This window comes from Verrucomicrobium sp. BvORR106 (assembly GCF_000739655.1).
Taxonomy (GTDB): Bacteria; Verrucomicrobiota; Verrucomicrobiia; order Verrucomicrobiales; family Verrucomicrobiaceae; genus Verrucomicrobium.
Genome location: NZ_BATR01000114.1, coordinates 1 through 57,671 on the forward strand (window position 1 = coordinate 1; position 57,671 = coordinate 57,671).

Annotated in this window: 38 protein-coding genes (1 of these 38 running past the window's edge); 16 read left to right on the forward strand and 22 right to left on the reverse strand. The window is 60.0% G+C overall.

The window, feature by feature from the left end:
- Nucleotides 1-521: 521 nt before the first annotated feature.
- The 3 genes from BV106_RS38725 to BV106_RS20540 all read left to right on the forward strand — a co-directional run bounded on the left by BV106_RS38725 (nucleotide 522) and on the right by BV106_RS20540 (nucleotide 4,295).
- Complete coding sequence (locus BV106_RS38725; protein ID WP_265595900.1) at nucleotides 522-914, forward strand: hypothetical protein; 393 nt, start codon at nucleotides 522-524, stop codon at nucleotides 912-914.
- Between the two features lie 431 nt (nucleotides 915-1,345).
- Complete coding sequence (locus tag BV106_RS20535; protein ID WP_038167734.1) at nucleotides 1,346-3,532, forward strand: RHS repeat-associated core domain-containing protein; 2,187 nt, start codon at nucleotides 1,346-1,348, stop codon at nucleotides 3,530-3,532.
- Nucleotides 3,533-3,563: 31 nt separating this feature from the next.
- On the forward strand, nucleotides 3,564-4,295 hold the full coding sequence (locus tag BV106_RS20540; protein ID WP_038167736.1) for a hypothetical protein: 732 nt from the start codon (nucleotides 3,564-3,566) through the stop codon (nucleotides 4,293-4,295).
- A 449-nt stretch (nucleotides 4,296-4,744) separates the two neighbouring features.
- Here BV106_RS20540 and BV106_RS20545 read toward each other — a convergent pair whose 3' ends face one another.
- The 7 genes from BV106_RS20545 to BV106_RS20595 form a co-directional block, all read right to left on the reverse strand.
- Nucleotides 4,745-5,872: a sialidase family protein gene (locus tag BV106_RS20545; RefSeq protein WP_038167907.1), complete on the reverse strand. Its 1,128-nt coding sequence runs from the start codon at nucleotides 5,870-5,872 to the stop codon at nucleotides 4,745-4,747.
- Nucleotides 5,873-5,877: 5 nt separating this feature from the next.
- Complete coding sequence (locus BV106_RS38730) at nucleotides 5,878-13,470, reverse strand: FAD-dependent oxidoreductase (RefSeq protein ID WP_051946113.1); 7,593 nt, start codon at nucleotides 13,468-13,470, stop codon at nucleotides 5,878-5,880.
- A 124-nt stretch (nucleotides 13,471-13,594) separates the two neighbouring features.
- A complete protein-coding gene (locus BV106_RS20575) occupies nucleotides 13,595-14,053 on the reverse strand; it encodes a hypothetical protein (RefSeq protein ID WP_038167738.1) in 459 nt (152 codons plus the stop codon).
- Nucleotides 14,054-14,073: 20 nt separating this feature from the next.
- Complete coding sequence (locus tag BV106_RS20580; protein WP_038167739.1) at nucleotides 14,074-14,628, reverse strand: GNAT family N-acetyltransferase; 555 nt, start codon at nucleotides 14,626-14,628, stop codon at nucleotides 14,074-14,076.
- Between the two features lie 23 nt (nucleotides 14,629-14,651).
- Complete coding sequence (locus BV106_RS20585; RefSeq protein ID WP_038167741.1) at nucleotides 14,652-15,899, reverse strand: sialidase family protein; 1,248 nt, start codon at nucleotides 15,897-15,899, stop codon at nucleotides 14,652-14,654.
- Between the two features lie 68 nt (nucleotides 15,900-15,967).
- Nucleotides 15,968-16,717 (reverse strand): SGNH/GDSL hydrolase family protein, encoded by a 750-nt coding sequence (locus tag BV106_RS20590; protein ID WP_038167742.1) that lies wholly within the window; start codon nucleotides 16,715-16,717, stop codon nucleotides 15,968-15,970.
- 82 nt (nucleotides 16,718-16,799) lie between these two features.
- Nucleotides 16,800-17,978, reverse strand: coding sequence for an acyltransferase (locus BV106_RS20595; protein WP_038167744.1), 1,179 nt, complete (start codon nucleotides 17,976-17,978; stop codon nucleotides 16,800-16,802).
- 138 nt (nucleotides 17,979-18,116) lie between these two features.
- Between BV106_RS20595 and BV106_RS20600 the strand changes: the two genes are divergently transcribed.
- The 6 genes from BV106_RS20600 (at nucleotide 18,117) to BV106_RS20625 (ending at nucleotide 25,895) form a co-directional block, all read left to right on the forward strand.
- Nucleotides 18,117-19,196 carry a substrate-binding domain-containing protein gene (locus BV106_RS20600; RefSeq protein ID WP_038167746.1) on the forward strand — a complete coding sequence of 360 codons (1,080 nt, stop codon included), beginning with the start codon at nucleotides 18,117-18,119 and terminating at the stop codon, nucleotides 19,194-19,196.
- A 160-nt stretch (nucleotides 19,197-19,356) separates the two neighbouring features.
- The gene (locus BV106_RS35950; protein WP_265595901.1) at nucleotides 19,357-19,893 is read left to right on the forward strand and encodes a sigma-70 family RNA polymerase sigma factor; all 537 of its coding nucleotides are present in this window, start codon (nucleotides 19,357-19,359) and stop codon (nucleotides 19,891-19,893) included.
- 17 nt (nucleotides 19,894-19,910) lie between these two features.
- Nucleotides 19,911-20,411, forward strand: a complete 501-nt coding sequence (locus BV106_RS20610) for a hypothetical protein (RefSeq protein ID WP_038167747.1) — start codon at nucleotides 19,911-19,913, stop codon at nucleotides 20,409-20,411.
- 19 nt (nucleotides 20,412-20,430) lie between these two features.
- The gene (locus BV106_RS20615; protein WP_265595902.1) at nucleotides 20,431-21,888 is read left to right on the forward strand and encodes a hypothetical protein; all 1,458 of its coding nucleotides are present in this window, start codon (nucleotides 20,431-20,433) and stop codon (nucleotides 21,886-21,888) included.
- 5 nt (nucleotides 21,889-21,893) lie between these two features.
- Nucleotides 21,894-24,401, forward strand: a complete 2,508-nt coding sequence (locus tag BV106_RS20620; RefSeq protein WP_038167752.1) for a PSD1 and planctomycete cytochrome C domain-containing protein — start codon at nucleotides 21,894-21,896, stop codon at nucleotides 24,399-24,401.
- A 90-nt stretch (nucleotides 24,402-24,491) separates the two neighbouring features.
- Nucleotides 24,492-25,895 (forward strand): hypothetical protein, encoded by a 1,404-nt coding sequence (locus BV106_RS20625; RefSeq protein ID WP_265595903.1) that lies wholly within the window; start codon nucleotides 24,492-24,494, stop codon nucleotides 25,893-25,895.
- Between the two features lie 11 nt (nucleotides 25,896-25,906).
- Here the strand turns inward: BV106_RS20625 and BV106_RS20630 are convergent, their stop codons facing one another.
- Entirely contained in the window at nucleotides 25,907-26,728 is an 822-nt protein-coding gene (locus BV106_RS20630; RefSeq protein WP_038167753.1) for an FkbM family methyltransferase, read from the reverse strand.
- A 406-nt stretch (nucleotides 26,729-27,134) separates the two neighbouring features.
- Here BV106_RS20630 and BV106_RS20635 point away from each other — a divergent pair, with 406 nt between their 5' ends.
- Both BV106_RS20635 and BV106_RS20640 read left to right on the forward strand, forming a co-directional pair.
- On the forward strand, nucleotides 27,135-27,908 hold the full coding sequence (locus tag BV106_RS20635) for a GDSL-type esterase/lipase family protein (RefSeq protein WP_038167754.1): 774 nt from the start codon (nucleotides 27,135-27,137) through the stop codon (nucleotides 27,906-27,908).
- On the forward strand, nucleotides 27,905-29,353 hold the full coding sequence (locus BV106_RS20640; protein WP_051946115.1) for a DUF1501 domain-containing protein: 1,449 nt from the start codon (nucleotides 27,905-27,907) through the stop codon (nucleotides 29,351-29,353). Before BV106_RS20635 ends, BV106_RS20640 begins: the two co-directional genes overlap by 4 nt.
- A gap of 233 nt (nucleotides 29,354-29,586) precedes the next feature.
- On the opposite strand, the gene BV106_RS35955 is transcribed toward BV106_RS20640, so the two are convergent.
- From BV106_RS35955 to BV106_RS20665, 5 genes are all read right to left on the reverse strand, one after another.
- Nucleotides 29,587-30,054, reverse strand: a complete 468-nt coding sequence (locus tag BV106_RS35955; protein WP_051946116.1) for a hypothetical protein — start codon at nucleotides 30,052-30,054, stop codon at nucleotides 29,587-29,589.
- A 170-nt stretch (nucleotides 30,055-30,224) separates the two neighbouring features.
- A complete protein-coding gene (locus tag BV106_RS20650) occupies nucleotides 30,225-32,828 on the reverse strand; it encodes a DNA topoisomerase III (protein WP_038167760.1) in 2,604 nt (867 codons plus the stop codon).
- Nucleotides 32,829-33,008: 180 nt separating this feature from the next.
- Nucleotides 33,009-34,544 carry an MFS transporter gene (locus BV106_RS20655; protein WP_038167761.1) on the reverse strand — a complete coding sequence of 512 codons (1,536 nt, stop codon included), beginning with the start codon at nucleotides 34,542-34,544 and terminating at the stop codon, nucleotides 33,009-33,011.
- 131 nt (nucleotides 34,545-34,675) lie between these two features.
- Entirely contained in the window at nucleotides 34,676-35,350 is a 675-nt protein-coding gene (locus BV106_RS35960; protein WP_051946117.1) for a rhomboid family intramembrane serine protease, read from the reverse strand.
- A 140-nt stretch (nucleotides 35,351-35,490) separates the two neighbouring features.
- Nucleotides 35,491-37,566 carry a VIT and VWA domain-containing protein gene (locus BV106_RS20665; protein ID WP_051946118.1) on the reverse strand — a complete coding sequence of 692 codons (2,076 nt, stop codon included), beginning with the start codon at nucleotides 37,564-37,566 and terminating at the stop codon, nucleotides 35,491-35,493.
- Nucleotides 37,567-37,811: 245 nt separating this feature from the next.
- On the opposite strand from BV106_RS20665, the gene BV106_RS20670 reads away from it, so the two are divergent.
- From BV106_RS20670 to BV106_RS20685, 4 genes are all read left to right on the forward strand, one after another.
- Nucleotides 37,812-39,401: a sodium:solute symporter gene (locus BV106_RS20670; protein ID WP_051946119.1), complete on the forward strand. Its 1,590-nt coding sequence runs from the start codon at nucleotides 37,812-37,814 to the stop codon at nucleotides 39,399-39,401.
- Between the two features lie 114 nt (nucleotides 39,402-39,515).
- Nucleotides 39,516-40,826 carry an amino-acid N-acetyltransferase gene (gene argA / locus BV106_RS20675; protein WP_038167763.1) on the forward strand — a complete coding sequence of 437 codons (1,311 nt, stop codon included), beginning with the start codon at nucleotides 39,516-39,518 and terminating at the stop codon, nucleotides 40,824-40,826.
- A 15-nt stretch (nucleotides 40,827-40,841) separates the two neighbouring features.
- Nucleotides 40,842-42,947: a hypothetical protein gene (locus tag BV106_RS20680; protein ID WP_265595904.1), complete on the forward strand. Its 2,106-nt coding sequence runs from the start codon at nucleotides 40,842-40,844 to the stop codon at nucleotides 42,945-42,947.
- A 34-nt stretch (nucleotides 42,948-42,981) separates the two neighbouring features.
- The gene (locus BV106_RS20685) at nucleotides 42,982-45,141 is read left to right on the forward strand and encodes a glycosyltransferase family 2 protein (protein WP_063767972.1); all 2,160 of its coding nucleotides are present in this window, start codon (nucleotides 42,982-42,984) and stop codon (nucleotides 45,139-45,141) included.
- 91 nt (nucleotides 45,142-45,232) lie between these two features.
- On the opposite strand, the gene gmd is transcribed toward BV106_RS20685, so the two are convergent.
- The 7 genes from gmd to dusB all read right to left on the reverse strand — a co-directional run bounded on the left by gmd (nucleotide 45,233) and on the right by dusB (nucleotide 55,353).
- Nucleotides 45,233-46,240 (reverse strand): GDP-mannose 4,6-dehydratase, encoded by a 1,008-nt coding sequence (gene gmd / locus BV106_RS20690; protein ID WP_038167766.1) that lies wholly within the window; start codon nucleotides 46,238-46,240, stop codon nucleotides 45,233-45,235.
- A 68-nt stretch (nucleotides 46,241-46,308) separates the two neighbouring features.
- A complete protein-coding gene (locus BV106_RS20695) occupies nucleotides 46,309-47,508 on the reverse strand; it encodes a DegT/DnrJ/EryC1/StrS family aminotransferase (RefSeq protein WP_038167767.1) in 1,200 nt (399 codons plus the stop codon).
- Nucleotides 47,509-47,572: 64 nt separating this feature from the next.
- A complete protein-coding gene (locus tag BV106_RS20700; RefSeq protein WP_038167933.1) occupies nucleotides 47,573-48,628 on the reverse strand; it encodes an Mrp/NBP35 family ATP-binding protein in 1,056 nt (351 codons plus the stop codon).
- Between the two features lie 122 nt (nucleotides 48,629-48,750).
- Nucleotides 48,751-50,151, reverse strand: a complete 1,401-nt coding sequence (gene rpoN, locus BV106_RS20705; RefSeq protein WP_038167768.1) for an RNA polymerase factor sigma-54 — start codon at nucleotides 50,149-50,151, stop codon at nucleotides 48,751-48,753.
- 90 nt (nucleotides 50,152-50,241) lie between these two features.
- The gene (locus BV106_RS20710; protein ID WP_038167770.1) at nucleotides 50,242-51,600 is read right to left on the reverse strand and encodes a hypothetical protein; all 1,359 of its coding nucleotides are present in this window, start codon (nucleotides 51,598-51,600) and stop codon (nucleotides 50,242-50,244) included.
- A 1,375-nt stretch (nucleotides 51,601-52,975) separates the two neighbouring features.
- Nucleotides 52,976-54,223, reverse strand: a complete 1,248-nt coding sequence (locus BV106_RS20715) for a M48 family metallopeptidase (protein WP_038167773.1) — start codon at nucleotides 54,221-54,223, stop codon at nucleotides 52,976-52,978.
- A gap of 134 nt (nucleotides 54,224-54,357) precedes the next feature.
- Nucleotides 54,358-55,353: a tRNA dihydrouridine synthase DusB gene (gene dusB, locus BV106_RS20720; protein ID WP_038167776.1), complete on the reverse strand. Its 996-nt coding sequence runs from the start codon at nucleotides 55,351-55,353 to the stop codon at nucleotides 54,358-54,360.
- A 109-nt stretch (nucleotides 55,354-55,462) separates the two neighbouring features.
- Between dusB and BV106_RS20725 the strand changes: the two genes are divergently transcribed.
- Nucleotides 55,463-55,954, forward strand: a complete 492-nt coding sequence (locus tag BV106_RS20725; RefSeq protein ID WP_051946120.1) for a hypothetical protein — start codon at nucleotides 55,463-55,465, stop codon at nucleotides 55,952-55,954.
- Between the two features lie 226 nt (nucleotides 55,955-56,180).
- Here BV106_RS20725 and BV106_RS20730 read toward each other — a convergent pair whose 3' ends face one another.
- Nucleotides 56,181-57,389, reverse strand: a complete 1,209-nt coding sequence (locus tag BV106_RS20730; RefSeq protein WP_038167777.1) for a hypothetical protein — start codon at nucleotides 57,387-57,389, stop codon at nucleotides 56,181-56,183.
- Nucleotides 57,386-57,671, reverse strand: the 3' portion of a protein-coding gene (locus tag BV106_RS20735; protein WP_038167779.1) for a hypothetical protein. The gene runs 257 nt beyond the window's last position; only the last 286 of its 543 coding nucleotides appear in the window; its start codon lies beyond the right edge, outside the window; its stop codon occupies nucleotides 57,386-57,388. The genes BV106_RS20730 and BV106_RS20735 overlap by 4 nt, the downstream gene beginning before the upstream one ends.

A 57,671-nucleotide genomic window follows, 5' to 3' on the forward strand; every position in this document is an offset into this window, starting at 1 on the left:
GGAAACAATTGGGTTGCTGCACAGAAAAACGAAAATTGCAGGGCAAAGATTCCATCGAGGAAGGCTATCGCAAAATAAGATTGGATACGGGAAAATGTGATAGCTGCATCGACCATGCATATGACGTGCTCAGGAAGGTGGAAGTTCCACCGTGCTGGATTTGCGCCACGACGACCGGACTATTGCTTCCCAAAAACATTTGGGGGTCAACCTCCCTATGGACCTCCTTCATTAGATTTGCGAATGGAAATTGGCAAAATCACGCAGTGGTTGTGTGTGCAACTTTTGACAGAACTGGGATAATTCAGTCAAAAGTCGTGCTGGACAGATCGTTTCATCCAGATGAAGGCCCCATTGGCGCGAAAGAATTTGAGACTTCTTGGCACGTATACTATGTGCTCAGAGTCAAAGACTCCTCGGGTGCGATACGAATAGTCAACTCCTACCAAAGGGCTGTAAATACGTCGAAGTAGTCAAAGAACTGGGAAGCGTCATTGATTTCAACCTGGAATTGATAGTATATGAAACCTTGGATATTGGCCGCCACTGCGTTTACTCTAGGTCTTGCTATTGGTGAAGTGGCCAACATTCCACCGAGGACTGCCGACAATCGAGCCCAAAACTATCTTCGTTTGCTCTCTATATACGCTCTAGCCAAGCAATATGAGCATCACCATGGTGCGCTGCCTTCAACAATGGTCGACTTGGAAAAGTGGTGCAGATTGAATGCGACACGTGAGGATATCTTTGAGGAGTCTGAGTCTTTTGTTACGCCATCAGGTGATCTTAGCACTTGGAGGATCCGTTCAAAAGGGGAGAAGAAAGATGTCTTTATTTACTATAGCAAAGGACAATCGAGCGACGTGAACCTTGGTGTTTCCTTTGATGGGGAAATTAAAAGTGACAACCCATAGCAGGCCGTGCCAGCAGACTGCTTCCCGAAAAATAAGCACCCAAACAAGCGTCTCGTGAGCAGCGGCTTTATGGGCATGCTCTCTTACCATCCGAACGCGTCAACACACGGTCCCGCCACCATCCAGTGTTGGTCCCCGGCAACCGTTGGGGAGGGTTAACGCGGTGTTTTTCAACCTGCCTCTTGCACACGAAAAAAGTGACAACCCATAGCAGGCCGTGCCAACAGCCGCCATTGCGAAAAATAGGCACCAAAACAAGCGTCTCGTGAGCAGAGGCTTTGTGGGCGTGCTCTCTTACCATCCGAACGAGTCAACACACGGTCCCGCCACCATCCAGTGTTCGTCCCCGGCAACCGTTGGGGAGGGTCAAGCGGTGTTTTTCAACCTGCCTCTTGCACACGAACCGGGTTAGACACGCGACTTGTCTGGCTATGTCTCTGCACCTCTACCTGAACGGTGGCCGCCAGTCAATGGATGGTGGAAGCAAAGGGGCTCTGGGACTGCCCCGCGAGCGCTGCAAGCTCAACGGCCTCAAGATTGACCAGTACGACAACTACACCGGCGGCTATCACCTCCGGCCAGATTCCCATTGGACCTACTCGTTTGACGGCCGCGGCCAGGTGACGGGCGCCCGCAAGCGCACGGTCACTAACGTGAGCACGGGCGCGGCCTTCCTTCTAGGAGGCTGGGATGCCGCCTACAACTATGATGACATTGGCAACCGGACCACCTCCCGCTTTGGGGGTGACGGCCAGGAGTCCAGCCCGGTGGGCAGTGAGGATGTGGGCTATGAGGTCAATGCCCTCAACCAATACACGGAGATTGATAACCCCCGGGCATTCTTCGTGACAGGCAGTGCTCCTGCGGCCTCCACGGTAGGCATCACCCTCAATGGTGTGGTCGCCAACCGGGTGGTGCCGCACTTTTGGGCTCGCCAGGAAGTGGCTGGTACTGGCCCCACTTGGGCCGACGCGACCTTGTTGGCCACGAGCGGCAGTTCAACAGTCACGGTCCCCAAGCATACCTATGTGCCTCCTGCCGTTGAAACCCCATCCTACGACGCTGACGGCAATTTGGTGTCGGATGGTCGCTGGCTGTATGCCTGGGACGGGGAGAACCGGTTGAAGGAAATGACGACCCAGGCGGCAGCTGTGTCAGGCGGGGTGCCTGACCTCCGGTTGAGTTATGCCTATGACGGGCGGAGCCGTCGCATTCGCAAGCTGGTAGAAGAGAAGGTGAGCGGATCGTGGGTAACACGTACCGATACACGTTTTGTGTATGATGGGTGGAACCTCATGGCAGAGGTGGAGTATCTGGGCACGGCTCCCGATGCCCCACCAGCAACCAGCGCCGCCCCTCGTCCGTTCCTCCGCCGGACTTATCTGTGGGGACAGGATCTCAGCGGCAGTTTGCAGGGCGCAGGCGGCGTCGGCGGTCTATTAGCGATTACGCGGCATGAGCATGGCGCGGTGCCCTCAAAGGACTACTGGGTGACCAGCGACCTGAACGGCAACGTCATTGGGCTCATCACCGAGAACGAACTGCGCGCCTTGTATGAGTACGATCCCTTCGGCAAGCCGCTGCGGGTGAGCGAACCTGAGGAGGATCTGAATCCGTTCCGGTTCAGTACGAAGTACACGGATGCCGAAACGGGGCTCTGCTACTACGGCTACAGGTACTATGACGCGGTGCGGGGCCGGTGGATCAATCGGGATCCGATTGAGGAGCGGGGTGGGTTGAACTTGTATGGGATGGCCAAAAATAACCCAGTGAAGAGATGGGACTATTTAGGTCGAGTGTCGCCAATTGACTCAATTGGGGGGTCTGTCGCAGGAATTGGCGCAGGACAGGTTGCTGGAGGAATCAGCTCGATGGCTGGACTGGCTGGACTAATTGCGGAGCTAACAAATGAGGAAAGAGTTACTTACTTGGATTTCAATAGCGCAGAAAGTACAAGAATAGAAGCTGCAGTAGATACGTTTGATGCAGATCATCGTGCGCTCATTAAAGAATTGACTGGTGTCGTTGCAAGGGGGCGGACGAAGTGGCCTTTTTGTCCATGTGCAAATTACTCCAAGACATCTACGTGGAGCGACGGGCGCCCTTCGATTGGATTTTCCACTTTCATATCACGAAAAAGCGACTATACGCCTGCCGAAGATGCTCGGGGGCTTGACTATGCAAATGCGTATAAAAAATTGCACCCGAGTCAAATAACAAATAATTCACATATTGTTGCCAATCAATTCTGGGGCACTCACAAGAAGAACAATATTGTATTGGCAACGGAGAGGGCCAACCAATCCGGCGGGGGGATGTATAGAGTGGAGTCGCGTATCAAAGACCTTTCCAATAATTTGAATCAAGTTTGTTTCACAGCAATTCCCGTGTATCGCCGAAATGGGACTCCGACCAATCTCTCGACAGTCAAGGCTCCTATTGGCATTGGGGACTGGCGTCCCGCGCCATTTGCTGTAATGTACTTTGTAGCAGTCGACAGTTTTACTACAGGTGCTACGACATTTTACCAATTTAGCACAGGGAGATTGCCACGAATATACGGCTACGATGAAGGAGATCTGTTCTCAGATGAAGCTGTCGTTTTTCCATTGAATTGAAGTCCATTTGGGAGGATTTGTATTTCTAACTATGTCCATTAAATTTATAGACGCTCCAATAATCGGGGGGGTGGTTTTCGATGAAAATTTGTTAAGGCAAATTGAGGCTTTGCAAGGGGTTGCTGATTCCGATTTGCTGACAATTTATCGGACCATTGGGTGTGGCTCATTCTGCCGAAGGATTGACCTGTTCAATCTGACTGCAGCTGGGCCATTGCCGGATGCAGATTTTTTTGGGGAAGAAATTGATTTATCTGGGGCTTTAAGAATCGGTCATGAATGTGATGGAATTGATATTTTGGCCACGTCTGTTGATCGCCATGTGCGATTTCACACGGTTGTTTGGAGTATGCAGCAAGTTTATTCTTTTGCATCGCTCGAAAAAGCGTTGCTTGGCGTGGGCGAAATTTCAGGTTTGAAAGGGTTGTATATCCGGCCCTTTCATGTTTCAGCGCAAAATTTCACTTATTTGTTTGAGATTGGGGCGCCCTTTGAATTCACTGTTGACTCGATTATGGAGTGCATTGGCGAGGGGGGGAGCATTTCGTATTATTATGGGGAGACCTTAGGGTGGGGGCATCAGAAAAATGCTTGGATATGTAATGACTCGCGGGAGCTATTGCTGGAGGTTCATGACTCAGAAGTGACTAGGGTTCGTCTAATTTGTGATAAGAGAAACTCTAATATTGGTAAGCATTTTTATGCTGATTGGCTTAGGTATTGCAAAGTGGCTGGTGGTCCGCCGCCAGAACGGGCAATATAGAGAAAGCGACATCCAAAAGTGACAACCCATAGCAGGCCGTGCCATCAGACTGCTTACCGAAAAATAAACACCAAAACAAGCGTCTCGTGAGCAGAGGCTTTATGGGCATGCTCTCTTACCATCCGAACGCGTCAACACACGGTCCCGCCACCATCGACTGTTCGTCCCCGGCAACCGCTAGGGAGGGACAAGCGGTGTTTTTCAACCTGCCTCTTGCACACGAACCGGGTTAGACACGCGACTTGTCTGGCTATGTCATGGACAAGATTTCGGCAGGCCGGTTGCTGTCAAGAATCGCACGGGACCGCCTGCATGTCTTTGACCAGTTGGACGGGTTGGGGTCACCAAGCTTTGAAACGGTCAGGTGGAACAGGGCAAACCATAGCTGGCTGTGCCTTTGGCACTCCCGTGTGAAAAAAGTACGGACACCAGCTCATGTTATGCTGGGACTAGTTCTTGATCAGAGCGTCCGTCTCCGCGAGCTTGAAGCGCACGCTTACCACGGAGTTCTGCTCTGGGCCTTCGCGGTACTTGACGTAGGTGGTCGCGACGATGGTCCCATCGGGCAACAGCTCCATGCCTGGGTAGCCACAATCGCCAACATTCCGCGCATGGCTGTGCAGGAGCTTGATCCGATACTGGCCCGGACGCGACTGGCTGATGTCCTCATACTTGCCTACCCATGCTACGAAATGCCCGCGCGTGGGACTCTTGAGCGCCTGATCACGGAAGGCGATCACAAGACGGCCATCCTTCGTCTGCACGCCCGCGTGGCGATCGCCAGTGAGGCCCCACGGCGTATCGATCGGAGTGCTCCATGTCTTCCCTTCATCCCGGCTGAACATCATCAGGCTGCGGCCCTTGTGAGTATTCTCTCGCATCAGGCAGCAAAGTTCGCTGCCGTCGGGTGAGCGGAAGACATAAGGTTCGCACGGGTTTTTCCCGTCGACCTTCGCGACCACGTGCGGCTCAGACCACGAGACACCTCCATCCGTGGTGATGGACTGGAGCACTTCGAGCGGTGCCTTGTCTTTGCCTTCGGGCCCGCGGTGATACAGTCCGAGGTGCGCCCCGTCGCGCAGCTTCACGATGCTGCTGAAAGTCATGACGCACGGAAAACCGAGCTCGGGCATTTCCAGCCACGTCTTGCCGCCGTCCTCGCTGACGATGCGTGGCATCTGCGGATGCGCGGAGAAAACCCAGAGCCGGTCCTTTCCGCCCTTGTCCACGAGACGATAGATGCTTGGACAGTTGCGGTGCTTTGAGTAGTTGGGGGGCAGCTTGTCATCGAGGCGCGTCCACGTGAGACCCGCGTCATCGCTGCGCGCCATCGGTCCGCTGGTGCCGCCGTGGCCGAGGGTCCAGACCGCGTAAATCGTCTTCCCATCCGGCATGAGCAGAGTGGTCGGATGACCTTGATAGGTTTCCGCCGATCCTCGCGCAATGACAACTTGTCGCGCGATATCGTTGGAAAGATCGACCACAGGCAGCGGGGCATCGGCGGGCCTCGTCTCCTCCGCGGAGGTGATGCACGGGCTGAACAGCCCGAAAGCGAGAAGGGCGAGAAGGGGTCTCATCGTCGTCATGGAAGGGTGGTGAACCATTTCTGTAGCGCTGCGCCACGCGTTGCTCCGACTTCCGGCGAGGCCTGGCTTTCGGCATCGCGAACCCGTTTCGCGAGTTCCATGGGCTGCAGTTTTCCGGCACGCAACGCAACCATACCATTGTCCCAGACCTGCCGAACCGCCTCTGTCAGTGGTTCGTCGAGGCGCGCATGGTAGTCGGCGAAGAAACCCTTCGTGCCGAAGTACTGCGCGGCGGCGATGGCAGGATGGTCGGCGGTAACCTCCACATCATTGAAGAAGCTGATCATCACCCGGTTCGCAGCGAGTTTGCGGATCACGGCTTCAGAATCGAGCTGTCCGGGAGTCGTCTGACCTTTGACCGCCAGCGCCGCGGCGAATCCGGCACTTTCCCCGAGCTGCATCCAGACCGGCTCCAGACGGATGCTGCCCCAGCCGACGTGCGATGCGCTGATGGCGACGGGCACGAGCAGGTTTTCGACTTCCCTCGAAAGGATCGAGCGATAGGGCACTTGGGCGGGGCGTGATTCTTCACCGAGGAAGAGGATGCCGTCGGTGTTGCCGCCGGGAATGCGGTGTGGCAGGCAGGCGACGGAATCCACCGGCCAGTCAGTGATGGCGATGCTGTCCGCATGAACCGGCGTACGGGCAATTCCTTCGGCAACAACGTTGTCCTGCTCCTTGAAAACGTATCGCCCGACGAGTCGGCGTGCTTCTCGCACGTAGATTTCATACGGTGCGTGGTTGTTGTCGGGGAATTCATCCGCCGCGAGGCCGTAGCCGGCGAACTGCTTGCGCTCCTTTTCCGGCGCTTCGGGATCGTTCTGAATCCACCACAGGCGCATGAGCATGCCTTCGAGATAGCGTCTCGAGATTTCTTCACGTTTGGGCCAGTCGGCGGCAGGATAATCGTTTTGCGGGCCGATGAGGCGGCCACCGTTCCACGCGACTTTGCCATTCGGCAGATTTGGCACAAAACCACCGCCGCCCGCAGCCCTGGCGATGCTCGCATCGTAGTTTGCGGGCTTCTCGACCATGATCTTGTTCGCCGGATCACGCGTGAGGACAAGACGGTAGTTATAGGACATTACGGAACCATCGGCCGCGCCGCTTTGCGGCCCTTCGAGGATGTCGGCGGTGGCGTGACTGTTGTAGCGGATGTTGAGCGTGCCTTCATCGGCGGCCTTCGGGAAGCCGCGCTGGCCGGGCTCCTTGTGACGTTCCTGCGTGTAGATCACCCCCGCGTGCTTCTCGCCGTACTGAGCACGCGACTCGCGGCCGATCTGCGTCTTCACACCTGCGGCCGCCATGAGGTCGCCCTCATACATGCCGTCAGCGAACACTTTGCCAATGACAGTTACTGTGTTGTCGCCATGCATTGGCTTCAATGTGACTGACTTGATCAAAGCGCCATCACGCTCCGCCTTCGTGACGACGTGACCCAGCAGCACGGTCAGTGACTTCTCGCGCCCGACCATCTTGTTGAACAGCATCTCCGCAATGCGTGGCTCGACCTTCGGGCGGTCGATGTGCGCACGACTCGTCTTGCTGGGCATGGAGGCAACGTGCTGCGGCGAGCCTTCACCGTAGGTCTTGCGATAATAATCTGCCGCGCCTTCAAGCATTTCCGCGTAGAGCGGCGCGCGCTGGCCGTCATAGGGGGCCTCCCATCCGCCTGCGCCACTGGTGACGAAGCCGCCAAGATGCTGCGTGTGATTCACGAGCAACACGTTCAATCCCTCACGCGCCGCGCGTACCGCACACGCGATGCCGCCTGGAGTACCGCCGATGACGACAAGGTCGTAGGACTTTTCGTTCACGTCCGACGGCTTTGCCGCGCTCTCCAGAAGCATCGGCGGCGGAATTTTCACCGGCACAGTCTGCGAGCTGCTCTCCATAGGAAAGCTCGCACTCGAGCGAGTGTTGCGCTCCGCTGCCGCTTCGGGCTCAAGCACGAGCTGCAGGGCGTCCACGATCACAAAGCCATCCGCATTTGCATTGGAAATTTCGATCGTGCCGGCCTTCCCTTTCGCGAAGGAAAAGGTGCCCAGCGGCCGCGGGATGCCGTCTTCAAGGCAAGCCTCGCGCTGGTTCAGGGCAACCGTCTTTTCCCCCTCCACGCCGCGAATGGTGATGGTGGCGTTGCTCGCACGATTGCTTGCCGGCACATAGAGGAGCCGCAGTTCGTAGCGGCCCGCCTCCGGGATCGACGGGGTGAACTTCGCCGTCGCGAGCTCTTTCTTGCCCCTGTCATCAAGGCGATACGAGGAGCCGACGAGGGGTGTCAGCTTTTCTCCGACCTTCCACATCCCCGTATACTCAGCTTCCCCGTCATCGAGCAGGATGCCAGCCGCCTTGCGGTTTGCTGGAGCCTCCGCCGTCGTTTTCGGCATTTTGTCCGTTTCATCTAGTTTGAAGCGCACGCTTACCACGGAGTTCTGCTCTGGACCTTCGCGGTACTTGACGTAGGTGGTCGCCACCACGGTGCCGTCTGGCAGGAGTTCCACGCCGGGGTAGCCACAGTCGCCGCCCTTGTAGCTGTGCAGGAGCTTGATGCGGTACTGGCCGTCCTTGCCGGAGGTGATGTCCTCGTACCGACCCACCCAGGCGACAAAGTGGGTGCGGGTGGCGCTGCCTGGGCCAGTGTCGCGGAAGCACACCACCATGCGCCCATCAGGCAGGGTGCGGATCATGTGACGGTCGCCATTCAGGCCGGGAGGTGTGGGCTTGGGGGCGGACCAGGTGCGGCCCTCGTCCTCGCTTGTCATGTAGAGGGAGATGTGTTTCACATTCTCCCGCATCAGGCAGAGCAGTTGTTTCCCATCGGGCGAGCGCACCACGGCAGGTTCGCAGGGTTTGAGGGGGCCCAGGTCGAGGAGCGTGCGCCACGGGGTCCAGGTGAGCCCGCCATCGGTAGACTCACTCTGGGTGATGATGTTGGAGGTCTTGTCCTGCGTTTCGCCGGGGCGACGGGTATTGGAGAGACCGATCAGTTTCTTGCCGCCTTCCACCGGGACGATGGTGCAGAAGGGCATGACAGTGAGGAGCCCGTTGGAGGCCATTGGGGTCCAGGTCTTGCCCTCGTCTGTGGAGAAGGATTGCTGCATGTTCTTGTCCGGACCTTGTCCGGCGAAGACAAAGAGGCGCGTGTTCCCCTGGGGATCCGTGAGGCGGTAGAGACTGGGGCAGTTGCGTACTTCTTTCCAGTTCTCTGGGACGGGCAGGATCTCGCTCCAGGTCTTGCCACCGTCGTCGCTGCGCTTCATGGGGCCGCAGCCACCGCCATGGCCATAGGTCCACACGGCGTACATCGTCTTGCCGTCCGGCAGCAGCGTGGTGGTGGGGTGCCCCTGATAAATTTCTGGCGTGCCCTGGGCGATCACCACCTGACGGGTGGTGTCGGTGGAAAGGTCGATCGTCGGCAGTTGGGTCACCGCAGGCTTCACGGCCTTGTCTCCCTTGGCAATCCAGTCCAGCGTGAATTTCGCCAGCGTGAGCCGCTTGTCCCGTTCATAGAAACAGAGGCCGGTGCCATCGGGCAGCACGGCCAGATCGGAGTAGGCACTGCGCCCTGGTTCGATGGTCCGACCCACCTTCCAGGTTTTGCCGTCGTCCAGGCTGAGTTTCAATGAGACATTGACCCGGTCACCGCGACCGCCGGGAACTTCCTGGGCCCGCTCGTCCAGCTTCAAGCTGTGGGGGTTGGAGAACACCAATGCTCCTGGCTTCTTGGGGAAGGCGATGATGCTGCCCATGCAGATGGGCTCCCAGAGGGATTCCTCGAACTTGGGCGTGGACCAGCCCGTGGCCCCGTCGGCACTGGTGGTGACGAGGCGGCGGCTCTTGAGGGAGGTGCTGCGGGCGTTGAGCATGACGCGACCATCGCTGAGCTGGACCGCCGCAGTCTCGTTGGGGTTTTTGAAATCACCTTCGTTGGGCAGGGCAATGTCGCCTGACTTCCAGGTGACCCCCTGATCATCGCTGTATATCGTGCCGGTCACGGAAGGGCCGTGATCGCCCTCCTTGCCGTAGGCCAGCCACACGGGGACGAGAAGGCGGCCGTTCCGAAGCTGGATACCATGTCCGGGTCCGGTGGCCAGCACCTTCCAGTCGCACTTGGGTCGGAAACCTTCGAAGGCCGCCGTGATTTCTACGGGTGCCGAGAAGGTCAGACCGTCGTCCTCACTGCGCATGTAGAAGCAGCGCTTGTAGTTCAGGCAGTACAGGAAGTGGACGGTTCCGGTCTTGGCATCCACGATGGCCACCGGATTGTTCACGGTCTGTTCTTTCTCGCCGCCTTCTTTCTTGTGCGGGTTGCCCTCGTCGCGGGCTCCCTGGTGGGCGATGTGCTGGGCGGGGGAGAAGGTCTTGCCGCCGTCGGTGCTGCGACGCAGATGCACTTCGATCTCGCCCCAGTCTGCCGCGCTGGTACGGCGGGCCTCGCAATACGCCAGCACCGTACCCTTTGGCGTGACCACAATGCCAGGAATGCGGTAGAGGGAGATGCCATTTTCCCCGCCGACGAAAAGGTCTGTCTTCTCCACCTCATCTGCCGCCGGTGCCGCAGGGGCGGGATCCTTCCAGTCATCGGTGCGGAAGGGGGAGGCGGGCAGGCCAACGCCATTGACGAGATTGCCTGTAGGGTTGCTGGCCCAGGCGTAGCGCACCGCTGCTGGCTGAGGCACTTCGGGGTTCGAGACCACGACAGTGCGGCCGGCGATGGAGGCGGTGGCGGGTTTCCACTGGCGGTCCGCACCGGCAATCAAGAAGTCTTTGAGCGGCCCGTCCTTCGCTATCAGTCCTCTGTCGGCATGGTTGAATGTGACGGTCACCTTGTCTCCCTCGATCTTGTGCTCGGCTGGCAGGGGGCCCGAGTAGGACAGCAGTTTTTCGCGATACACTCTATCCAGCGCCCAGAGCGCGAGGCGGTTGCCCACGGCGGACTTGTTGCGGGGGTGGTTGTCATTGGCTTCACCCACGTCCACCGTGACGGCCATACCGGTGTTACGGACGGAGAGCGTCTTGAGCATGGCTTCCCTCACGAGGGGGCGGTAGTCCTTGCGCTCGAAGTTGGGGAGCTGCACCCAGGCAAACGGCAGTTCCCGTCCCCAGCGGGCGCGCCAGTCTTCGATCAGAAGGGGAAGCTGCTTGTCATAGAGCCGGGCTTTCTCCTCGGTGGCGGTGTTGTGCTCGCCTTGATACCAGATCACGCCACGGATGCCATAAGGCAGCAGCGGATAGATCATGCCGTTGTAGAGGTTCGCGGGATGGTTCTGATCGGTGGAGGGTTGGGTTGGCTCCTGGGGTTTGCGGGGCGGGGGATTGCCAGCCGTCTTGGCCTGCTGCACGCGTGTCTTCCAGGTGGCCAGCGCTTTTTCGTAGGATGCCTTTGCCTCGTCGGGTTTGAAGGCGGCGTCTTCCGTCTTCCACCGCTCCAGTTGTGCCTTCAGCTCAGGCACCTTCTTCTGGGCGTCCTCGCTGGTCCAGGCGGCGATGTCTGTGCCACCCCAGGAGGAATTGATCATGCCCACTGGAACCTGGAGCTTGTCCATCAGATCCCGGGCAAAGAAGTAGGCCACGGCGGAGAAGTTGCCCACGGTTTCAGGAGTGCACACCACCCAGGAGCCTTCGCATTCCGCCTCGGGTTCGCGGCTGGACTGTTTGGCCACCGTGAAGACGCGCAGAGTGGGGCGGTTGGCAGCGGCGGCTTCTGCAGGGGGATACTGGCCGCGGCTGAAGAGGTAGGCCATGTTGGACTGGCCGGATGCCAGCCACACTTCGCCGACCAGCACGTCCTTCACACTGAGCGTTTTCGTAGGGCTCTTCACCTCCAGCGTCTGTGGTACAGGGGATGCGGTGAGGCGGCCGAAAACGACGCGCCATTTGCCATCAGCAGTGGTTCGGGTGGCCTTGGTCTGGCCTGCCAGGGTGACAGTGATGGGGGTGCTGGGTTCTGCCCAGCCCCAGATGGGGACGGCAGCGCCTGCTTGCACCACGGCGTGTTCTGAGAAGAGGGCGGCGAGGCGCACTTCCGCCGGCGGGGGCTTCGGCCAGTCGTCACTGCGGAAGGGGCCGGCAGGGAGGCCGGCGCTGTTGTAGAGGTTGGCTTGCGGCCAGTCTTTCCAGGCATAGCGCACGGCGACTGGTTGGGGGATCTCGGGGTTCGAGATGATTACATGACCGTTCTCCAGGCGTGCGGTGGCGGGCTTGAAGTTGCGGTCTTCACCCGCCACGAGAAAGCCCGTCAGCGCTCCCTCGGCTTTACCATCCGGACTGGTGGCGAGGCCATCGGCCGTGTTCTTAAATGTGAGCACCAGGTTGCCATCGCGAGGTTCGGCTTTCTCCAGCGCGGGACCCTGAGCGACCAGTTTTTGTTCGTAAACATCGTGAAGCGCCCAGAGCGCCAGGCGCTTGCCCACGTCTTGTTTGTTCTTCGGATGCACGTCCAGGGCCTCGCCGATGTCGATCGTCACCGCCATGCCCGTCTTGGGCAGCTTGAGGTTCCGGGTGTAGGCCTCGCGGATGTCCACCCAGGCGTCGTTGCGTTTGATATTGGGCAGTTGCACAAACCCGAACGGCAGATCACTGCCCCAGGTCTTGCGCCAGTCATTGATCAGGAGGGCCAGTTGTGCCTCGTAGTAGCGGGCTTTTCCGGGTTGGGCATTGGCCTCGCCCTGATACCAGAGGATGCCCTTGATGGCATAGGGGGCGAGAGGGGCGATCTTGCCGTTGAACAGGTAACCGAGATTGGTTGAGCGATTGAGCGTTTCTGCCGGATCGCGGGGCTTGCGTGGGATACTCTTGCCAGCCTCTTTTGCAGCCTTCACTTTCACTTCATAGTCGGCCAGTACCTTCTGGTATCGCTCGGATTCTTCAGCGGCGTTGTAGTGAGTCTTGATCTGCTCCACGCCCGCGACGAAGTCCTTCAAGGCCGGATCGGACAATTGGGCCTCCTTGCGAGTCCACGCTTCAATCGGGGTGCCGCCCACCGAGGAGTTGATGACACCGACAGGGCGACCCAAGACTTGATGCAATTGCCGGGCGAAAAAGTAGCCTGGGGCGGTGAACCGGCCGACGGCTTCGGGTGAGCACACCACCCATGAGCCTTTGGCTTCCTCTTGTGGTGTGTTTGCACCGCGGGAGCCTTCCGTGAAGACTCGTATGCTGGGGAAGTTGGCGGCGGCCTTTTCTGCGGCGGCATCTTTGGCCCCCTGCACCATCATGGCCATGTTGGACTGGCCGGACCCGAGCCAGACTTCGCCTACCAGCACGTCCTGGATGGTCACTGCTGGGGAGTTGCTTCCTTTGACCGTCAGCGATTGAGGGTTGGAGCTTGCCTCCAGCGGGGTTAGGGCCAGCTTCCACTTGCCATCGGCGCCCGTTTTGGTGGTCTGCGTCTGCCCGGCCACCGCGACGGTGACATCCTCGCCGGGAGTGGCCCAGCCCCAGACCGGTGCGGACTGGCCGGACTGAAGGACCATGTGGTCAGAGAACAAGGCGGGCAGCCGGAGTTCTGCGGCCTGAAGCAGCGAGCCGCCCAGCAGGGTGGCGGCGATGCCCGGGAGAAGCTTGAGGAGCGTGCGGCGGATCATGCAATGCAGGGTGAGGGGTTGAAGCGCGGTTCCGGTAACGCGCCCAAACACGGCGAAATAGCGCAAAACGTCTTGCGCGGACTGGAGATATGATTTGACCAGTGGGCGTCAGGGCAAACCCGGCTTACCACTTGTCACGTCGCTCGAGCTTTTTGCCGTGGGCCTGTAGTCGTGCTTCAATGATCGGCACCACTCCCTCTGGGAGTTGGAGAAAACCGGCATGGATGTCGATTGACCGTCCCTTCCCGTCGGAGAGGCTGAGAACCGGCGTGTGAGTGTCGAGAGTTTCGCAGGGGCCCAAGGTTGCAACGGCGATATCGGAAAAGCTCAGTGTTGTTTCGCTCCAGATGCCCACGAAAGTGAGAGACTCCTCTCGCAGGATGAGTCGTTGCTCAGGCTTCCGAATGAGGAACCAGCAGTGTAGGGCCAGCATTAGCAGGCACAGAATGCCGTCACCGAGAACGACCCAGATGGGAGCCCCGAAAACGGCCAGCCCCATGCCGACCAGAACATTAACTCCTATGACCACCCAGCCCACCCATGGGGCTTGTTGCATCAGGGGCAATGCGATCGTCTTGGTCATCGTGTGGGAAAACTCGTGATTCAGCTTCGATCACCGAGCTGGAGCAAGTAGTGTTCATACCGCTCATCATCAAGTGATGGCACATCCTGAAAACCCACCCGGTGGAGGACCGCCTTGGATTTGTCGTTGCCCCGCTTCGTCCGAGCGGTCAGCGAACGAAACCCCGCTTTCGCGGCCTGCTGGCACATCAGCTTCACCGCATTGGTCATCACTCCGCGATGATGCGCCGAGGCCCAGTAACCTGCTTCTGCTCCTTCGACGTCGTTGCTTTTGATGTCGCATGCAGCGACCACTCTCCCGGCTTCATCCTGAACCATGAAGGAGAAGTGGGTGTTGTGATCCCAACCTGCGTGCGTCCACGTGATCCAATCTGCGGCGTCGTTCTCCCGGTAAGGCTCACCCTCAAACCGCTGCCTGAACAGCAGGTCATACACCAGCGGCTCATTGGCACAGCTTGCGATCTCCAGGAGTTGGTCCGGGGTGGGCTCAATCTGATCCCCGCTGACCAGGAAATAGGTGGCACCCGTCAGGGCATTCTGAAAGGGAAGGCGCAGAGGGTGGGGGAAGTTGATCATGCTGCTGCGATGGTGGCACCATATCACCGGAGAACCGGGGTGCTGGCAAGACTCTCTCTGCCGGAAGTCAGCCACTCCCAGTTGTACCTTGCGAAGTGCAGTTCGTCCCAGTAGTGCGTGGTGCCCTTGTCTCCCCGTTCGTAGATCATGCCAATGGTCTGGTCGTCCAGTACCCCCAGGTCGGCATACGATCCCGGATGCGGCCAGATGGTGCGGCCGGCGCTCCAGGTGGCCCCTTCATCCAGGCTCCAGCGCACCGTGAGATTGTAGCGCCCGTAAGGATGCTCCGGTTGTCGATACGGAGAAGCGGGGCTGGCAAAGAGCAGGCGATTGACGGTTTGCCCCTGAGTCCCTGCCAGCGTGAATCGCTCCACCGGACCATGGCAGCGGGGAGTGATCAGTTCCTCCTGCCGATGGAATTCCACCCAGGTCTCGCCACCATCACGGCTCACGGCGGTGAGGTGGCGAAGGTTGTCAGGTGCATCTTCGCTGCTCTCGTTGCGGGAGATCACCCGGAGGTCGCCGTTGGCGAGCTCCACGATCTGGCATTCGCTGGTGTTCAGTCCGATGTTGCCTCCGAGCTTCCAGGACTTGCCCTGATCGTCGCTGTAGAACGTGTGGGCAAAACTCCGCAGTCGTCCCTTGCCGATGTCTTCCCGATGCCGGGCTGGGACGACGATTCTTCCTGCTTTGGCACCCCGCTGGAGCTTGAGGACGGTGTTGCCAGGTCCGATCCCATAACGCTGCGCCCAGTTCTTTTCCCATTGGGCCATGCGTCCTTTGGGATTCTTCGGCGGCTTCGCATCTTCGTCGGACTTGCCCTGGAGTTGATCCCAATCTGGACGGGTGACTTGGGAGTGAATGGACAGGGGGCCTTGCCAGGTGACGCCATGGTCGTCGCTGGTCAGCACATGGAAGGCCTTCTTGTCGCGTAGGAAAAACAACCAGATGCGCCCATCGATCACGCCCACCGTGATGTCGGTGGTGACGTTGTCGCCATCGTCCAGAACGATTGCTTCCTCGCCCCAAGTCCGTCCCTGGTCGGTGCTGCGTTTGAGCACGATGTCGTGGTTGCCAATATCGCCCGGACCATCATTGCGCCGCTCAGCGATGACGAGCAGGTCTCCGTTGGCCGCCTTGATCAGCGAAGGGATGCGGTAGTTGGGCCTGTTGTCTGGGGTTAGAGCAAAGACTGGGGCCGTCTCGAAGAGGGGCTCGGCCTGAGATACCGGAGCGATCAGGAGAAACCAGAAGAAGGAGAAGAACCGCATGGACGTTGGGGGAGTGAATTTTCTCCCGCCAACGTCCCAACAACCGATCATATTGCACGGGATCTGCCTTACTTCTTGGCAGGCAGTTGAGCCTCGATGCTGGCCGCTACGGCCTTCGCCAGCGTCTCAGACCCTGCGGGCGTGAAGTGCACGTCCTTGGGGTTCTGCAACTTCGCCAACTTGGGTTGGATCTCGCCGTACAGGTCATCCACAGCCACGTCGTTCTCCTTCATGACTTTCGCCGCGATGTCATTGTACTCGGTGACGCTGCCAAAAGTCCGCGGAGGATTGAGGGGACCGTCCGGGATGGGGGTAGTGGTCGCCCAGATGAGTTTCGCCTTGGTGGCTTTCATCTGAGTCACCAGTTTACGCAGGTTTGCCTCGTAATCGACCGGCTCCACCTGCCGCTTCCCATCGGGCATGTGTTTGAGATCATGGATGCCCCAGTTGAAGTGGATGACGTCCCATTTATCTTTTCCTCCGGTGTTCAACCATTTGGTGAGATTGGCGACGCCGTTCTTCGTGGGGCCGCCATTGGTGGGGATGCGGTGCACATTGGCTTTCCCCTCCAGCAGTTTACGCACGGGCAAGGTGTAGCCGATGGAGATGGAGTCACCGATGATCAGCACGCGAGGCAGACCGGGGACATCCTTCACTTCTCCAAGAGCGGGAAGGGGAGTGGGCTTGGCTCCCTTCTTGGCGGCGGGTGCGTTGGGATCGTCCGGCAGGGGGACGTCTGCCGGGGCGGCGGCGAGAGTGCCGAGCAAAGACGCTGCCAGGCAGGGCGCAAGGAGGAGGCGTGAGATGAGCGGATGCATGGTATCGAGAACGGCACAGGCAAATCGGAACTTAGCGGCAGCTGCGGAGAAACCTTTCCTGATGTGCGGATTTCGCAGGGGATCAGGGGGACTGGTCGTGTGGTGTGTTTGAGTTTGAAGGGCTGAGGTCTTGTCCCTGGAAGCATTTTCGCAATCTGGCTCCAACATGAATACTGGGGCGTTCGATCCACCTGTAGCCTAAGTAGGCGACTGTAAGGATGAAGGGGTAGAGGGCGGAGCACAGCACGAAACTCGTCAGGGGTGATACGGCGGAAGAGGGATGAGCTCGGGTCAGTAATTGCCAGAATTTTATCAGTATCGGTTGGTGTATCAGGTAGAAGCTGTAGCTCACCATCCCAAGAAAGGTGAGGTGCCGGGAGAGGAGTCGGGAGGCAATGGAGCCCTGGATGTGCCATCTGCCGGACAGCAAATGCTCAAAGGCTATCCCAGTAGCCAGCGCTGCGATGAGAAATGAGAATGGAGCACTGGGTCTCGCGAGGGGCGCAAGCAATGCGCCGCCAGCGACCAACGGGAAGGGGATTCGGGACAGCCAACGGGCACGGGAGTTACTGATCGCTTCCTGAGCAATGTACGCTCCGAGTGACCAGCTGAACCAGTAGGCGAAAGGCGAGCCTGCGATCAGCATGGGCAGGTGCTGCTTCTCGGAGGTTAGCAAGTGTGCATCGATGAGCCGAATAAGAACCTCGCAGATGAATGTGACCACCAGACTCGGCTTCCATCCGAAGCGCTGGCTCAAGAGCACGAGAGCCGGGTAGATCAAGTAGAGTTGGAGCTCAATGCCAATGCTCCAGAATGACGGGTTGATTCCAAAGAAAGTACCCTCGTTCAAATTGTGGACGGACAGGACGTGAGAAGCCAACTGCTTGAGTCGTTCTCCGGATTCGATGTGCCATGCCCCCCAGGGCCATAAGAAAAAGAAGGTCGCGACTGCGAGCAAATACGGTGGATAGATGCGGAAAAATCTTCGGAGGAAGAATCCAGACCATCCGGATTCATTGCTGCGCACATGACTCAAGTGAATGCAGAAGCCGCTCACAACAAAAAAGATGGCAACGCCGTAGGAACCGTAGGTAAATGGATAGAGGACAAGGAATGACAACGGAGCATTCCAATCCCGGAAAAGCCCGTCCCACTTCAACTGGTCAAATCCAAATGATGTTCCCAAAACGTGGAACAGGAAGACGCCGAGGATGGCAAGTCCTCTCATCACATCAACAAACGGCAGGTTCGATTTTAGCATTTGAGATCCGTGGTCGAGGGATTTCCCCGCGGGCCAACGCTAGCAGGGAATCTAAAGAATCCAATGAAGAGAGCTCAAGGGGAATGGATGCCGGTCAAAAGTCTTGACCAGTCTGTATCGAGATGGTGAGGTAACCGAATGTCCGCCCCACCTATCCGCCCCTCGAAGACATCCTTGATCGTGGAGACTGCGAAGGCGTTGCGTATTGGCATTGCTTCAGGGCAATGGAAGGGGCATCTGCCGGGGGAGCGAGTCTTGTGCAACCAATGGCAGGTCAGCCGCCCCACTCTGCGAGCGGCAGTCGAGTTGCTGAAACGTGAGCATCTGCTGGAGGTGGGGCAAGGAAGGCGGACTCGAATCCTCACGCAAGCTGGGGCCGAGGTATCTCGCCCGCTCACCGTGGGATTGCTCAGTCCTGAGTCCCTGGAGTCATTGCCGCCGACTGTGATGCACTGGGTGGATGAACTGAGAAGCCATCTGGCCGCCTCCGGACAGGTCCTGAAGGTGACTGTGGGGAAGGGGGGCTTTGGCAAAAAGAGCCCGGTTCAGGCGCTGGAGGTCATCACCTCCGGCTCACCGGCCACGGTCTGGGTGCTATACCAGGCCACAGAGGCGATGCAGCGCTGGTTCGAGGAAAGTAGATTGCCCTGCGTGGTCGTGGGGTCCACCTTCCCTGGTGTGACGCTTCCTTCCGTGGACCGGGACTACCGGGCATCCTGCCGGCACGCCGTGGGGGCGCTGGTGCAGCGCGGTCACCGGCGGATTGCATTCTTGCTACAGGAGAACCGCTATGGCGGTGATCTGGAGAGCGAGGCTGGTTTTCGCGAAGGCGTGGCCGCAGCGGTGCGGCGAGAGATCGCTGGTGAGATCGTCCACCATGATGGGACTGTGGATGGCATCTGCACCTGTCTGGACATCCTGCTGGCGGGACGGGTGCGTTCCACCGCCCTACTGGTGGCTCGCTCGGGATATGCCCTGACCGTGCACTCCCATCTGCTGCGACGCGGGGTGCGCATCCCGCAGGACATGGCCGTCCTCTGCCGGGATGATGATGCCTTTCTGGACTGGGTGGTGCCGCGCATGACCCGGTATGCCGTGAGTCCTTCCGCGTTCGCGAAGCGGATTTACCACATGGTGATCAAGCTGGTAGAAGAGGGGAGGGTGAAAGAGACGGGGGTCAAAGTGGTGCCTGCCTTCCTAGGTAGGGAGTCAGTGTGAATCCCACAGGGCAGGTCCATGTGACAACTGTCCGGCGCACAAAATTTGCGCTCCTCAGTGAACCTTTTTTCAGGCAGACTCCACGTAGAGTTTGAAAGGAGGCGCTGGGCGACCGGTGCCGCTGAACGATCACCCATCTGTCTCGTCCTCGCACTCTGCCGTGGAATCTGCCCCCCATCCGCCTTTGCTCGAGCGCCTCTTCAGTGAGAGCTCCGGGGACCTCTCGCGCTACTTCACCCGCCGCCACGGGGCGGGTGAGGCGGTGCAGGATCTCGTGCAGGAGACGTTCCTTCAGATGGCCCGGAGCCTGGAGGATGGGCGGAATCTGGAGTGTGCGCGGGGCTACTTGTTTGGCATCGCCCGCCGGATCAGCCAGGCTGCCTGGACCCAGCGGCACAAGGACCAGAACGTCATTCCGTTTGATCCTGAGTCAGCGGAATCCCACGGTGAGGCTGCTGTCGTCGTGTTGCCGACTGATGATCGAGTCACGGCGGCTCGCGAAACCATCGCCGGGCTGTCTCCCCTGCAACGGGAGATCCTGGACCTGCGATTTTCACAAGATCTTTCCTACGCCGAAATCGCTCAAGTACTGGGCATTCCGGTCGGCACGGTCCGCTCCCGGCTGCACCACGCCGTGGCGGAAGTGCGACAACGTTTATCGGCGGACGCTGCTGACTCCGCTCCTTCCAACCCTTAGCAAAAAGACTGTAGCCTATGAAAACACAAGAACTTCAGGCCCTGATCGTGGACTGGCACATGGGAGAGCTCCGGCCCGAGGTCGAGGCGCTGCTCGAAGCCTACCTGGCCCAGAATCCCGCCGCCAAAGAGGAATCCAGGCGGATCGAGGAAACTCTGGCGGTGACGAAAAAAGCGGTGCAGGCACATCCCGAACTGGTGCCCTCCGCGGGAACCGATTTGAAGGAGGCACCCAAGGTGGGCGTTCCAGCCCGGCACTCTCAACTGCCGTGGCTGAAGATCGCTGCGGCGCTGGCGGTAGCCGGTGGGGCTGGCCTTATGGGCTTCCAGTTGGGCGCGGGTAGTGCCGGCACGCAGGGCGGACTCGCATCTGGCAAGGCAGAGAAGGCCCAGGGCAAGGTGCAGGAAGTTCGTCCCGCCCTGGCGGCCAACGTCCCGCCCAGTCCCTGGGCGAAGTACCGGATCTCTGGCAACAACGATCGCCAGGGTCTCCTTTTCACCCGAGTGGAAGGAAACTGATCGAAAAACTTTGAGTTCGATGAAACGGATATCCCAGTTTTTATTGTTGTTGGGCGTGGTCCTGATGACCACCGGTTGCCTTCCTCACGAGCGGGTCTGGTGGTCCCCTGATGGTTCCCGGGCTGCCGTTCTGCTGGAGGACGGGTTACATGTGCTGAAGCCTGGTGATACGCCCGGGACGCCGCTGGTGGCTGGCGGTTCGCAAACTGCGGAGCTGCCAGGCGGGGTAAGCTGGCTGCCAGACGGGTCGGGATTTGTCGTGGTGCGCAGTCGTACCTTCCCCACCTGGGATCTGGCCCGGGTCCACATCCCGGCCAAAGAGGTGGAGGAAGTGGAGCGCCTCTCGCTTGGAGTTCCCGGCATGGTGGAAGCTCTGATGGCATCGGGCGTCGCGGCTAAGACGTCGCAGGAGCTGCTCCAAGGCTCTCCGCTGTCGAAACGCGGTCCCCAGATCGCCGCCTTCCTTTGCACCTACGAGCGCAAGAAGCAACTCATCGACGCGATGCTCAAGCGCAGTCCTGCCGGTCAGGAGTTGATCAAGCAGCTCGATGAGGAAAAGACCGAACATGTGGTGCATGAGATCTGCGTGGTGGATCTCAAGACGGTGAAACCGGGCGGGGCGGAGCCTCGCGTTCTCCTGCGCAGCCTGCGAGATCTGACCTCGCCCAAAGTTTCCTCGCGCCATGCCACAGTGGCGTTTCTCCGGTTGATGGATGAAGATGAATGGGCTTCGCTCGAGGTCTGCCCTCTAAAGGGAGGGGAGGCTACGGTGCTCGCCCAGCAGGTGGGGGTAAGCTACGACTGGAGCCCGAATGGGCGCTCGCTGGTGTACACCGGGGCCTTCTCTGGGACTGGGAGTGTGATGCGCCGCATTCACCGGGTGACGGCGTTGGATGAGCAGGGGGACCTTGCCACTGAGGAGGTCCGGCAGAATTCGGACAATCTGGCGCTCGCCGTGATGCCAAACCCGTACCGGGTCCAGTCTCTACCGGATGGCCGGGTCCTGTTCTCCGCCCTGCCGCTGACGCTGCCGATGGCAGGGACGGAGCCAGAGGTCGAGTCGCGCCTCTACATCATCTCGGAGGATGGCAAGACCCTGACGCCCGTGCCAACCGCGCCTGGAGGTCTTCCTGGTGATCTGGGCTACTTTGTGGTCTCTCCGGATGGAAAACGGGTGGCCGTGGCGGAAGGTGGCTCTGATGCGGTGGCTGTGGTGGATCTGGGTTCAGGTAAAACCACCATCGTCTCCCCGGCACATCCCGAGTGGCGGTGCCGTACCTTGCCCTCCTGGAAGTCCTCAACAGAGCTCACCTTCGCGGCACTCGATGGCACCCCGGCAGTGCCCCGCTGGATGATCTGGTCTGAGGAGTCCGGCACGCGCAGTCTCAGCGCCTCATGGCCAGCACAAAAGACTGAGAATTGGCTGGAACAGAAGGACAACAAATCGCAACCCGCCACAGAAACCAAGACGCCGTGATCCTCATGCGCCGCAACCGCCTTCCCTTCTGCCTGGCGGCAGTCTCCCTTCTCGGGCAGTTCTCCGCCTGTGCAGATGACGCCCCCGCGGAAGGTGGGGTGCGGTTCTTTGAAACACGCATCCGCCCTGTGCTGGTGGAGCACTGTTATGAGTGTCATTCTGCCGAGTCGGGGAAGGCCAAAGGCGGTTTGGTGGTGGATACCCGGGAGGGACTCTTGCATGGGGGAGAGGGCGGTGCGGCTGTGGTGCCTGGTGATGTGGTGAAAAGCCGTCTGCTTGCCGCGGTGAAGCATCTGGAGGCGGATCTGGAAATGCCCCCGAAGAAGCCAAAGCTTCCTGCAGGTGTGATCGCCGATCTCGAAGCCTGGATCAAGGCCGGTGCTCCAGATCCCCGTGTGGCAGCGGCTGCCCCGCGTCCCTCCTCGAACATGGATCTTGAGGAAGGTCGCCAGTTCTGGAGCAACCGGCCTCCGGTGATGGGTGCGCCCCCGGAGGTGCGGGACAGCAGTTGGCAGCGACAGCCGCTGGATGCGCACATCCTGGCGCAACTGGAGATTAAAAATCTCTCGCCTTCTCAGGATGCCCGGCCCGCAGTGTGGCTGCGGCGGCTCCACTTCGATCTGACAGGGCTGCCACCGTCTCCAGACGAAACAACTGCATTCGTGGCCGGCTGGCAGAGGGCGGAGGCCGGCGGTCCGGGGCCCGAACTGGAGGCGCATCTGGCCGAGACGGTGGACCGGCTCCTGGCCAGCCCCGCCTACGGAGAGCGCTGGGGGAGGCACTGGCTGGATGTCGCGAGGTTCGCGGAGTCCAATGGTCGGGAGTCCAACCTGACCTTCCCTCATGCCTGGCGCTACCGGGACTATGTCATTGATGCCTTTAATGGTGATGTTCCTTTCGACAGGTTTCTGCTGGAACAGATCGCTGGAGATCTGCTGCCCGCTGCAAACGACTCGGAGCGGTCCCGGCTCCTCATCGCGACAGGCTTCCTGGCGATGGGGGCAAAGGGGCTCAATGAAATGAGCAAGGCACAGTTCGCCGCCGATCTCGTGGATGAACAGGTAGATACGGTGACGCGGGCAATCATTGCCAGCTCGGTGGCCTGCGCACGCTGCCACGATCACAAATCTGATCCGTATCGCATGGAGGATTATTATGCGTTGGCTGGCATCTTCCGCAGCACCCGCACCTTCTATGGGACCTGGATCGATTCCGAAAACAACAACGGCGGGGAATTGCTGAGGCTGCCCAGTCTTCCTGGACAAGTCATTCCCAACAAAGCTCTGCGTCCCGGGGAGGTGTCAAAGCTAAAGGCGGATCTGGCAACGCTCAATCGTGAGGAACAGGAGCAGAACGCGATGGTAAAGAAGGCCCTGGAGGAGGGGCGGGACATCAGCAAGGACTCCTTCAAGTTTCTCCAGAATGCCATCCGCATCTACTGGAGTCGGGGCGGCATCGAGGGGCGGTTGCAGACGGTGGATGATTCAGGACGCGCGTTGCCTCTCTGCATGGGCGTCCAAGATGTGGCTCCGGACAAGGTGCAGGATGCCCCGTTGCTTGACCGGGGCGACATCAGTCACCCAGGGGAAAAGGTGCCCCGGGCCCTGCCGGCGGTATTCCGTGAGAAGGGGCAGCCGGCCCAACGCATGCCAGGGGATCAGAGTGGGCGGCAGGAACTGGCCCGTTGGCTCGGCAGCAGGGACCACCCGCTCACGGCCCGGGTGATGGTGAACCGCATCTGGCGTCAACTTTTCGGCACGGGGCTGGTGCGTACGGTGGACAACTTCGGTGCCAGCGGAGAGGTGCCAAGTCATCCCGCCTTGCTGGACGCCCTCGCGGTCCAGTTCATGCAAGAGGGGTGGTCGGTGAAGTCGATGGTGAGGGAGATCGTGCTGTCACGTACTTACCGGCAGTCCGCGATGTACCGCGCTGAAGCCTACGATCAGGACCCTGACAACCGGTTGCTCTGGCGCATGCGCCCCCGCCGTCTGGATGCGGAGGTGATTCGTGATGCCATGCTCGCTGTTTCCGGGAACCTGGACAGGTCGCGGCGCCGGGGCTCTCTGGTAGCCGAGCTGGATGGGCAGTCGGTTTCGCTCATCGGGTTCAATGAGAAAATCCCCGCTGACCTGGATGGCTCCCGTCACCGGTCGGTGTACCTGCCGGTGTTGCGGGACCAGTTGCCGGATGCCTTGCAGACCTTTGACTTTGCCGAACCGAGCCTCGTGTCCGGGGACCGGGATGTGACCAACAACTCCCTCCAGGCGCTCTACCTCCTGAACGGACGATTCGTGCGCGAGCAGGCGGAGGCGCTCGTCAGCCACCTGCTTCAAAAACCGCTCTCCACAGGCGAACGCATTCGACTGGCGTTTCAACTCTGTTTTACCCGTGAACCGGATGAGACAGAACTGCGTCTGGCCCAGCAATACCTAGAGACGGGGGAGGAGTCGGAAAGCTGGACGGCCTTCTGCCAATCCCTGCTGGCCACGGCAGAATTCAGACTGGTGGACTGAGCTGCCGCTCCGTTGCGAACTTTACCCTGGTCCGGTCGCCCTCGGCATCGGGCGCTTGTTTGCCCCTCTTCCAGAATTCCTTTGATACCCATGAAACAACTGATTCCAGTGCTTTTGAGCCTGACGATTTGCTCTCTCCCAGGAGCGGAAGCCCTCGCGGTGCCCTCAGGCCTTTGCCGCATCCAGGTGGTGGACAAGGAGAACGGCTGGCCGGTGCCGCTGGTGGAACTGAGGACGGTAAACCAGCAGCGATACATCACGGACAATGCCGGGGTGATCGCCTTCGATGCGCCCGATCTTCTGGGCAGGCTGACTTGGTTCGATGTGATCGGTCACGGCTACGAAGTCGGCAAAGACGGCTTCGGGATGCAGGGGGTGAGGCTGACCCCGGTGGCGGGGCAGACTCTGAAAGTGGAGGTGACCCGGACGAACATTGCCCGCAGGCTCGGGCGGCTCACCGGAGCCGGGCTGTACGCGGAAAGTCAACGCCTGGGCGAGATGCTGGACTGGCAGGAGCAGGGCATCGTGGGCTGCGACAGTGTGCAGAATGCGGTGTACCGTGGCCGCATGTTCTGGGCCTGGGGGGACACGGCCATCCCTGGCTATCCGCTGGGCGTGTTCGACATGAGCAGCGCCACCACGCCGGTGCAGCCTCTGGATCGGTTCGAGCCACCATTGAAGCTGCGGTTTGACTACTTCAGGGATGACAAGGGTGCGGTGCGCGGGGTGGCGAAGATGCCGGGAAGCGGGCCGACCTGGGTGAGCGGTTACACCTCGCTGCCGGACAAGACGGGCAAGATCCGTCTGGTCGGCTCCTATGTGAAGATCAAGTCTCCCATGGATGCATATGAAAGCGGCCTGTGCGTGTGGAATGAGGAAACAAACGCCTTCGTCCAGCACAAGGTCCTCTGGAAGCAGGACGCTGCCCACCCGAAGCAGCCTCCCATGCCCTCCGGGCATCCGGCGCTGTGGAAGGATGAGCAGGGGAAGGAGTGGGTCTACTTTGGCGACCCTCTCCCGGTGTTGCGCTGCCCGGCCACGTTTGAGGCCTGGGAAGATGCTGCCCAGTGGGAGACGCTGAAACGCCAGGAGTCTCTGCGAGGCACCGGCGGACAGGACAAGGTGGTGCCTCACAGTGGCTCCATCGCGTGGAATGCCTACCGGAAGCGCTGGGTGAGCGTCTTCATGGAGAGCTTTGGCAAGCCCTCTGTCTTCGGTGAGTTGTGGTACGCGGAGGCAGACCATCCCACCGGACCATGGGGCCCGGCGGTAAAAGTGGTCACCCATCAGAACTACACGTTCTACAATCCGCGCTTGCACCCGGAGTTCACGCCGGAGGGATCACCCATCCTCCTTTTCGAAGGGACCTACACCATGCAGTTCGCCGATCACGCGCATGCGACGCCGCGATATGACTACAACCAGATGCTGTACCGGCTGGACTTGGACGATCCGAAGCTGTCCCCTGCAAAAGAACTGCCCAAGCCGCAGTGAGGGTTCAGTCGTCAGCTGGACCCTTGGCGGGCTCCCGCTGGCAAGCTGCTTTCCAAGGACACCAGCGCTGACAGCGGCTGAAGTCCGGCCGCTTGTAGAAGTGCATCGGCCGAGGGGGGCACCGCCAGAGTGTCTCCCCTCAACCGGTAGATCGAATAGTATGGGGCGAGGAAACGCACGGAAGCTTCTGCCTCCTCCTTGGCCAGGTGCTTGTGCTCGAACAAGATCACCCTGGGTCTGAGGACATCCAGATTCAGCTGGCGGAGAATGGAGTAGTCAGCCCCTTCCGTATCGATGTGCAGGATGTCCACATTCAGGATGCTGTGCTTGGTGAGCAACGCCTCCAGAGTCATGCCAGGAAGCAAGGACTCATTGATGAAGGGCTCCACCACAGGCAGGCAGTAGGTGATGTGATGACGATTGAAGGAGCCCAGCTGGTCATACCACGGGGGCAGATCCTTCAACGACTGACGTGCCGCAGGGTCCACCCAGAAGAACTGCGCAGGGCTGCCGTCGTTGATCAACGTGTTCTCAAAGGCAAAGCGTTTGGGATCGTTGTAGTTTCCCTTGAGCCGATCAAAAAGGTACGGGATGGGCTCTACGAAGAGCGCTTTCCAGCGGCGGCGTCTGCGCAGAAGTCGGTGGAGAGGATCGCCGGTCTTGCCGTCATTGGAACCGATCTGGACGATCTGGGCGCTGGCCGGGCTCACGATCTTTCCAATCCAGATCGACGGATCATATTTCCACGTTCCCTTGAGTCTCGAGTTTATCCATCGCGCCATCGCATGCAGGGCGGGTCGGGACTTGATCGCTCGCTTGATATTAATGTGCATTGGAAAGCAATGGGGATGGACTGCTTATACGCCTGATTGCCGAATCTTCAAGCAAGCCTCTTTTGTCTTGAGTGGGTTGTGGCAACCTGTGGCGGTAATTCCTCGTTCCTCAATCTGGAAGTTCTCGCATGCTTGAATCTCGAACCCGCGGCAATCCGTCGTCTGGGAATGTGCTCGACCTCTTTGGCTTTGGTGGGAGGCGTGAGTGGGAAAATTGTTGAAAATGAGAGTAAGGCTGTGCCGCCGGTGCCGAGTGTGTCCGTTCTGACAGAATTGCACTCCGGTCATCTCCATCGAACTTTTTTGCCGCAGGCAGGAAAATTCTTCAGTCGTCTGAACTTTTCGACAGAGGATCGCCACGTTGTAGGAGAGGGACGGACCTGAAAACCCTCCCCCTGTCAGTCTGATGGAAGCACCCTTTGCCATGATGACCCGCGCCAAACGTCGAGAGAGACTCTGCAGTGCCCTTCTGGCCTTGCTGGGGGTGGGGCTACTGGGGATGACAGAGCTCCATGCGGAAGAGAAGCAACCGGAGGCCGGCAAACGGGATGGGGGTGCCGACTGGGGCGCCCTGTTCAAGATGCATTGGCAGAATCGCGTACGGGCCTTCAACGAACAGACTCAGGCGTGGAAAAACGTGGTTTTGCTTGGCGACAGCATCACGGAAGGCTTCGATGTGGCCAAATTTTTCCCCGGGCGCCGGGTCCTCAATCGAGGAATTGGCGCGGATGTGATTGGGAACGCGCTGCCAGCGGATGATCCTCGCGGGGTGCTGCAGCGACTGGAGTGCTCCGTATTCGACTGTAGCGCCACGGATGTCTTTCTCTTGATCGGGATCAACGACCTCAATTCGGGGCGTACGGTCGAGACGATGGAGGTGGGCTATCGCGAGCTTCTTTCGCGGCTCAAAGTGGGGGCTCCCCGGGTAAAAGTGCACGTACAGTCCCTCCTCCCCACGAGGGGTGAGCACGACCGGCAGAATGAGCCGGTTCGGCGAATCAACGCTCTGCTGAAGAAGATGTCGGAAGAGTTTGGGTATGATTTTATCGACCTCCATGCGCTCATGGTGGATGGCCAAGGTCAGTTGAAGGCAGAATTCACTCCGGACGGGCTGCATCTGAATGACACGGCCTACGCGGTGTGGCGGGAACAAATCCTTAAATCCATGCACTGGCCATGATTCGGAGTCTCTCTAGCCGTCTCCCCCCGCAATTCCTCCCACCCGCCGGCTCCACGCGGCGTGAAGTCCTGGCCACCCTCTCGTCTGGCATTGGTTGGCTGGCGTTTGCGGCGCTTGCCCAGGAGGGGCGGGCAGCGTCGGTTCTTGCTGGCCCAAGCGCCCACTTTCCGGCGAGAGCCAAGCGGGTGATCTTTCTGACGATGAGGGGTGGCCCCTCCCATGTGGATCTGTTTGACTACAAGCCGGAGTTGATCCGCCGGAATGGCGAGGTGGTCAGCCAGGGGCGGGATGCCGCAGGTGCTAAGTACTTCGGTCCTGCCCACCCCTTCGCCCAGCATGGGGAGTCTGGGCAGTGGATTGCCTCCACCTACCCGCTGCTGGCCCGTCATGCGGATGATCTGTGCATCGTCAACTCCATGCACACCGATCTGCCCAATCACGCCCAGGCATTCGGTCAGATGCACACGGGCAGTTTTCAGTTCGTGCGTCCATCTCTCGGTGCGTGGACGCTCTATGGGCTGGGCAGTGAGAACTCCAACCTGCCCGGGTTCATCACGCTCAACCCCCCGGCAGACAATGGAGGGGCGCAGAACTATGGCAGTGCCTTTCTTCCGGCGGCCTGCCAGGGAACTCGTCTTGGCAGCAGCCAGCTTCCCGATCTGTATGCCGCCCTTTTGAAGAAGGACGTGGCCCCTGGTCCTCCTCTGAAGAATCTGGTCAACCAGCACCTCAGCCGCCCGGAACTCCGGCGTCAGGTGGACTTTGTCCGGGCTCTCAACCAGCACCGGCTGGGGCAGGCCGTTCACCAACCGGAGATAGAAGGAGCGATTGAATCGTTCGAGCTGGCGTTTCGCATGCAGGCGGAAGTTCCGGACGTGCTGGACCTTCGGGGAGAATCGGAGGCCGTCCGCAAGCTCTACGGGGTGGGGGAACCCAATGACCAGTTTGCCCGGCAGTGCCTCCTGGCCCGGAGGCTGACAGAGGCTGGCGTCCGGTTCGTTGAGATCGCATCCCCAACCGGATGGGATCACCACCACCTCCTCAAAGACGGCCTGGCCAAGGCGTGTGCGGCCACCGACCGGCCCATCGCGGCCCTCCTGACTGACCTGAAGGCCCGTGGTCTGCTCAAGGACACGCTCGTGGTGTGGGCGGGGGAATTTGGGCGCACGCCCTACGCCCAGAGCGGGGACGGGCGGGATCACAATCACCGTGGCTACTCCATCTGGATGGCCGGAGGCGGGGTGAGGGGAGGATTGCGGTATGGAGCCACCGACGAGTTTGGCCATCGGGCTGTAGTTGACCCCATGCACATTCACGACTGGCATGCCACCGTCCTCCATCTGCTGGGGCTGGATCACAAGCGCCTGACCTTCAACTATGGGGGTAGGGACTTTCGACTCACTGGTACCGATGGGGATGTCGCCCTGCCTCTCATCGCATCTTGAGATCTGTTCTCCGGAAGACGGCCGGGTTCAGGAAGCACGCGAAGAGGAAGTTATCATGGTTTTGTAAACAACCGCACCACGGCGGGTGCCACTGGTACCGTTCCGGGTTCTAAGAAAGTGCCGGGAGCTTCGAGGTGAGGTGGACAAAAAAAGGACGGCACCGGGGTGCCGTCCTACCAGGTTCAAGAAACTAGACTTTGGATAATTTCCGCTAAAGCACCTTTGAAGGTGAATTACTTGCGCTTGCCTTTTTTGGCAGGGGCTTTCTTGACCGCCTTTTTCACGGCCTTCTTGGCCACCTTGGCGGCGACTTTTTTGACGGCAGCTTTTTTCACGGGCTTCACCGAGGCTTTCTTGATGGGAGCCTTCGTTACTTTGACCGCCTTTTTAGCCACTTTGACGGCTTTCACCGCCTTTTTCACCACGGGCTTGGCAGCGACCTTCTTAACAGGGGCGGCTACCGTTTTGCCTTTGGCTTTGGCTTCCTTAGCAGCGAGGCGCTTGGCGCTCGCACGCTTTTTGCGCATGTAGTCGCGGGCGTAAACGCGACGGCGCTCTTTTTCATCCTCAGTGGCACGCTCCGCCCACCAGGCGGCTTTCTCCGCGAGGTGCTTCTTGCGGAACTTGGCGTTGGCGCGGTATTCGTTGCGGAACCACGCGGCCTGGGCCTGTCTTTGTTTTTCTGGATCGGCGTAGGGCATGACTAGTATTGGTTTGGTTGCTAGTTCCTAGAACCTGTAAACAAAAACAGGGGATTTGGCAAGAAAAAAATGCAAAACGCCCCTTGACTAAGGGGTGTTAATTCGGCCGGAAGCGAACTTTGGCCCGCTTCCGGCCGCTTGAAACTTACCTAGAGCCCGGTTCGAGGGGACTAGGGTTGCTCCTCTGCCTGGGCGGGCTTTTGCCGTCCAAATTTGGCCCCCGGGGCCTTGGTTGTGGCGGTTTTTGGCTTGGGTTCCCGCGGTGGGAACTCCCAGCCGAGGATGCGTTTGTCCCCGGCCTTGCAGACCAGGAAGGCGCTGAAAGGACGGTTTTTCTTTGAGATCATGCCTTCGATGACGTCCGTCTTACCCTGGGTGAAAAATTTCCGGGCATTATCCTCGCTAATCCTCTTCTTACAGAGTTCCAACGGGAGCTTGGCGTTGCATTTTTTGGGCTCCGTGATGGCGGTGTGGCACACGTAGCCGACCGGCAGGATGTGGATGGTTGCCTTTCTGCCTTGCTTGGCACATACCGGGCATTCGCAGAGGACCGGGGCTTCGTCCCAGTTAATCTCATCGCTCTGACCTTTCTCGAAGACGAAATTGACCTTTCGGTCGTCTTTGATCTCCAGCCCCGCGCTGAACTCTTTTCCGACGCGGCTGCGGAAACCGTCCATCGTGGGGAGAAACCGTTTTTCGATTAGCGTACGTAGTTCTTCATCGGCCAGGCTGCGGCCCGCCACGTTCTTGAAGACGCGCAGCTTGCAGTCGTCAGTCCTGCAGACCACGAACTCCTCAGTGTTCTTGAGTGTCTTGGCACCGCAGAAGGGACAGGTGGCAACGAAGTCTGGAAGGACGCGCTCTTTGGCGGCCTTGGCGTAAGCTTTGCTCTTGTCCACGATGTCTGCCGCCAGCGTGCGGATGTCCCGCATGAAGCTGTTGCGGTCGAGCTGGCGGTGTTCCATGAGCTTGAGCCTGTACTCCCATTGCCCGGTGAGCTCCGGTGAGCAGAGAGTTTCGGCCCCCAGGTCGGAAAGCTGGTCCACGAGGTCGAGGCCCTTGGTCGTCACGATCATCTCGCGACCCTGGCGCTCGACGTACTTGTCCATGATGAGGCCCTCAATGATCGCGGCGCGAGTGGCCGGGGTGCCCAGACCGCGTTCGCTCATGGCTTCGCGCAGTTCATCATCGTCCACCAGCTTGCCCGCACCTTCCATGCTGGAGAGAAGGGTGGCTTCGTTGTAGCGGGGTGGGGGCTTGGTGGATTCTTCACGCAGCTCCACGGTTTTGGCATCGGCCGATTCTTTCGGCTTCACGGGCACGAGGACCCTGCCGCCGCCTTCGCCTTCCTGCTCGTCCACACCCTTTTTGCCATAGACTTCGAGCCAGCCCGCTTCGCGCAGAACCTTGCCGTCGGATTTGAACACGTCCTCGCCAATTCGGGAGAACCGGGTGGTGACATCGAACTCGGCTGCCGGGAAAAACACGGCAAGGAAACGACGCAACACCATGTCGTAAAGCTTCTGCTCCGCCTCGTCCAGACTCTTCGGCGGGGGTTGGCCCGTCGGGATGATGGCAAAGTGATCGCTCACCTTGCTGGTATCGAAGACGCGACGATTTGGGCGTACCCAGTCCTCGTCCAGGATCTTGTCGCAGAAGGGACGCAACTCCACCGGGAAGGCACCAGACTTGCTGGCTGTCAGATCGGAGAATCCTCGAATGGTCGCTTTTACCGTCGGGATGTAGTCATTCGGCAGGTAACGGGAGTCTGTACGAGGATAGGTTAGGGCCTTGTGCTTCTCATACAGGGCTTGGGCCAACTGCAAGGTGCGGCGGGCACTGAAACCAAAGCGGTTGCTCGCCTCGCGCTGTAGGCTCGTCAGGTCATACAAGAGCGGGGCGACCTGGCGGGTGGGTTTGGTGGTTTCCTCCACCGTGGCCTTTTTGCCAGAGCAACGGGCGACAATGGCTTCCGCTGATTCGCGGTCCCACAGGCGCTCTGCCTTCAGATGCTCGTCGGTGTCGTCTTTCTTGAACGTCTCGTCCAGCCAGCGTCCGGCGTATTCTCCGGCCGAGACGCCAAAAAGGGCGTGGACTTCATAATAGGTGCGCGGCTCAAAAGACGTGATCTCGCGCTCGCGCTTGGCCAGAATAGTGAGTGTCGGAGTCTGGACGCGACCGACCGGCGTGAGGCGGAATCCGCCGTGACGTGAATTCAGGGCAGTAAGCGCACGGGTGCTATTGATGCCCACGATCCAGTCGCTCTCGCTCCGGCACTTGGCAGCATTCGCCAGAGGCTGCATGTCCTCGTCGCTGCGGAGCTTGTCGAACGCCTCCAGGATGGCCCCGTTGGTCATGGACTGCATCCACATCCGGCTCACAGGCTTCTTCGTCCCGGTGGCCTCAATGATGTTCCGGAAGATGAGCTCGCCTTCACGCCCGGCGTCGCAGGCGTTGATGATGTCTGTCACATCTTTGCGCTTGATCAGGCGGGTCACGGCCCGGTAGCGGTCGGCCGTCTTGTCGATGGGCTTGAGCTCAAACTTCTCAGGGAGAATCGGGAGAGTGGTGAACCCCCAGCCAATTTTCTTGCCATCCTTCATGGGCATTTCCTGCTCCAGCAGGTGGCCGACTGCGGAGGTGATGACATGCGTTTCGTTTTCGAAAAAGTCGCTCTCCTTCTTGAAAGGAGTCATGCCGGGGGCCTTGGCAAGCGCGCGGGCAAGGTCCGCAGCGACGCTGGGCTTTTCGGCAATGATGAGGGATTTGGACATAGGAACGGGCACAAAGGCATACGAACGGCACGGGTGTCAAGGGAAGAGAGGGATAAGGGCAAAGGGACAAGGGAAAAGCAGGCCATAGGGAAATTCCCCGGCCTGCCCCGGCTAAAGTGGGGTCCGAAACGGACGTGCAAAAGAGCCCTTACCCCTTGATCCTCATCCCTTTTCCATCTGTTATTGCAGCGCTTTCCCCTTGGTCTCAGGGGCGCACCAGATGAGGAGCATGCCCACCAAATAGACGCTGCACAGAACCGTGAAGGCACTGGCGGAGGCTTGGAGCTTGGAGACGCCTTCCCCGCCGAAGACGGCGATCAGGTTGGCCAATTGAAGGCCACCAATCGCGGCGATGATGCGGCCGACGTTGAAGCAGAACCCCTGACCGGTGGCGCGAACTGCCGTGGGGAAGAGCTCTGGCAAATAGAGAGGGAAGAAGCCGTAGAAGGAGGCCGTCAGACCACCCATGAGGAAGGCACTGATGAAGAAGTTGGTATCAATCTGGGTGTTGAACCGGAAGAAGAAGATGCTGGAGGCCATGGCCGTGATACAGCAGATCAAGTAGGTCAGGCGACGGTTCAGGATGTCTGCGAGCACCGGTGTGAGGAGGGCAAACACCGTGGCTCCAAGTGCCGTGCAGATCTGGGTGTATTGCATGGGGTGGGAGTACCCATTGGAGGCGAGCTCGGTGGACCATTTGGGGGCCTGTTGGGCGGCGCCCCAGGTGCCAAGCAGGGCGATGCCCGCGAGGGTGGCACCGATGACGAGGTTGGACCGGACCTTGCGGCGGGTATCCTCAGACATGTTGCCCGCTGCCGTGGAGCGCTGGAGGTAGCGGCGCACGGGCAGGAGGAAGCCCCAGACCACCGCACAGAATCCCACGACAGTAATCACGGTGGCCGTAGGAGTGGCCACACCCATGGGCGACCACGCCCAGATGATGATCATCGCGACGACGGCGCCAAAGAGGACGCCGAGCAGGTCAGGCGTGCTCCAGTGAGACGTAGAACCGGTTTTCTTCTCCTCTTCCCACTTGTCAGACTCCGGCACAAAGAGCCGGATGAAGAAGATAAGCACGGCGGGGAAAGCCCCGCTGATCATCAGGAAGCGCCAGGCCTGATTGTGCAACAGGTAGTCCGAGAGGCTCTGTGAAGCACCCAGTGAAGCAAAGATATCCTGGACTGAGGTGAGGAAATTGTTCATTCCCAAGCTGAGGAAGGCCACCAGCAGGTAACCAATGTTCGCTGCGGCACCAATTGCCCCTGCGACCCAGGCTCGGTTGCCTTTGGTCCAGAGCTCGTTGACCAGGGCCACGCCCAAGGCCCATTCCCCGCCCATACCTAGAGAGGCGATGAAACGCAGGATCGCAACGTGCCAAGCCTCGGTGGCGAAACCGCACAGACCAGTGAAGATGGCATACGTGAAGATCGAGAAGGTCATGGCCTTCACCCGGCCGATGCGGTCGCCGAGCCAGCCGAAGAAGACGCCTCCGGTGGCAGCCCCCACCAGGAAGGTGGCAATGATGACTGTGAACCAGCGGTCCACCCCCTGGCTGATCAGAGCAGCGTCTCCGGTACCTGCCAGCAGGTCCTGAAGTGCAGGTTTGCCGATCAAGGGGAAAAGCCCCATCTCAAAGCCGTCGAAGAGCCAGCCTAAGAAAGCTGCAGTGAGCGCCATGTTGCGGCCGCGGGCGTTGGGAGGGGGAATGGAGGCCATGAGTCGGGAGTCGGAGTGTCAGGGGAGTTGGGTTGATGTGATGAGGCGGGAGATGGGATCGGAAAAACGATGAGAATGGCCGGACGCGGCCAAAAAGGCCAGAGCTAAACGCCGAGAGGTGCAGGGAGCTATCACCGGGGCCATGCAGGAAGATGAAATCTGTTTCGCGAGCCGGGGGCGCACGGTGCTGGCGGGCGTGTTAGAGCCCAGCCCATCGGTAGTCCAGCGAGAAGTCCTGCGACAAATCCCGTTAGATGAGCCGAGGGCACGGGCAGGTAGAGGCCAGGTTCAGCCGGAGCAAACAGCGTGGTGCCGGTAACCAACTCGAACCCGGTTTTCCCGACCAACCCACAAGTGCCCAACGCTGCGAGCAGGCGCGGGAGGGGGGCTTTCGTCCTCCATAGCGCCGCGACGACAAGACCAAAGAGCGCGGAATCGAGACCTGAAAGGCCTCGGTACGAAGTGAACTGGGGCTCCAGCAGCCGGACCTCCAGGGGGATCAGCGCGGCAGCGAGGGCCAAGGCGAGTGGATAACGGGACGGCAGAATCCGAAGGCAGACGAACGAGAGGATGATGAAGGCCACCAAGTCCCAAATGAGGTGCCCCCATGACCAGTGTGTGATGTGACTCGTCAGCCATTGCCAGTGCCCGGGCTGTGGAAGGACTCCCCCGGTGCCCCTTTGCCACTGCCAGGCCTCGGTGGTGGCGGGATACAAGCCCAGCGCGAGCGTGCCCGCGACGATCAGCAAGGCCAGGCCAGCCCCGGGGATGGTGGGCAGTGAGCGTGAAGTTAAAACAGGACGCATCGGTTCCGAGGTTGAGTGAGGCATATGTCGCGAGGCGGGCGATCGTTACAGGGGGCGCGGAGAAAAGTTGCCAGCAGACTGTAGGAAGAGCAGGGGAGGCGGACCATGGTCGCACCTCCCCTGACTGAGATTCCCACGCCCTATTCCTGACGGGCAACGCCCGACACCCGGCGCAGGCTCAGGAGCGCCAGCCCCGAGAAGAGTGCCAACGCCAGCAGTGCCTGTGGGGAGATGGCGCCGCCACCGCCTCCGATCTTGGGAAACCAGCTTCCACCGCTGCTGTTGGTGCTGTTGGTGCTGTTGTCACTGTAGGATCGTTGGGGAGGGGCCACACTCGGGGCGGAGTGGGGCGTCATGGGTTGCGCGGCATCCACCCGATAGTTGGTGGCTGCGGGGGCGGCCTGACGGACGTTGTGTGCGGCTCGCTCCGCACCTGTGCGGGCCTGGTTTTGACGATCAATGCCATGGCGGGCAAAGGCGTCGTCATTGAGCACCACCATGGAGGTCTGGTCCGTGACCAGTTGATATTGCAAGCCCAGGCTCAGGATGGCGTTGTCAGCCTCATGCTGGGGAAGGTTGCCGGTGTTGGCGCGGAGTTCGTATTGTTCGATCTGATCCAGCGCCCAGAGGCGTTCGATCTCGGGATTGTCGAGGTCGGTTTCGGGAAACTTGAAGGTGGTGCGGTACACCTTGTCTTCACCCGTGAGGCGGGCTTTCAGCACCAGTTCTGCATCGCCGCCCTTTTCATACTGACCGAACATGACCAGCTGCTGTCCACGATAAATTTTGCCGGGGATGTTGCCCGTGGTGTTCAGGGTCTTCACGCCATTGATGGTGAACTCCGCGTCGTGAAGGCACTCGTGCAGGACTTTGCCTTTGGCCTGAAGGATTTGCCCCAGGAGGTCATCGTCATTGGAGACACCGGCATAGAAACCGCCGCTGGTCTCGCACACCGTCCGCATCAGCGGCCAGTTGGCGCTGTTGCCCATGAGAAAGCCGAAGATGCGGATGTCGTGTGACTTCACCAGCTGATGAAATGAAGCCGGGTCCAAGATGCCGGTGTTGGTGACGCCATCGGTGACCAGCACTACGCTGGTGGCGCGGTCGGCATCGAGCTTTTGCATGGCCATGGAAAGGCCTTCATACAGGTTCGTGCTGCCGGCGGAGCGCAGGTTCTGAATCTGCTGGAGCGCCCGCTCGACGTTTGTAGGCGTGGCTTCCTGCCAACCCGTCACGTCCGTGGCCCTGTCGGCAAAGGAAATCACGCGGAACCGGTCCTGGCTGGACATCTTGCCAATCACCTGGCTGACGCCCTTGGCCAGCGTGTGCAGTTTGGCGGTCATGCTGCCTGAGGTATCGAGGACAAAAACATAGTCGGCCCCGTGACTGAGCGGCTGGAGGTCCAGCCCTGGGGTCACCACCATCATGAAGGTGCCCGGTCCGCTTTCAGAAGCCCGGAAAGGGATCACTTCCACCCGGCCCGGAAGATTGTCTTCCAGGCGATAGTACACGACCAGGTCTTTCGTCAGCGGATGGTTCTTGCGCTCGACTTGCACCTTGTAGTGACCGTCAGCGATCTTGTTGGTCTTGGCATCGCTATCGAAGCCTGGCAATCTGACACTGGTAATGGGCCAGGCCGATTTGACCTCCACATCGGCGCTGAAGGTGCCATCCAGCTTGGAGTTGGCAGTGCCCCAGAAGCTGGCCGCAGCGGTGTCGTCTGTGCCTCCTTCTTCCAAGGGGTACAAGTACCGGCAGACGCCAGTGTCAATTTCCAGTGGTTGGTAGTACACGAGCCTCAGGCGCGTCTGTTGCTGGGCCCGTACGGGAGTCACCCGGAATTCGTAGGCGCGGAAAGTCTCCTTTTTAGCCATCCCGGCGTCGTTGCCGCTCTTTTTCTCCTCCTCGTAGATGGTCCTGGCGCGGGACTTTTCCACCACCTCGCCATGAATCTCCCGCTCACCGAGGGTCAGGCTGACCTCGGAAAGACTGGAACTCTTCGGCAGGGGGAACCGATACACGGCTTCGAGATCCTGCGGGTTGGGATTGTAGAATGACTGGGTGACCTCTGTGCGGGCAAAGCCGTTATTGAGGGTGACCTGAACGTGGTGATCGACCAGGCGGAGGGGTTCGTTGGGAGACCCATTGGGGGTGAGTACTCCAGCGGACTGCACTGGAGTGGGAGAGGTGAGGGCGAAGGCCAGGGCCGCTACCATGGGAATGGCAGGGACTCGGAACAGGCGTGTGAAACGGCAGAGTGTTTTCATACGCCGCCACCGTCCTGCCCGGGAGTTCGGTTGTTAAATACATAAAAAGGGAACGAGTATTGAGGAAACCGATGGGATGCATCCCCACTAGACCGGCCCGGGAAAAGCCGCTGAAATCTGCGGGGGATCGAAAAAATCCGGTCACTCCCTCACAAGCCTTGTCAATCCAGCCTCCACACGCCATCGTCGCCCCCATGAATTTCACGTGGGACATCCTGGTGCTGCTGCTCTACTTCGCCCTGATTCTGGGGATCGGTCTCGCCCAGAGCCGGAAGAACAAGAGCGTGGAAAGCTATGCACTGGGGGACCGGGAGATGGCCTGGTGGGCGGTGCTGGCTTCGATCATCGCAGCGGAGATCAGTGCGGCGACCTTCCTGGGGGCACCCGAGACGGGCTTCCTGAAGCAGAACTGGAGCTATGCCCAGTTTGCCATCGGCACGGTCTTGGCGCGAATCATCGTCAGCTTCCTGTTCATCCCGGTGTTCTACAAACACAACGTGGTTTCCCTTTATGAGTTTCTGGGGACCCGTTTTGGTCCTTTGACGAGGAAGTTTGCTTCTGTCACGTTCCTGGTGACGCGAGTGCTGGCCATGGGGACCCGGCTGTATGTATCGGCGATCATCATTGTGCTTGCCTATGCGCTCTGGACAGGAGCTCCGGTGGCTGCGGACACCAAGTTCTGGCTCTATACCGGTGCCGTGGTGCTGGTCACGTTGATGACTGCCATCTACACTTCAGTGGGGGGCATTCGGGCCGTGATCTGGACGGACTTCATTCAGGTGGCTGTGCTCCTCGCGGCGTTGGCCTTCACCATCCCGTATCTACTGGGGCGCATTCCTGGTGGGATGGAGGCGGTGGGTCAGGTGATCAAAGATCCGGTGTTCTTCGATTTTGCCAAACCCAAGGACCCCGGTGTATGGCCGTGGATCAAGAATGTGCTCACTACGGAGTACACCATCTGGGCGGCCATCATTGGCAGCACCTTTGTGACCATGGCGACGCATGGCATCGACCAGGATACGGTGCAGCGGATGCTCACCGCCAAGAACCGCCGTCAGAGCGCGTTTGCCACCATTCTGTCTGGCATCGTGGATTTACCAATCGTGTCGGCGTTCATCTTCATCGGGGTGTTGCTCTTTGCCTACTACAAGGCCCACCCTGACTCGGGCATGCCAGCGGAGGGCCGTGAAGTGTTCCCGTATTTCATCATGAAGGAGATGCCTGCAGGCATGCGTGGGTTGGTGACGGCGGGCATCCTGGCCACGGCCATGGGATCGCTCAGCACGGCGCTCAACGCGCTTGCGACCAGCTTTTCGCGAGACTTCATCCTCCCTCGTCTGCCCGCCGATGCGCCAGAGTCCCAGCGCATCTCGGTGATGCGGTGGAGCACAGTTCTATTCGCGGTGCTCATCATCATCGTGGGTGTGGGCACGGCTTACTATATGGCCCACCATCCCAAGGCAGCGATCATTCCACTCGTGTTGGGGATTCTGGGATTCACCTTCGGCTCGCTGTTGGGTATTTTCCTCGTTGCCGTGCTGACCAAGAGCCGGGGACGGGACGAGACTAACCTCCTGGCCATGAGCTGTGGCATCCTGGCGGTGCTGTTCCTGAGCAACCCCTTCGGGATTCAGCAAATCTTGCGCATTCCGGAACCCTTTGTCTTGTCCTTCCCATGGCGCATCACTTTGGGCACCTTGGTGACGGTGATTGTGGCCTGCCTTTTCAAGACCCCGTTGTCCAGGCGAATCGAGATGATGAACGCGAAGACGGTGGCTGAATAGGCCTGTAATGAGTCGGGAATGTCACTCCCACCACCCGCAACCTTTAATGCCCGGGGCTTGTGTCCCGGCAATTCCATGTGAATGTTGATCGCTCCCTTCCGGGGAAGCCGAGAAATGAGCAAATTCGAAGACCTGAGAGGTATTCTCCAATACGTTCCCCAGTTCCGGGAGCGGATTTTTGTGATCGCGCTGGATGGCGCGGTGATGCGCCTGCCGAACTTTACCAGCTTGTTGCAGGACATTGCCGTCTTGCAATCGCTGAATATTCAGGTGGTCATTTCCTTTGGTTCCCGTCTTCAGATCCGGGAGCTGTCCCAGACGAGAGGCATAACGCTTTCCAGCGACGACGGGATTGGTCGGACGGATACGGCCACCCTGGAGGTGAGCGCAGACGCCATCTCCCGGCTCACGAGTGAGCTGGTGGCGGACCTTACGGCTCTGGAGCTCCGTGTCGCCGTGCCGAATGCCCTTGCCGTGCACCCCGCGGGTGTGATTGACGGGGTGGACCTGGAGCACACGGGACGGATCGAGCGGGTGGATGCGCGGATGCTGATCGGTATGCTCAAGGAGGGGATCATTCCGGTGTTGCCCCCGTTTGGCTACGATGGTCGCGGCACCACCCTGCGGCTGAACTCCGATGCGGTAGCCGTGGAGACGGCGCTCGCGTTGGATGCTGCCAAAGTGATCTTTGTGGCTGAGGAAGGTCTGGTGAACAGTGATGGCCAGCGCTTGGCTCAGCTGCCTATCAAGCTTGCCCGGGAGATCGCCAAGCGCCGGGATCCGCACATGGACCCCAGTCTGGTCTCAAAACTGCGGTATGCCGCGCTCGCCTGTGGCGAAGGGGTGGCCCGCGTCCATATCATTGATGGTCGCCAGGATGAAGTGTTGCTGGCTGAACTGTTCAGCAACGAAGGCGTGGGCACCATGATCCATGCGGACGAGTATCAGCAGATCCGGCGGGCCCGTGTGAGTGACATCCCCTCCATCATGTCGATGATGCGTCAGTCAGTGGAAGATGCGGCCCTGGCTCCACGGTCCCGTGAGCAGGTGCAGAAGCGCATCAATGACTTCTTCGTCTTTGAACTGGATGGCAATCTCGTTGGCACCGTGGCGGTGCACATGTACGAGACTGATGAAAAAGAGAAGGCGGCGGAACTCGCCTGCCTGTTCGTCAGCCGGGCGCACAAGAACAAGGGGCACGGGCGCAAACTCGTGGCCTTTGCGGAAGACATAGCTCGGCAGCGCGGGGCGGTTTGGATTTTCGCCCTCAGCACCCAGGCCTCCCGCTTCTTTGAGGAGAAGATGGGGTACCGAGATGTCGGCCCCGGCATTCTCCCCCGTGACCGGCGGGATCAGTATGACCGCAGTGGGCGCAACTCGAAGGTGCTGAAGAAAGAGACGTTCGGGAAGCCGGGTGGAGCGTGAGTCGCTGTAGAATCCATGGCGCGTCCTGCGCGTCATGGGGTGGGGCTGTTCCTGCAGGAACGGCCCGGGGGATATTTCCGCTCCGGCAATGAAGTTGGTTGCCTGGATGGGGATGCTGCGGATGATGGCCCGGCTCCGGCTTGTCCCGTCTGCCCATCCATGAAATATCGCTTCTGGGAGTTCGCTTCAAATGGCACACGTGCGATCGTGGGGAGCCTTGCCAGGTACCGGGAAGTCGGATTGCTGAGCATCGCCTTGTTTCTCATCGTCTTTGGCGTGCGGCTCGTGTGGATCAACGACATGGCCTCCCCGGCTCCTTTTTGGGACCAGTGGGATGCTGAGGCAGGCAAGCTGTATCCACCGTGGGTGGAAGGGCACTTCGACTGGCGCACGCTGTTTGATCGCCATAACGAGCACCGGATTGTCCTGCCGCGGCTGATCTTCCTCGCGCTGCTGGATGCGCATGGCCTCTGGGATCCCATCCTTCAGATGGTGGTGTCTGCCGCGCTCCACGGAGCGTTTGCCGTGCTCCTGTTTGCACTGTTGTGTCAGATCACGGGCGGCGCCGTGCGGCTCTGTCTGGTGGTGGTCTTGATCTTGGGCGCGTTACCCATCGACTACGAAAACCTGCTTTGCGGGTTTCAGAACTCCTTTCAATTGATGGGGCTGTTTGGACTGGCGGCTCTGTGGGTCATGGCTGGAGCGGTTCGGCCTGTCTCGTCGCGCTGGTGGTTGGGGTGGCTGCCGCTGCTCATGGGGGTGGGCGCGATGGCGGGTGGATTCTTTCCGGCGTTGGCGGTTGCCGGAGCGTTGATTTTTGAGGCAATGTCGGTCCCGCGGGCTCGGGCCAAGGCGCAAGTCTGGGGTGTGGGGTTGCTCATGGTCTTCGCGTTCGCGGCGTTGGCTCTCCACCTCCCTGAGACGACACAGGGGGCGCCCCAGCATCATCCTACTTCGTGGGAGCGTTTGCGCGGTTGGTTTGTGTTCATGTCCTGGCCCGCTGGCGGCCGAGGCTGGGGTTGGTTGCTGGTGCAGCTACCTTCTCTGGTGGGTCTCGTCGCAGTTTTTAGGAGGCGCTTGGGGGTGGATTCCAGGGTGCGAATCACCATGGCGCTGACCTTCTGGGTGGCAGTGCACGGTCTGGCTATCGCCTATGCCAGATCCGAGGCTGTAATTACCAGTCGCTATTTCCCCATCAACCTGTGCGGCCTGGCGGCAAATTTTGCCTGGGCGGTGCTTCTGGTGCAGGCGGTCGCAGCAAAAGCCGAGTCGAAACCGGCCAAGGGGGTGGTGATGAGTCGCGGGGCTTTGATCGCCTGGAGTGTGTTGATCCTGGGGGCAGTGCTGGCGGACTTCCTCATCGTGCAGGTGCCTGCGGCGAAGAACCTCGCCTGGCTGAAGAATCAGCACACGGTGAGCATTCGGCGCTACCTTAGCTCAGGTGACGACAGGGGGCTGTACCAATCGAAGGAAAACCCGTTGCCTCCTTTGAGCAACGGGGATCGCCTGAAAAAGTTCCTGGAATCAAAGACGGTGTTGAGCCTCCTTCCCGCGGACGTCAAGGCGCTCCCGGCATCTCGAGTCGTGGCAGGCGATGAGAAAGCGTTTGTCCGGAATGGCGGGCTCGATGCGAAGACCAATCCGGCTCCGCATCCCTCCTATTGGGGGAGTTACCTGCCATCAGCCGGCAATGCTGCCACTGGGGAGATGACGCTCGAGTTCACAGGCAATCCCGCGACACAGTGGGTGGAGATCTGGATGGCAGGAGCACCGTCTCCCAAAGGGTCCTCACTGGAGATTCAGGATGTGGCAGGACGCCGGAAGATCCGCTTGGTGCCTGAGGAACGTCCTGGAGACCAGTGGAAGCGTTTTCTGGTGCAGATCCCGTATCGGCCTTACCGCATCAAGGTAGCAGATCGTTTCTCGGACCGATGGTTTGCTTTCACCGAACCCAAGGAGGTAGGGCATCTGGAGCGGGAGAAACAATGGTTGCTACGGAATGGCATAAGCTTGGTCCTGGTGGGGGCGGCAATTCTCCTTATCGTTGCGTTTATCGATGGGGCGTTGTCCTTGGGAGTTCGTTCTGAAACCGCTGGACTCGCCGAGGGGGGAAGCGAATAATCGGCGATTCCTTTGATCTGTAGAGAGCGACCAAATGCCTGAATCTCCAGTTGTGCTGCATGCCATCGAATTCCCTGTGGAGCGGAAGCTTCACAGTCGTAAGTTGACGATTCACGGCTGGTGTTTCGATATCTCAGGCGAACATCTTAAGGGAGTGCGTGCCAAGGTTGGGGGGCAGACTTTCACGGCCCGTCGCAAGAGGCCCCGGCCCTATCTGGGCTACCGGTACCCGAATCACACTGAGGCTGCCCTGAGCGGGTTCCTGATCGAAGTGGACCTGCCTCGCGGTCGCAGTGTCATCCGGGTGGAGTGCAAGCGGGCCGACGGGAAGTGGGTTTTGGTCGAGGAGCTTCCGGTCTCTGCGCCGTGGATCGCGTGGCCTTGGAAAAAAAAGGATCCTGGGCATGATTACGCCACTTGGGTGCAGCATTACGACACGATTCATCCGGAGGACTTGGCCAAGCTGAAGCGAGAAGGCGACGCACTTGTCAATGGCCCCGTGATCTCCGTCTTGCTGCCGGTCTACAACACGCCGATCCGCTGGCTAAAACGGGTGATCGAGACGGTGCTGGACCAGGCCTATCCCAAGTGGGAACTCTGCATCGCGGATGATGCTTCACCAGATCCCCAAGTGCGGAAGGTGATCGAGAGTTATGCGGCCAGCGATCCGCGGATCAAGGTCGTCTTCAGGCCGGCCAACGGGCACATCGTGGCGGCGACTAACAGCGCTTTGGAGCTGGCCTCCGGCCCCTATGTGGCACTTCTGGATCATGACGATGAACTGCGACCTCATGCCCTTTTGGAAATGGCGCGTGAGATCATCGCGAGGCCGGACGCCGTCCTGATCTACTCTGATGAGGATCATGTGGACGAAGTAGGGGTTCGCTATGACCCCTACTTCAAACCAGACTTCAACTACGACCTTCTGCTCGCCCAAAACTGCATCTGTCACCTGGGCGTGTATCGCACAGAGGTGGTACGGGACATGGGTGGCTTCCGCGCTGGCACCGAAGGGGCCCAGGATTGGGATCTTGCGCTGCGCATCTACGAGGCGGTGGGCCCGAACCGCATCCATCACATCCCCAAGATTCTCTATCACTGGCGTAGCATCGAGGGGAGTACCGCTCGCGGGGTGTCTCAGAAATCCTATGCATCCAGCGCCGGCCAGCGCGTGGTGGAGGATCACCTGGCGCGGACCTGTCAGTCAGTGGTGGCGGTGGAGGAGCTGAATCCGGGGCAGTTGCGGGTGCGTCGAAACCTGTCCGAGCCCCCGCCCGTGGCCATCATCATCCCAACGCGAAACTTCCGGCACTTGCTGGAGGTTGCGGTGGAATCCGTGCTGGCCCGCACGGACTATCCTCATTTCAGGCTGGTCATTGTGGACAACGACTCGAACGAGGAGTCAACACTGGACTATCTGGCAAGTCTGCAAGCCCAGGGCAAGGCGGAGGTGATCCGAGTTCCGGGTCCCTTTAACTACTCGCTGCTGAACAACCGCGCGGTCGCAGCCTGTTCAGAGCAGGTAATTTGTCTGCTTAACAACGACATTGAAATCCACGAGCGTGACTGGTTGCGGGAAATGGTGAGCCAGGCGGTGCGGCCAGACGTGGGGGCGGTGGGTACCAAGCTGTACTATCCGGATGGCCGCATTCAGCATGCTGGCGTGATCCTTGGGATGGGTGGTGCGGCCGGGCATTGGTTGAAAGGATGTGAGAGCTCGAACCGCTCCCATGGCGGTCGGCTTCATCTCTGCCAAAACTTCTCCGCCGTCACCGCAGCCTGTCTGGTGGTGGAGCGCCGGAAGTACCTGGAAGTGGGCGGATTGGACGAAGGGGACTTTAAGGTGGCCTTCAACGACATCGATTTCTGTCTGAAGCTGGATCATGCTGGTTACCGCAACGTGTACACCCCGTTCGCAGAGATGAGTCACCATGAGTCGGCCTCGCGAGGGGCAGAGGAGAGGACGGTCCTCGGGAAGGAGCGTGCGACGCGGGAAACCCTGCTGCTCCGCCGGAAGTGGCAGTCCTATTGCGAAGCGGATCCCGCATACAATGTGAACCTGTCCATGCTGCATGAGGACGGTTCACTGAGCTTCCCGCCGAGGGTTGGCGAGTGGCTGGCCCGTCGGCAGAGAGGATATTCTCCATCCTCCGCATCGCTGCCTGCGCCAGTGGCCTCTGAAGTGAATGTCTGAGCTATGGCTTGAACGAAAAGCAAAAGAGCCGGCCCATCTGGACCGGCTCTGTGACGAAAAGGGAGAATCTGGGTTGCCTCGGTTCCCAGCCTTAAACTTGCAAGGCTCTCTTTTCGGCCTGGGCAAGTTTCAAGTCAGCTTCAACCATGATCTGGACGAGCTCCTTGAAGCGGACTTTGGGCTCCCACCCCAACTGGCGCTTGGCCTTGGAGGGATCGCCGATGAGCAGTTCGACTTCAGCGGGGCGCTCATAGCGCTGGTCATGCTTCACATGCTGTTTCCAGTCCAGGTCGAGGCAGGAGAAGGTTTCTTCCACGAACTCCCGGACACTGTGGGTTTCATTCGTGGCCACCACGTAGTCATCGGGATTGTCCTGCTGGAGCATCACCCACATCATCTCCACGTAGTCCTTGGCGTAGCCCCAGTCACGTTTGGCATCGAGGTTACCGAGAAACAACTTGTCCTGCAGGCCCAGCTTGATGCGGGTGGCGGCGCGGGTGATCTTGCGGGTGACGAAGGTCTCGCCCCGGCGGGGTGATTCGTGGTTGAAGAGGATGCCGTTGCTGGCGTGCAGGTTGTAGCTTTCGCGGTAGTTCACCGTCAGCCAGTAGGAGTAAACCTTTGCGCAAGCATACGGTGACCTTGGCCAGAAGGGGGTCGTTTCCGTCTGGGGAATCTCCTGCACTTTGCCGAACATCTCAGAGGAGGAGGCCTGGTAAAACCGGACCTTTTCCACCAATCCGGTCTCACGGATGGCTTCAAGGATGCGGAGGGTGCCGAGCCCGTCAATGTCCCCGGTGCTTTCCGGAATGTCGAAGGACACCCGGACGTGGCTCTGTGCGCCCAGATTGTAGATCTCATCGGGTTTCAGGTCATAAAGCAGCTTCACCAGGGCCACGGAATCCGTCAGGTCCCCATAGTGGAGGAAGAGGCGGGTGTTGTCATAGTGGGGGTCCGTGTAGAGATGATCGATCCGGCTGGTGTTGAAGGTCGAGGCACGACGAATGATGCCATGTACTTCATATCCCTTGGCAAGCAGCAGTTCCGCGAGGTAAGAGCCGTCCTGCCCGGTGATGCCGGTGATGAGTGCTTTTTTCATGAAATCGACTTTGTGGGATCAAACCGTGGAGCAGGCCGCGGGATCGGGCAATACCTTTCTCTGGAACATCATGCAGCAGACTGTGTGGTCAGGAAGTCGGCAATGGCGGCGACGACTTCCTCTTTTTGCCCCCCACTAAGTTCAGGGTAGATCGGGATGCTCAGGACCTCTCCCGCGAGCTGGTGGGACACATCACAACCAACCTTGGAGGTGGCGGGCAGGTCTGCAAAACAGGCCTGCTGATCCATGGTGAGCGGGTAGTAGATCTCACACCCGATCTGTCGGGCAGTCAGGTGATCACGCAGGGCGTCGCGTTGTCCCGCGCCAATCACTCGAAGGGTGTATTGGTTCCAGATGTGATCATGCCCTGGCAGCGCCTGGGGCAACGTGATGCGGGCCTCAGGCAGCGCGGTGGGGGATGAGTTGATACAGGCGCAGGCACTCGCGGGAGCGACCGTGACTCCCGGCAGGGTGCTCAGGCGTTCCGTGTAGAAGGCGGCATTCTTCTGGCGGTTGGAGGTGTAACCCGCGTAGTGAGGGACTTTGACGCGCAGGAACGCCGCCTGGAGGGCATCGAGACGGAAATTGCCACCGATGTGGGAGTGGTAGTACTTCGGGCTCATCCCGTGATTGCGCAGGGAGATGGCCTTCTTGGCCAGCTCATCATCCTCAGTGACCAGCAGGCCACCGTCGCCGAGACCTCCCAGGTTCTTACTGGGGAAGAAGCTGTAGCAACCGAAGTCGCCAATGGTGCCCACGCTGCGACCACGGTAGCCGGCGCCAATGGCTTGGGCGGCATCTTCAATGACCCTGAGGCCGTGCTCTTTAGCCAGCTCCTGGACGCCATTCATGTTGGCGCTCTGACCGAAGAGATGCACGGGCACGATGGCCTTGGTGCGTGGGGTGATCTTCTTTCGTGCGTCCCGGAGGTCCAGGTTGAAGCATGCCGGACAGGCATCCACAAACACCGGGGTGGCTCCAGCACGGGCTACGCAACCGGCCGTGGCAAAGAACGTGAAAGCCGGGCAGAGCACTTCATCGCCAGGACCGATGTCCAGCGCCATGAGTGCCAGCAAAATGGCGTCCGTTCCGGAGGAAATACCGAGGGCGTGCTTGGCCTTCACGAGGCTGGCGATCTCTTGTTCGAATGCGGTCACTTCCTGGCCCATGATGAAGTGGCCGGTGCGGAAGACCCGTTGGAAGGCGCTGTTGAATTCGGACTCGAGAGGGTGGTTCTGGGCGTTGACGTCGAGAAGAGGGACTGCCATTCGAAGAGAGGGTGTCGAGGGTGCGGGAAATAACGGGGCCGGGGCGCTGCCCTATGGGCCGGTATCAGGGATGACGCTGCTGGATCAGGGAAACCAACGACTTCGCCACATCGTGGAAGGCCTGGCTCGCAGGGTGCTCGGCCGGGTTCTCCAGCGCGACGGGCTTGCCGCCATCGCCGCTCTCCCGGACCTGAATTTCCAGAGGGATGTGTCCCAGCAGGGGCACGCCCAGGCGCTTGGCCTCACGCTCGCCGCCGCCCTTGCCGAAGATGTGGTAGATGTTGCCATCGTTCGGGCAGACGAAGTGGCTCATGTTTTCGATGATGCCCAGAATGGGGACGTTGACCTTCCCAAACATGGTGGCCGCTTTGCGGGCATCGATCAGAGCAACCTCCTGAGGGGTCGTGACCAGCACCGCTCCGCTGAGGGCCACGGTCTGCACAATGGTGAGCTGGATGTCGCCGGTGCCAGGCGGGAGGTCGAGAATGAGGTAGTCGAGATTGTTCCAGGCGCACTGGCGGAGGAACTGCTGGGTGTAGCGGGTGGCCATGGGGCCGCGGACAATCACGGGCGACTCGTCATCCAGCAGGAAGCCCATGCTCATGAGCTGCAGTCCGTAACGCTCGATCGGGACGATCTGGTTGTCATCCGTTGCGTAGGGGCGCTCATCGGTGCCAAACATGAAGGCGATGCTGGGCCCGTAGAGATCGCAATCGCAGAGGCCGACGCGAGCCCCAGTTTTGCTGAGCGCCACCGCCAGGTTTGCGGAGACGGTGGACTTGCCCACTCCCCCTTTGCCGGATGCCACGGCGATGACGTGCTTCACACCCGGGATGCCCGACTGCACGGCATTCTGGCCAGCGGCGGCGCCTGGGGGCTCCTTGATGTCAAAGTTGAGCTTTACCTTGCCTATGCCCGGGAGCGTCTGGAGTGCGGCGGTGGCCTGCTCGTGGATCTGCCGGGGGATGTTGGCGTCCCGGGTGGCGATGGTGATCTCCACCTGAACGTCAGCTCCTTCCACCTTCACGGCTTTGACCAAACCGAACGAGACAATGTCCCGTGAAAAGCCCGGGTATTTGACCGTGGCCAAGGTGGAGCGGACGAGATCTTCGGAAATCATGTGGGAGGTGGTCTTCAGTGTCAGAATCAGGGAGTCAGGAGGGAGATACGCGCCGCCGATGCGGCTGGCGACCATCTCCTTCGCTGAAATCCGTGCCCTGAAAACAGAAAACTTGCATCATCTCACGCACTTTTGCGCAAATGGCTCGGAAGCACCCCCATGGCCTCCCGGTACTTGGCCACAGTGCGGCGGGCGACCTTGATGCCGCGTTGCCCGAGGTGCTTGACCAGTTGCTCGTCTGAATAGGGCTTCTGCGGCGGCTCGTTCTTGATGATCTCCGCGATGGAGTTCTTCACCGCGGTGTTGCTGACATCGTCCCCGGCCTCGGTGCGAACCCCGCTGGTGAAGAAGTATTTCAGCTCAAACACCCCGTGGGGAGTGGCCATGTATTTGCCAGCGATGGCCCGGCTCACAGTGGTTTCGTGCACGCCCACTGCCTCCGCCACCGTCGCCATGTTCAGCGGCTTGAGCTGGCTGGGCCCCTTTTCGAAAAACTCATGCTGGTGCTTCAGGATCTCGGCGGCGATCCGCTGGATGGTCTGCTGCCGCTGGGCGATGCTGCGGATCAGGAACTTGGCGCCACGAATTTTTTCGCGGATATAGCTGCGGGCTTCGCTGCCGGTTTCGGGTTGCGCGAGAATGTCCTTGTACGCGTTGCTGATGCGCAGGTGCGGGAGGTCGCTGGCGTTCATCACTGCCACGAACTCGGAGTTCTGCCGCTCCACATGGATATCTGGAGTGACGTAGTGATTGCGCATCACGGCAAAGCCCTGAGCGGGCCGGGGATCCAGCCCCGCGATCAACTCCACGGCGCGGCTGATTTGGTCCGGCGGTGCGGCAAGCTTCTTGGAGAGCAGGGTGTAGCGCTTGTGAGCCAGATCCGCGAGGTGATGGTCCACGATGCGATACGCGAGGCTTGCCTTCCGCCCCTGCCGTTCCAACTGGAGCAGGAGGCATTCGCGGAGGTTCTCGGCACCCACGCCGGCAGGCTCAAAACTTTGAACGAGGGTCTTGGCCTTCTCCAGTTCATCCAGTCGAAGGGCATGGCGGAGGCTCAGCTCTTCCAGCGTGGTGTGCAGGAGGCCGTCATCATCAATGTTGCCAATGATGAACTCGCACATGTCGCGCATCTTGGCGTCTTGCACTTCGCTCAGATTGAGCTGGCTCAGCAGGTGCTCCTGAAGGGTCGTCTGCGCGACGATGGAGTCCATCATGAAGCGATGTCTCTCGTCATCGTCAGAGGTGCGTGGAGCGGACTGGGCGCGATTTTGCGCATAGTACTCCCTCCATTCCTCGTCCAGACGTGAAAGGTTCGAGATGTCTGCATCCGGATCTTCAGGGGCCGTCTGTTCGATGGAAACCTCCTGCGACTCGACCTCGAGCACGGGATTCACAGCGACTTCCTGCTGAATGATCTGCTGCAACTCCATGGCCGGTGCCTGGAGGATCTGCAGGCTTTGCTGCATTTGAGGCCCGATGACCTGCTTGAGCGCTTGGTGCTGAAAAAGGCCTTGGCTGGACATAGTGGGGAGAGGGTTGTCACCTCATAAAATCCCACTTCAGAGATAATGCAAGCATTATCCGTGCCAGCTTGTCAAAATTTCCATAGCGAGCTATTTCCTAGCCGTGTCGGTCCCTGTGCAATCGAGTACAACGTGGGTGGTGGTCCCAGCGATTTCGGCTTTCCCGACGAGCAGGTCCACAAGGTAGATCTCAGCCCATTTGAGGTGGGTTTCCAGCAGGCGGCCGGCGGGCAGGCCCTTGTTGACGTAGAGCACGGTGCTGCCCTCTGGTGACAGGGAGCCCTGCGCCTCGAGGCAGACATAAGCATCTTGAGCTTCCTTGGGGAGGTCGAAATCGTGTCGGCGTTTGCACAGGACGGTGAACCACTCCGCTTTTCGTTGATCTGGGGTGGGGTTCGATTTGACGAAGTTGTCAAAATGCTGCTCGTGAGTCTGCATGAAGAGCGGCCAGTCCAGAAGCTGGGTGTCATTTGGACCCGCTTCCATGCGCAGGATGGCTCCCTTGGCGCAGGTCGCTGTCACCAGGCGAAAGAGTCGGAGTTTGGCGCCAGTCAGGAGGGGGCTGACGACTGCCGGGGTGGGGTCGAGGAGGATGGGCTTCAGTTGATTGCCGATCGAGTCGAAAAATCGTTTCACATCCGCTTTGTGATCCTGGCCGCGGTAGATGACCTTCAGGCGGTCCTCTTCGGTGGCGGCCGAATCCAGGGTCTTCACGAGGACGGCGGCGCGGTCAGCGGCAGCGATGTTATGGGTGATATCCGGCGTCGCGGCATCCAGTGGATCGATGGCGGGTTCGACGGTTGTAGTGGGGGCAGGTGCGGCTTCCGGGGTGGCCGCTGGAGCGAACTCCAGTGAGGGGAGGGGGATGACGGTTTCTGCCTGGCTGGTGGGGGCCAGCTTCATCAGCTTGGCGCGATTCTTCCATGCATACCAGAAGGTGCCGCCGATGATGGCGAGCAATAGGATCACCAAGACTGGGGAGGTGCGCTTCGCCGGTGGGGAAGGAGCGGTCGAGCTCTCTGCTCCAGAGGGTGGGATGACCTGGCCCGTTGGGGAGGAGGCGTCCCGCCCAAAGAGACTGGCAAAGGGATGGCTGCGCTGATCGCTGCCTTCCAGCCCCAGCCCAGGCCACGTGGGAGGGGGATGGTTGACCGGATCGACCGGGGGCACTGGATGGGGCGCGAACTGCGGGGCAGTGTTCGTGATAGGAGGAGCTCCCGGTGCCCAACCCAGAGAATTGGCCGCCGGAGTCTGGCGGGCGGCTGGCGCTGCCTGAGGTGGCCAGGAGAAGGGCGCGGGCTGAACGGCTGGCAATTGCTCGGCCGGTGCTGCCACGGGTGCGGGTGCTGGTTCGCGAGGAATTTCCGGTGACTCCTCCCGAGCGGGAATGCCAAAGAATGCCAGGGGCGTGTTCGCGGGAGGCGTGGGGGCTCCGACGGGTTTCGCCAACGGATTGAAATCTCCCGTCTCCGCTGAGAGGGGAGGTGCCGAGACATTGACTGAGGGGATCTGCTGAGGAGCCGGTGTCGAGATTGACTGGGCGGGCGTCACGGGGGGCCACAGGGGCGCGGCCCCGGGAGGGACGGCGGGCCCCCAACCGGAAGGGTGGCTAGGGCCGCCCAATGTGTGGTTGGCTGCTGGAGGGGCCTCAACGGAAGCAGGGAGAGGTCCGCCAAATGCTGGCGGGGCGGTCACCTCTGGGGTCGGCGCCGGTGCTGGTAGTGGTGCAGATGCCTCTGAGGCAGGAGTAGGGGAAAATGGCCCCGGGATGGCGAAGGGATGAGGCGGACCTGGAACTGGAGTGAAAGCTGGCGGCGGTGCGGGTGCCACCTCTGGCACTGGTAGAGGTGCGGGCAACGGCGAGAACTGAGCGGGGGGCGTCGGTGCCGATGCATAATCCGCCCTCGGGTCGCGAAAAACGAGTGCCTGCTGTTCCACCGGGAACTGAGGAGGAGGCGGGAGCTGTAAGGGCGAGGCCGAAAGCGGAACAGGTGCCGGTACGTATGCCGGGATGGGTGCTTGAGCGGGCGGTGCTGCTGGCGTGAAGACGGGCGCAGGCGCGGCAGCGGGTGCCGTGAACGGGACTGGGTTTGGGGAAAAAGCGGGTGCGGCGGGTTGTGGAAACCCTTGGGCTGCTGCAGGCGTCGCCTGCGGGTGGCTGGTCCAGGCGCTAGGAACCGGGGCGGGGACAGGAGCGGCCTGCTGGGCTGGCGGGGCATCCCATGCCACCACGGGGAACTGCAAATCCGGAAGCTGTGGCGGCGATGGGGCAGCGACTGGGGCGGGTGCTGCCTGCTCAACGTAAGACGGCGCGGGCTGCGGGTAAACGGGCGCTGCGGGGGCGGTAAAAGGTGGAGTGTACTGGTGCGCCGCCAAGTCTGCGGTCCCCGGGATGCCCTGGGGGGCAAGTTGAGGTGCTGGCTGCCAAGGTTGCGTGACGGCAGGGGCAGGGGGTGTCCATTGCGCGACTTCCTGGCTGGGTGCGGGTGCAGGGACTCGGCTGCCCATGTCTGCCTGCTCGGGTTCTAGAGGTATCTGGCGGGGAGGCTCACCGCTGGCGCGGCGGGATGGCAACGTGGTCCGATTGCGAGGCTGAGGGCTGCCTTGAGCGGGCAGGAACAGGTTGCGGGGCGAGGAAACTGCGCAGTGCGGGCAGATCTCCATGGGGCCGCTGCTCTGTTGCAAGGTAAGGAAGATGCCTCCACAGCTTGGGCATTGCAGGGTGATGGCGGAGTTGCTCATTCCTAAATCAGCGGGAGTGCAAAGAGTCTTGTGTTTGCAATAGTCGTAGAAAATTACAGAAACTGCACCTGCTTTTTCAGAATCAGCTGGCTGTTTTACCCTCCAGCGCTTCCAACCGCTGCAAGACGGGTGGATGGGAGTAATGCAGGAAAACGTAGAAGGGGTGCGGGGTCGGGTTGCTGAGGTGGTCGCGGCTCATGCGGGTGAGGGCGCTGCTCAGTGAGGCTGGGCCCCCCATCGCCTCGCGAGCGTATGCATCCGCTTCAAACTCGTACTTCCGGCTCAGCCATGAGGTGAGCCACCCGAGTACGGTGCTGATCGGTCGGTAGAGGATGCCAAAAAACAAAAGGCTCCATGCGACGGTAGGAGGTGTGACGCCGAAGGCTGTGGTGAGACGGGGATCGTGAACAGCGAAGTGGAGCAGCGCAAACATCAATGCTGAGGTGGCCAGGCTGAGGGCAATCTGCCTGGGGACATGCTTCCGCTTGGAGTGGCCGATCTCATGGGCCAGCACGGCCAGGATTTCCTCGCGTGAATGATTTTCAACCAGGGTGTCGAAGATCGCGATCCTCTTGAGCCGACCCATGCCCGTGAAGAAGGCGTTGGCCTTGGCGCTGCGTCGCGAGCCGTCCACCAGGCTGACATCTCCGACAGGGAACTGAAGCCGCTCGCTCATGGACACGATCTCTGACTTCAGCTGCTCGTCGGGAAGCGGTTGGAACTTGAAGAACATAGGCAGAAGCAGCCGGGGAGAGAGGAAGGTCATCAGCAAGGAAAAGCCCGTGAGTATGAGCCAGCCGTAGAGTGCTGCCAGCGGCACGTGATCGAAGAGCCAGAGGATGGTGGCGAGCAGGGGGGCGCCCAGAGCGGTAAGCAACAAAAGGCCCTTCATCCGGTCTAGGATAAAGGTGTGCACGGTCGTGCGGTTGAAGCCAAATTCTTCCTCGACGAAGAAGGTGTGGTAGATCTCAAAAGGCAGGCTCAGGAGTGACTGCGCCAGCGCGAAGATGGCAAAGATGGCCAAGCCAGTGATGAGGGTGTTCTGCCCCCAGGACTGGATCCACTGATCCATGGCGTGGAAGCCGCCTGCCCACCAGAAGGTGATGAAGACGCCGACGCTCACGCTGCTCTCGATGACTTCAAGTCGGGCATTGACCCGGGCGTACTCTTGAGCGCGCTCCAGTTGCTCCTGGTTCATCCATTCCTTGAACTTGTCGGGCACTGTGGGCACCAGGGATTTCAGATTGAGCAGGATGGCAAAAAGCTCGAGCTTGTAGAGCCCAACGGTGGCGAGGAGAGCCAGCCAGAACCAGGGATTGGAGGGGTACATGTGGGGAGATGGGTGCGTGATGGGCCGTGGCAGCGGGTGTTATGACATAACCGCCGGGCCTGTAGCTAACAAAAAGTGATCGTGCGAGATGGGGTGCCGGGGTAAACAAAAAGCCGGCAGAGCGGGCGGTGGACTCAGGCCACGCTGACCAGTTCTTCGCTCCGGCGCAGGTAGTCGGCGGCGATGTCTTCCAGTTCGGTGATGCTCTCGATGTGGCAGAAGCGCATTCGCAGTTGCTTGCTCCCCGGCAGCCCTTGGGTGTAGGTCATCAGGCGGTTCCGCATGGAGCGCAATGCCTGGATCTCGCTGCCGTAGCGCTTGGAATACACCGCCAGCCGGGTGTGCCGGAGCATGAGTTCGAACCGCTGCTCCGTCGTGGGCGGTTCCAAGTGGGTCCCGTGCTGGAGGAAATGTTTTGCTTCACGGAAGACCCATGGGTTGCCCATCGCGGCGCGGCCAATCATGACCCCATGCACGCCTGTTTCACGCTGACGCTTCGCCACATCCATGCCGGTGGCGATATCGCCGTTGCCGATCACCGGAATCTTCACCGCCGCAGCGCACTCGGCAATGACGTCCCAGTTGGCCTGGCCGGTGTAGCCCTGGGCCCGGGTGCGACCGTGGATGGCGATGGCCTGGATGCCGGTGTCCTCCAGCAAGCGGCAGACCTCCACGGCATTGATGGTGGTGGCGTCCCACCCGATCCGGATCTTGGCCGTGACAGGGACGGGGACCGCCTTGACGATGCCTGCGGCGACGCTGGTGAGGAGGGGGCAGTCCTTGAGCAGGGAGGAACCACCATTTTTGGCCACCACCTTGTTCACGGGACAGCCGAAGTTGATGTCGATGAAGTCGGGGCTCTTCCAGTCCACAATCTTACGGGCGGCTTCGCCCATGCGCTGACCGTCTGCGCCAAAGAGTTGCACCCCTACGGTGCGCTGGGCGTCGTCGAACTCGGTGTACTTCCGGGTGCGCTCATCCGCCTGGAGGATGCCCTCTGCGGAGACGAACTCTGTGACCATGACGTCTGCGCCCAGTTCTTTGCACAGACTGCGGAAGACCATGTCTGTGACACCCGCCATCGGGGCGAGGTAAAGGGGGAATTTGCCGGGGGAGAGCCAGGGAAGCATTTCTGTAACATGGCTTCGAATTGCCAAATCCTCAAGGGGGAGCAATTTTGGCGAACAAAGTGCGCAATCCGGGTTGTATAACTATCCTCACTCTGAGAAGATACATCCCATGAAACTGAAGCACATCCTCATCATTGCTCTGCTCGCTGGCGGCATCACCGCCTGCGAAAAGAAAGCGGGTCCGCAGACGGACGCCGACAAGAAGGCCAACGAAGCCTCTGAGAAGGTTGAGCAGGCTAAAGACGCGATCAAGGACGCCTCCAAGGCGGCTGGTGACGCCGCGGCTGCCAAGCTCGACGAAGCCAAAGAATCTGCTGCCAAAGCCGCTGAAAAACTCAAGGCCGACGCAGAGAAAGCAGCAGCAGATGCCAAGGCTGCTGGCGAAAAGGCCGCAGCAGCGACTGCTGACGCCGTGAAAGACGCGGTGAAGAAGGTTGAAGAAGCCGTGACCCCGGCTCCGACGCCTCCGCCCGTGCCAGCTCCGGCTCCTGAGGCTCCGGCCCCTGCACCTGCTCCTGCTCCTGAAGCAGCACCGGCCCCGGCTCCCGCGCCCGCCCCTGCTCCTGAGGCACCTGCTCCGGCCCCTGCACCAGGGTCCTAGTTGAAGTTTGAGATCGTCACGGACGATCTTTTGCCTGTTCAAGCGGCATCGAAGCAATTCGATGCCGCTTTTTTGTTGAGGTGGAGGAGGGGTTCGATTTCCGTGAACCCCTGGCAAAAAAGAGAGAGCGAAAGTCGAGCGTAGTTCCTCAAAATGCAAAAGCCCCATCCGCACACTTGCGAATGAGGCCCTGGCTTGCGGAGCGAGACCAATGTGACTCTTTGTCCTACTGGGAAGAACCTGCCGCCTGCCCTTTCTCGCGATTCGTGGCATGGGCGAACAACCCGGCAACGGCACCGGTAACGGCTCCTGAGAGCCCACCGCCGACTACCGTGAGGGCGATGGGGGTGGCGAAGTTCAGGAACTTCCGCCAGTCCTCCGCGGAGAGGCTGTTCCACACCTCGATGGACTTGACCACACTCCATCCGTAGTTCACGAAGGAGTTGTTTCCAGATCCCCCCGGGTGCAGCCAGAAACTGGCGAAGAGACCCACCGTGGCACCCGCCACTAGGCCTTTTCGTACCCAGCCCGAGGAAATACGATCAGCTGGCCAGGACAGGAGGAAGGGCAGGTTTACCAGGAAGATGAAGGCGAGGAACTCGTTGTTGATAAAGGCCACGCCGCCCATGAGCCAGTCGATGCTGCGGTGCATGACGAGCAGGGAGATGCCCAGCAGGAAGCCCAGTACCCGATTCCCGATGGCAAAGATGCAAAGGAACTCCAGGAAGAGTCCGCTGCCAAAGAACAGGCGCGAGAGCCAGGGGTGCTCCAGCATCCAGATGGCCTCTGGTGGATTGCCAGCAAAGGCAGGGTCGAAGTTGTTCAGAAAGCTCTGGCGGGCGGTCTTGAGCATGTCCATCGCCACGTTGTTGGAGTTCCAGAGCCACATGCCGCCCGAGTTGTCCAGCTTCGTGAAGACGGAGATGAAGTACATCCCGGTGAGGATCACCTGGGCCTGCACAAACATCCATGCGCGCAGCTTTTCATCCGGAGGGGCCAGCGTGAACTTCTCACGGAAGTTGTAGTACAGAACCGCGATGGCCTGGATGATGAGCGTGCAGCTCACGATCTGGTACCCGTGGTGGGTGAAGCCCTGGGAATTGTACAGGGTGAAGGGAAGCACGTGCATCAGTGCCAGCACGGGCAGCACCAGCGGGAGGGCCACTCCTGCAACGTAGATGACGAGCAGGCCGGCGAAAATGGCGCGATAGACATTCCAGGTGGACGGGTCTGCCAGCCAAGTGAGCCAGAGTTTGCCGTCGTTGATGCCGTGCAGCAGCTTCAACAGGCCGACAGGATGGGGCTCCTGGGTGTAGTCGATGCTCAACCGCAGGGTGTACAGCAGGAAGATCGAGAAGAGAAAGCGGGAGAGAAACCCCTCCAACGCTGAGATTTTTGGCAGGGTTTTCCAGCCGGAGAAGAGCCACTTGATCATCGTGCCTGGGGGGTGAGGGTTTCCTTGCCGATGAGTTCGACTTCTTCCACGACCTTGCTGTTCTGGTAGCTGATGTACGACTTGATGATCTGGAGTTGCTCGGGCAGGGCCTGGTTCTTTCCTTTGGCCTCGTGTCTCAGTTGGGCAAACATCTCATCGCAGATCTGCTGCACCATGGAAGGGGGCAGGTCCTTGGCTTTGATGTCGTGCTTCTTGGCCAGTTCCTCTGCTTTCTTCCGGTAGATCTTCCCGATCTTCGGGCAGGTGATGCCGGTCAGCTTT

Coding starts and splice junctions, on each gene's coding strand:
- BV106_RS20545 (WP_038167907.1), bottom strand. CDS start 5,872: ATGAGACCCCTTCTCGCCCTTCTCGCTTTCGGGCTGTTCAGCCCGTGC.
- BV106_RS20535 (WP_038167734.1), top strand. CDS start 1,346: ATGTCTCTGCACCTCTACCTGAACGGTGGCCGCCAGTCAATGGATGGT.
- BV106_RS38725 (WP_265595900.1), top strand. CDS start 522: ATGAAACCTTGGATATTGGCCGCCACTGCGTTTACTCTAGGTCTTGCT.
- BV106_RS20725 (WP_051946120.1), top strand. CDS start 55,463: ATGAAACTGAAGCACATCCTCATCATTGCTCTGCTCGCTGGCGGCATC.
- BV106_RS20590 (WP_038167742.1), bottom strand. CDS start 16,717: ATGCATCCGCTCATCTCACGCCTCCTCCTTGCGCCCTGCCTGGCAGCG.
- BV106_RS20625 (WP_265595903.1), top strand. CDS start 24,492: ATGAAACAACTGATTCCAGTGCTTTTGAGCCTGACGATTTGCTCTCTC.
- BV106_RS20685 (WP_063767972.1), top strand. CDS start 42,982: ATGCCTGAATCTCCAGTTGTGCTGCATGCCATCGAATTCCCTGTGGAG.
- BV106_RS20650 (WP_038167760.1), bottom strand. CDS start 32,828: ATGTCCAAATCCCTCATCATTGCCGAAAAGCCCAGCGTCGCTGCGGAC.
- BV106_RS20680 (WP_265595904.1), top strand. CDS start 40,842: ATGGCGCGTCCTGCGCGTCATGGGGTGGGGCTGTTCCTGCAGGAACGG.
- BV106_RS20715 (WP_038167773.1), bottom strand. CDS start 54,223: ATGTACCCCTCCAATCCCTGGTTCTGGCTGGCTCTCCTCGCCACCGTT.
- dusB (WP_038167776.1), bottom strand. CDS start 55,353: ATGCTTCCCTGGCTCTCCCCCGGCAAATTCCCCCTTTACCTCGCCCCG.
- BV106_RS20695 (WP_038167767.1), bottom strand. CDS start 47,508: ATGGCAGTCCCTCTTCTCGACGTCAACGCCCAGAACCACCCTCTCGAG.
- argA (WP_038167763.1), top strand. CDS start 39,516: ATGAGCAAATTCGAAGACCTGAGAGGTATTCTCCAATACGTTCCCCAG.
- BV106_RS20585 (WP_038167741.1), bottom strand. CDS start 15,899: ATGCGGTTCTTCTCCTTCTTCTGGTTTCTCCTGATCGCTCCGGTATCT.
- BV106_RS20670 (WP_051946119.1), top strand. CDS start 37,812: ATGAATTTCACGTGGGACATCCTGGTGCTGCTGCTCTACTTCGCCCTG.
- BV106_RS20620 (WP_038167752.1), top strand. CDS start 21,894: ATGCGCCGCAACCGCCTTCCCTTCTGCCTGGCGGCAGTCTCCCTTCTC.
- BV106_RS20635 (WP_038167754.1), top strand. CDS start 27,135: ATGGAAGCACCCTTTGCCATGATGACCCGCGCCAAACGTCGAGAGAGA.
- BV106_RS20615 (WP_265595902.1), top strand. CDS start 20,431: ATGAAACGGATATCCCAGTTTTTATTGTTGTTGGGCGTGGTCCTGATG.
- BV106_RS20610 (WP_038167747.1), top strand. CDS start 19,911: ATGAAAACACAAGAACTTCAGGCCCTGATCGTGGACTGGCACATGGGA.
- BV106_RS20730 (WP_038167777.1), bottom strand. CDS start 57,389: ATGATCAAGTGGCTCTTCTCCGGCTGGAAAACCCTGCCAAAAATCTCA.
- BV106_RS38730 (WP_051946113.1), bottom strand. CDS start 13,470: ATGATCCGCCGCACGCTCCTCAAGCTTCTCCCGGGCATCGCCGCCACC.
- BV106_RS20595 (WP_038167744.1), bottom strand. CDS start 17,978: ATGCTAAAATCGAACCTGCCGTTTGTTGATGTGATGAGAGGACTTGCC.
- rpoN (WP_038167768.1), bottom strand. CDS start 50,151: ATGTCCAGCCAAGGCCTTTTTCAGCACCAAGCGCTCAAGCAGGTCATC.
- BV106_RS35955 (WP_051946116.1), bottom strand. CDS start 30,054: ATGCCCTACGCCGATCCAGAAAAACAAAGACAGGCCCAGGCCGCGTGG.
- BV106_RS20700 (WP_038167933.1), bottom strand. CDS start 48,628: ATGATTTCCGAAGATCTCGTCCGCTCCACCTTGGCCACGGTCAAATAC.
- BV106_RS20630 (WP_038167753.1), bottom strand. CDS start 26,728: ATGCACATTAATATCAAGCGAGCGATCAAGTCCCGACCCGCCCTGCAT.
- BV106_RS35960 (WP_051946117.1), bottom strand. CDS start 35,350: ATGCGTCCTGTTTTAACTTCACGCTCACTGCCCACCATCCCCGGGGCT.
- BV106_RS20655 (WP_038167761.1), bottom strand. CDS start 34,544: ATGGCCTCCATTCCCCCTCCCAACGCCCGCGGCCGCAACATGGCGCTC.
- BV106_RS20540 (WP_038167736.1), top strand. CDS start 3,564: ATGTCCATTAAATTTATAGACGCTCCAATAATCGGGGGGGTGGTTTTC.
- gmd (WP_038167766.1), bottom strand. CDS start 46,240: ATGAAAAAAGCACTCATCACCGGCATCACCGGGCAGGACGGCTCTTAC.
- BV106_RS20600 (WP_038167746.1), top strand. CDS start 18,117: ATGTCCGCCCCACCTATCCGCCCCTCGAAGACATCCTTGATCGTGGAG.
- BV106_RS20575 (WP_038167738.1), bottom strand. CDS start 14,053: ATGACCAAGACGATCGCATTGCCCCTGATGCAACAAGCCCCATGGGTG.
- BV106_RS20665 (WP_051946118.1), bottom strand. CDS start 37,566: ATGGTAGCGGCCCTGGCCTTCGCCCTCACCTCTCCCACTCCAGTGCAG.
- BV106_RS20580 (WP_038167739.1), bottom strand. CDS start 14,628: ATGATCAACTTCCCCCACCCTCTGCGCCTTCCCTTTCAGAATGCCCTG.
- BV106_RS20640 (WP_051946115.1), top strand. CDS start 27,905: ATGATTCGGAGTCTCTCTAGCCGTCTCCCCCCGCAATTCCTCCCACCC.